The organism is Streptomyces sp. CBMA291, from assembly GCF_014596525.1.
GTDB lineage: Bacteria > Actinomycetota > Actinomycetes > Streptomycetales > Streptomycetaceae > Streptomyces.
The window spans coordinates 1-57,671 of sequence record NZ_MSJP01000019.1 but is presented as its reverse complement, the minus strand read 5'-3'; the positions used below and the strand labels follow the sequence as shown (position 1 = coordinate 57,671).

The following is a 57,671-nucleotide window of genomic DNA, read 5'->3' as shown; positions in this document are numbered from 1 at the left end:
GCCCCCAGATGCTGGTCCTCAAGGGAGGACTGGCCCGTCGCCCAGTGCCGGTTGAGCAGATCGGTCGCCGAGAGCAGCAGCGAGGAACCGGGCACCCGCGCCCGCTCGCCGAAGTGCGTCAGCCAGCGCCCGAGCAGCGGCACGCGCGGCGGCGCCGGGAACGGCGTCTCCGGGTCCTGCTCGGCCGTCCGCCGGAACCGGGTCGAGCGCCCCAGCAGCCGTACGTACTCGATACCGGCCCGGCTCGGCACGATCAGCTGCGGCGCGTCCGCGCACAGCTCCGCCTCGGCCTTCACCTTCCTGCCGGTCGCCGGGTCCGTCTCGTTGCGCTCCACCGCCACGACGTCCGCCGTGAAGGAGTCGACGTACGGCAGGACCTCCTCCGCCAGATCGGCGAGGAAGGCGAACCGCAGGTCACGGTCCCGGGGCTGGGTCACCACGAGCAGCCGGGGCGCGCCGGGATCGGTGCCCACCAGGGCGCCGAGCGGCGCGCCCGCCTCGCCCGCCGTCGTCAGCGGCACCAGGACGAGCGGCCGGTCCGCGACCCGCCGGTGCCGTACGGTCGCCAGCGGCTGCGCCCGGCCCGACTCGACGGCCTCCATCCGGGCCAGCACGGAGATCAGCGACATCAGAAGATCCCTTCGGGTTCCGAGGCGGCGGCGCGGGCCGTGGCCAGCGCCTCCTGGCGCAGCGCCCGCGCCCGGCGCAGCGCCGCCACCGCCGGGTCCTCGGGATCCACCGTCTCGCCGTCAGGGCGGGTCGGCTCCTCGCCCCGCGCCGCCGCCAGGACCGCGCCGATCGTCGTCAGACCGCCCAGCTCGCCCCGGACCGACCGGCCCAGGGTCTCCACCGCGCCCGCCTCCCGGGACCGCGCCCGGCAGTGGAAGGCCAGCTCGCAGGCGGCCAGGCACTCCGGCGCGTACTGATGGGGGACCGCCTCCACCGAAGCCGCCAGCTCCTCGGGCGAACGCTCCGCCACGTCGAAGCCGACGCCCTCCGGCAGCGCCGCCGCGATCTCGTCGATCCGGGTCAGCCGGGCCAGCTGCCGCCGGGTGACCGCGCACTGCCTGCGCACGTCGACGAGCGAGGCCGTCGGCACGTTCGAGAAGTCCTTCGGGCAGACCAGGAGCACCGAGGGCGCGACCCGCGCCCCCTCCGTCCGCTCCGCCACCCGTTCGAGCGCGAGCACGTACACCGCAGCCTGCCGGGCCGCCGCCCCCACCTTCGACGGATCGGCCGCGCCGTCGATCATCGGGAACGACTTGATCTCCACGACCGTCCACCCGCCGTCGGGCCCGACCACCACCACGTCCGGCTCCAGATAGACCGGCGAGCCCGCCACCTCCAGGGCGAGCAGCGGATGATCGAGCAGCGTCCAGCCGCCCGCGCCGGTCGCCTCCCGCAGCGCGAGCGCCGTCCGCGCCACCCGCCCCTGGGGCCCCGCCGCCGACAGCTCCGGCACCGCCACCGCGCCCGGCTCCTCGACACCGATCAGCCGCAGCAGCTCCCTGCCGCCGTCCGCCTTGACCTTCGCCTCGAAGGAGTTGCCCCGCATGATCGCGTACTGCGACTGGCCGAAGGGCGCCGGGGAGCCGAGCTTCGCGGCGAGCGCCGACTTGTCGACCCCGGCACCGTCGAGCAGCGCCCGCCGACGACAGCCCGGGTTGGCGGCGAGGGCCGCCAGGGCGCGCGCGTCGAGCGGGCGCGGCGGGGTGGCCGGCCCGCGCAGCTCAGCGAGTTTTTCCCAGGCTCTCGGCTTCGCTTGAGCGCGGGAAGCCCCGCTCCGGGGTGTCGTCCGCGGAGGTTCTGACAGACCGTTGTCCAGGGATGAGCTCACCCGCCGAAGTCTCCCACCCCCCACTGACAACCGGAGGTGCTTCCGCCGCCCCGCGCCACCGGGCCCCGAACCGCAGCGCGTACGGGGCCAGCAGCAGCCCCGCGCCCATGACCGCCGCCCCGGCCACCGCGTCCAGCAGATAGTGATTGGCGGTGCCCAGCACCACCACCGTCGTGACCAGCGGATACAGCACCCCGGCGGCCTTCGCGGCGGGCGTCCGCCCGTACCGCCACAGCATCACCCCGCACCACAGCGCCCAGCCGACGTGCAGGCTCGGCATCGCCGCGAACTGGTTCGTCAGGCCGCCCAGACCGCGCGGGGCGCTGGCCTCGCCGCCCCACCAGCCGTACGCGCTGTACTGCGCCATCGTGTCCGTGAAGCCGTGCGCCGGGTCGAGCAGCCGGGGCGGGCAGGTGGGCAGCAGGGTGAAGCCGACGAGCCCGAGCAGGGTGGAGAGCATCAGCCAGGTGCGGGCGGCCCGGTAGTGCGCGGGTCGGCGCCGGAAGAGCCAGACCAGGATCGCCGGGGTCACGAGGTAGTGCAGCGAGGCGTAGACGAAGTCCGCCGGTACGCCGAGCGCGGGCACGTCCGTGAACAGGCGGTTCAGCGGGTGCTCGGCGTCGAGCCCGAACCGCTCCTCCCAGCGCAGGATCGAGACGCCGTGACCGACGGCCGTGCCCTCGTCGCCCCGGGCGAGCAGCCGCCCGCAGGAGTAGCCCGCGTACACGAGCGCGAGCAGCGCGGACTCGGCCCACCAGCGTGGCTTGCGCATGCGAAAAGATCCCCCCGACGTGTCGGCCCCGGGGGAGGGGACGCACGAGGGCGCCCCGGGGTTGCCCCGGCGTCACCCCGAATCCATCTGGGCGATGATGGGAGAGGCACGCCCGCACCGTGAACCCCTGGAGACTCCTTCCCATGGCACCGCGCATCCTGCTCGCCCGGCACGGCCAGACCGAGTGGTCCCTTCTCGGCCGGCACACCGGACGGACCGACATCCCGCTGCTCGACGAGGGCCGTCGCGGCGCGAAGCTGCTCGGCGAGCGCCTGCACCGGGGCCCCTGGCAGGGCCTGCCCGACGTCGAGGTGCGCACGAGTCCGCTGGTCCGCGCGAGCGAGACCTGCGAACTCGCGGGCTTCGGCGACCGGGCCGAGCCCTGGGACGCGCTGATGGAGTGGGACTACGGGGCGTACGAGGGGCTGACCCCGGCGCAGATCCAGGACATCCGCCCCGGCTGGTTCATCTGGCGCGACGGGGTCCCGGACGGCGAGTCCCTGGCCGGGATCTCGGACCGCGCCGACGAGATCGTGAACTGGGCCCGCTCCGCCGACCGTGACGTCCTGGTCTTCGCGCACGGGCACATCCTGCGCACGATCGGCGCCCGCTGGCTCGGCGAGGACGTCTCCTTCGCCTCCCGCATCCGCCTCGACCCGACGAGCCTGTCCGTCCTGGGCTGGGCGTACGGCGCCCCCGCGCTCGAACGCTGGAACGACACGGGCCACCTGGAGAGGTAGGGGCCCGCGCCCTTCCCGAGGCCGGCCCCGCGCGCCTCAGGCTTTCCGCAGGACGGGCCTTGCGCGCGGTACGGGCCGGGCCTTCCGTGCGCTGCGGGTTGGGCCTTCCGTGTGTACGGGCTCGGCCTTTCGGGCGGCACGGACCGGCTCTTCGGGCGGTACGGACCGGCCTTTCGGGCGGTACGGACCCGGCCTCGCGTGCGGTGCACGTCGGGCCCTTCCGTGCGGACGGGCCGCGGCGGCCGGCCCGAGCACCGGTCGCCGCGGCCCCCGGCCTCCGGGCGTCCGGCCGCCCCTTCGGGCTTCCGGGGTTCCGGAGGCGGACCAGGGCCCGACGGGCCGTCAGGGTGCGGCGAGCACCCGGCGGATCTCCGTCAGCATCCCCCGGACGCGGGCGGACGCCACCCCGTCGGAGGAGTCCCGCACCCGCCGCGCCTCCGCCGCCGCCTCGTCCCGGCGCCCGGCGTACGCCAGGTCCCTCGCCAGATAGGTGCGGTAGAGCGCCAGGTTCCGGGCGAAGTGCGGGTTCTGGAGGACGGCGGCCCGCTGGGCGTGCCGGGTGGCCCGGCGCCAGTCGCCGAGGGCCGACCAGCACTGGGCCTCCAGGGCCTCCCGCTCCGGTTCCCCGAAGAACGACATCCACTCCGGGTCGCCGTCGGCCGGGCCCCGGTCGAAGAAGCCGTGGGCCCGGCCCAGGGCCTGTTCACAGGCCGTACGGTCGCCGAGCCCCGCCCAGGCGCCCGCCTCCCGCAGCGAGAGCAGCGACCGCAGCCGGTGCGAGCCGAGAGGGCCCGCCGCCCGCAGTCCGGCCTGCGCCGCGCGCAGCGCCTCGCGGAACCGGCCGGAGTCCCGGGCCAGGAACGAGGTGTTGCAGAAGGCGTGCGCCTCCAGGGCCGGGTTCCCCGCCACGCGCGCGGTGGACAGCGCCTCGGCGTAGTGCGAGCGGGCGTCCTCCTGGCGCCCCGAGTCGTGCGCCAGCCAGCCCACGGACAGGGAGAGTTCCCCGGCGCCCGCGTACAGCCGCTCCTCGGTGGAGCGGCGGGCGCTGCCGCCCGAGTCGAGCAGCGCGTACGCGGCGCGCAGCGGCTGGGCGGCGATCTGGTAGAGCCCCTCGGCGCCGTACCGGTCGTCGAGCAGTCTGATCTCCCGGACGGCGTCCTCGACGGCCCGCACCTCGGTCTCGCCGATCCGGTGGGAGCCGCGGGGGGCGGGGATCGCGACGGCGGTGCCGCCGAGTCCCAGCGAGACGGCCGCCAGGGTGGCACTGCCGCTCGTCATGAATGCGCGACGCAGCACGTCGCTCTCCTCCTCGTTCCGGGTCGTGATGTCGGCGGGTGCGGTGCTCCCGGGGCCGGCCCCCCGCCGGCCCCGCACCGCCTCCCGTGCGGAGAATCCCAGGTCGGAGAGGCTGAGACCGGGAAACATATGCAGGAAGACCCGCTCGTAGGCGTAGTTGGGGCAACGGATCTCGCCCGCCTCCACGCGTCCGATGTACCGTGCGTCGCAGCCGACCTGCTCGCCGATCTCCCGGGCCGCACGGCGGACCGCCGCGGCGAACTCCGCGGGCGAGTACCGGCCGCGGAGGCGTCGGAAGGCGAGATTGGGAACTGCCCGTGACATCGCCATGGCCGAGCCCTCTCCTGGTGCCGCCGGGTGTCCAGCGGGCAAGAACGTACCGGCTGCCTCCGGGCACCTACGCCGAGTTTGGCTACAAATCGGATATCTCGCCTGCGATCCGCCATGAATTGCCATTCTTTGCGGCGGGAAACCGCCGTAGCCGTTGACGCCGCGCGGGCGTTGAACTCGGCGGAGAGACGGAATGCGTCTCCTCAGGAGCGAGGAGGGGTCCCATGACGGAGATCGGTTCGCAGTCGGCCACCCGGCACGCGCCCGCCCCGGAGCCCGACGGGCCCGCCGGGCCCTGGGACCTGGTGACCGTACCGGTCCGGCAGGGCCTGGAGGCCGTGGACATCCTGCGGCGCGGCGGCTCCCCCGCCGTGGGTCCCGTCGTGCACGACGGGACCTGCGACACCCTGGGCTTCCTGGTCCCGCCCGGCACCGCCGCCGGCTGGGACGTGCCCGGCAGCGCCTGCACCCGGACCTCCGGGCGCGGGCTGCGCCTCCCGGATCTGCCGGAGCCCGCGGGGGACGCGCCCCGCCCGGCGGGCTGGCTACTGCCTCCGGGTGATACGGATCAGGTCACCGACCCGGCGGTCCTCCGCGCGGCCCTCGGCGAGGCGGCCCGGCTCATCGAGGCGGCGGACGGCTGCCACTGAGCGGACGGCCGCCACTGGGCGGAGGGCCGCCGTCCCCGGCCGGACCGTCCTCCACCGAGCCCGACCGGACCCCCTCCACCGAGTGACGGGCCCGGCCGCCCGTGGGCAGGTCGGCCCTCCCGGTCCGACAAGCCGATAATGGGCTTGTGGCCAGGAACAACAGACAGCGTGACCGGGCGGCGGCGGACGCACCCGTCGTCGAGACCGTCGACGGCGGAGTCGCCGAACTCGTCCCCGACCGGGAGCGCCCCCGTGCCTGGACGCTGCTGATCGACGGCGCCCCGCAGTCCCATGTGGACCTCGACGACCCCTCCCGGCTCACCTTCGAGTACCAGCGGCGCCTCGGCCACGTCATCGACCTCGTCGCCCCGCCCCAACGGCCGCTCCAGGTCGTCCACCTCGGCGGCGGCGCCTTCACCCTCGCCCGGTACGTCGCCGCCACCCGCCCCCGCTCCACCCAGCAGATCGTGGAGCTGGACGCGCGCCTCGTCCAGTTCGTACGCCGGGAACTCCCGCTCGACCCCGGCGCCCGGATCAGGGTCCGCTCCACCGACGCCCGCGCCGGGCTCGGGAAGGTCCAGGACGGCTGGGCCGATCTCGTCATCGCCGACGTCTTCGGCGGGGCCCGCACCCCGGCCCATCTGACCAGCACCGAGTTCCTCGCCGAGGTGCGGCGGGTGCTGCGCCCCGACGGCTGCTACGCGGCGAACCTGGCGGACGGCCCGCCCCTGGCCCATCTGCGCGGCCAGATCGCCACCGCCGCCGCCGTCTTCCCCGAACTGGCGCTCACCGCCGACCCGACGGTGCTGCGCGGCCGTCGCTTCGGCAACGCGGTGCTGCTCGCCTCGGACCGGGAACTGCCGGTGGCCGAGCTGACCCGCCGGGTCGCCACCGACCCGCACCCGGGCCGGGTGGAACACGGGCGGGCGCTCGCCGACTTCGCCGGGGGAGCGGTGCCGGTCGTCGACGCCGCCGCCAAGCCCTCGCCCGTACCGCCGCCGTCCGTCTTCCGCTGACGAACCCGCCGGAGGACCGGTCGCAGGGCCGGTCAGAGCTTGCGGTCCGAGATCTCCACCCGGGGCGCGCTGTCGTGCCAGAGGGCGAAGACGGACAGCTCGCGGCCCTCGCCGGTGAAGGTGACCCGGATCCACATGGGCTGCTTCCACACCTGCATCTGCCAGCCGGAGGTGGGCGTGGCCGAGACGAGTTCGGCGGCGCTCTTCCCGAGGGCGAAGGTGACCCGGCCGCCGTCCACGGTGTAGGTCTTCAGCTTGGCGCCGGAGCCCGCCCGGGGGGTGGCCGGATCCGGCGCGGGCTCGGTCGTGGGCGCGGGGGTCGTGGCGGGGGCGGCGGGCTCGGTCGTCCGTACGGGGTCGGGGGTCGCGCGGCGGGAGGCGGTCGCGGAGGACGGGGTGGTCTCGGGCTGCCTGGTCGGCGAGGGCGTCGGCTCCTCGGTGGGCTCGGGTTCCTCGACGGGACCCGCGGGCAGCGGCAGTGCGCGCGGGGGGTCGTACACGGTGCCGGACAGCACCGTGTGCACCCCCCACCAGGACAGGGTGACCGCCGCGCCGGTGGCGAGGGACCAGGCCAGGGCGTGAACGATTCCTCTTCGCACCGGCCCATAGTGCACCACCGCCCGAAGTACCCGATCGGAGGGTGGACATTGTCCGATGATTCGCCTGAATGGCGTACGGTGCGGGCCATGGCAAGTGTGCTCGTGGTCGAGGACGACCAGTTCGTGCGCTCCGCCCTCATCCGTCGGCTCTCCGAGGCCTCTCACACGGTCCGGAGTGTCGGTACGGCTCTGGAGGCGCTGCGGGAGGTAGCCCATTTCCGGTTCGACGTCGTGATCCTGGACCTCGGTCTGCCCGATCTCGACGGCTCGGAGGCCCTCAAGATGCTGCGGGGGATCACCGACGTACCGGTGATCATCGCGACCGCCCGGGACGACGAGGCGGAGATCGTGCGCCTGTTGCACGCGGGGGCCGACGACTATCTGGTGAAGCCCTTCTCCGTCGACCATCTGACGGCCCGGATGGCCGCCGTGCTGCGCCGGGCGCGGTCGGCGACGGGCGAGGCGCCGCCGTCCCCGGTGATCCGGGTCGGCGGGCTCACCGTCGACCCGCTGCGCCGTCAGGCGGAGCTGGACGGGGCGCCGTTGGATCTCACCCGGCGCGAGTTCGACCTGCTCGCCTTCCTCGCCGGGCGGCCCGGGGTCGTCGTCCCGCGCAAGGAGCTGCTCGCCGAGGTCTGGCAGCAGTCGTACGGCGACGACCAGACCATCGACGTACACCTGTCATGGCTGCGACGGAAACTGGGTGAGACGGCCGCCCGGCCCCGCTATCTGCACACCCTGCGCGGGGTCGGCGTGAAGCTGGAACCGCCCCGGGAGCCGCTGACGTGAGATGGGCGCTGGTCAAGGTGTCGCTCGCCGTCACCGCCATGGTCGTCTTCGCCTTCGCCGTCCCCCTCGCGCTCGTCGTCAAGGAGATGGCCCGCGACCGGGCGTTCTCCAACGCCGAACGGCGGGCCGCCGGGCTCGCCCCCGTCCTCGCCATCACCACCGACCGCGACGAGCTGGAGCGGGCCGTGGCCACCACCGAGGACGGGTCCGTCGGCCGGCTCGCCATCCACGTCCCCGCCTCCGAATCCGGCGCCGGGCCGGTGGAGATCGGCACCCGGCGGGCGGACGAGGCCGATCTCGCGGCCACCCGCAGGCTCGGCCGGGCGTCCATCGCCGCGGTTCCCGGCGGCTTCGCGCTGCTCCAGCCCACCGCCCTCAGCAGCGGGCAGGTCGCCGTCGTCGAGCTGTTCGTCCCCGAGAACGAGGTGACCAACGGCGTCGCCACCGCCTGGCTGGTCCTCGCCGGGGTCGGCATCGCCCTCCTCGTCGGCTCGGTCGCCGTCGCCGACCGGCTCGGCATCCGGATGGTGCAGCCCGCCCAGCGGCTCGCGGGCGCCGCCCACGAGCTGGGCGAGGGCAGGCTCGGCGTCCGGGTCCCCGAGGAGGGGCCGACCGAACTCAAGTCGGCCGCCGTCGCGTTCAACTCGATGGCCGACCAGGTCGTCCAGCTGCTGGCCAACGAGCGGGAGCTGGCCGCCGACCTCTCCCACCGGCTCCGCACCCCGCTCACCGTGCTCCGGCTCAACGCGGCCTCGCTCGGCTCGGGCCCGGCCGCCGAGCAGACCCGTACGGCCGTCGAGCAGCTGGAGCGCGAGGTGGACACCATCATCCGTACGGCCAGGGAGGCGAAGCCGCAGACCCAGGCGGCCGGTCCCGGCGCGGGCTGCGACGCGGCCGAAGTGGTGCGGGAGCGGATGGACTTCTGGTCGGCGCTCGCCGAGGACGAGGGCCGCCTCGTCCGGGTCGCGGGCGTCGAACGCCCGGTCCGCATCCCGGTCGCCCGCCCCGAACTCGTCGCCTCGCTCGACGCCCTGCTCGGCAATGTCTTCCGGCACACCCCGGAGGGCACGGCCTTCTCGATCGACGTCCACAACGGCGACGACGCCGTCATCGTCCTGGTCTCCGACGCGGGCCCCGGCATCGACGACCCCGCCGCCGCGCTGGCCCGGGGCAACAGTGGTACCCGGGACGGCTCCACGGGCCTCGGCCTCGACATCGTCCGCCGGATGGCGGAGGCCACCGGCGGCGACGTCCGGATCGGCCGCTCGGTCCTCGGCGGCACCGAGGTCCGCGTATGGCTGGGCCTGGACGGCCGAGGCGCCGGGGACACCCCCCACCGCACCCCCCGCCCACCCCGCCGCAGAGGCGGCACGGGCACCCGCAGGGCGGGCGGGGGCGCGTAGACCCTGACGGGGCGCGGGAGCCCGTACGGGTACGGGGGCGGTCTTGGATCCCGTACGGGTCTGACAGGAGCGCTCGGGTCCCGTACGGGTCTGAGCAGGGGTGCTCGGGTCCCGTACGGGTCTGATGGGGACGCTGGAGCCCGTAGGGGACCCCCGGGCGGGCCCCCGAGGCGTACGAGCCCCACCCGGGCCCGCCTCCTCGGCGCACCAGCCATCTCTCCCCCCCGGAGTGGAACCGCCCGCCCCCGCGCCGCGTCTTCCGGGGCGAGTGGTGTCCACCGGCCCGTCCCCCGGGTCCGTACGGGTCCGGCCCGTAGGGGCCCTGGCGCCCGGCCGTGTCCCCCGTACGGGAAGGCCCCGGGCCTGCCCTCAAGTCCACCCCGGGACCATCCGGTTCAGCCCTCAACCTTTTCTGGTCCCGATGGCTTCCTTAAGCGGGCCCTAAGGATGCACATCCGTGTCCGAGGTCGCCCCTTTGTCTGTTTCCCGGCGGCTAGCGTGCTCCTCGTTCCCCCCTTTCCCCCCACACCGTGCGCCCCGGCCGAACCCACCCCACTCCGGCCGGGGCGCGCTTCTTTCCCGGCCGGTTCGGGCTCAGACTCCGGTTCCGGTTCCGGTGGACTTCCACTCCTCCGCGTAGTCGTTGAAGATCGCCCGCAGATGGTGTCCGATCTTCAGATAGTCGAGGTCGTCGAGATTGGCGAGGGAGACCCGGACCGACCACTCGGGACCGTCGAAGCCGCCGCCGTTGAGCAGGACGACACTGGTCTGCTCGGCGAGCCGGAACAGCGGGTCGACCGGCTCGTAGGTCTTCTCCAGGAAGTCCGCGAACTCCTTCCCGTGCACCCGTTCGGCCTCCGCGAGCAGATCCAGCTCGATGTAGTAGCCGGCCCGCCTCGGGTCCTCGGCGATCTTCATCTGGGCGCCTTCGAGGAGCAGATCGAGGCGGCGGCGCACGATCCCCCGGATCTTCTCCTTGTACGCCTGGCCCTCGGGCAGCAGGTCGAAGAGGGAGAACAGCGCCATCATGACCTGCTGGGGCAGCGAGAGCCCGGCGGTGTGGTTGAGCGCGACCTGCCGGGAGTCGGCGACCATCCGGTCGATGAACCGGATCGACTCGGGCTCCAGGGAGAGCGTGCCGTACCGCCTGGCGAGCCGGTCCTTCTCCTCCCGGGGGAGCCGCGCCAGCATGTCGTCGAGGACGTTGTCGTCGTGGAGCGCGATGACGCCGAGCCGGTGGCCGGTGCAGCCGTAGTGCTTGGAGTACGAGTACACGAGGAGGGTGTTGCGGGGCAGATCGGCGGCGATCGAGCGGAAGCCCTCGACGAAGGTGCCGTAGACGTCGTCGGTGACGATCACCAGGTTCGGGTTGCTCGTGGCGACGATCTCCTTGAGCTGCCCGGCGACCCGGTCGCTCAGCGCGAGCGACGGCGGGTTCGACGGGTTGACGAGGCAGACCATCCGCACCGACGGGTCGGCGAGCTTGGCGATCTCCTCCGGCGGGTAGCGCCACTCGCGCACCCCGGTCTCCGTGAAGAGGCTCGCCTCGACGCGCACCACGTCGAAGTCGTACGTGTCCAGTTCGGGGATCTCGATGTACGGGGTGAAGACCGGCACCATCAGGGCGATCCGGTCGCCCTTCTCCAGGATGCCGTTCTTCATCAGCGAGTCGAAGATGTAGCACATGGCGGCGGTGCCGCCCTCGGTGGCGAAGAGCGACATGGTCCCGGCGGGCGGCCGTTTGTCGAACATCTCGTCGTCCAGATAGCCCTGGACGATCCGCGCGGTGTGCGGCAGGATCCGGTCCGGCACCGGGTAGTTGTCGCCGATCGTGCTGTCCGTCAGCTCGTGCACGAACGCGTCCTCGTCGAAGCCGAAGCGCTCGACGGCGTACGCCACACAGCTCTGGAGCAGTTCGATGCCGGGCAGGTCCGGGTGCCGTCGCACGAAGGCGGCGAAGCGGTCGGCTGAGCCCGTGCGCTCGGGCATGCCGCCGAGGTCGTCGGCGGTCCAGACCCGGCGCGACTCGGAGAGCGCGAAGTAGCCGAGCGCGAAGAACGCCTCACGGGGGCCGGTGGCGACCCAGTTCGGGTTGCCGCGGCCCGCGTTGAGCATCTGGGCCTGCGACTTCTCCTTCTGGCCCGGCTTGTCGGCCTGTGCCGCCTGGGCGATCCGGATGAACTTGTCCTTCAGCTCGAACGGCGACAGCCGGGAGAAGGACTGGATCTCTTCACGGGTGAAGCTGGTTCTGGGCAAGGGGGACTTCCTTCGTACGGTTCGGATCAGTGGTGGAGGATGACGATCACGGCGCCCCAGATGGTCAGCAGGACGTTGCCGACCGCGTAGGGAATCGTGTAACCCAGCGTCGGGATCTGCGACTTGGACTGTTCGTTGATCGCGCCGATCGCCGCGGTCGTGGTCTGGCCGCCGGCCAGGACGCCCATCAGGATCGGGAAGCGGATCTTCTGTACGTAGTGGCCGACGAGGAAGCCCACGAGCAGCGGGATCAGCGTCGCCACCGCGCCCCACAGGAGCAGCCCCCAGCCGGCCGAGGAGAGACCGCTGGTGAAGCTCGGGCCCGCGTTGATGCCGACGACCGCGACGAAGAGGCAGAGGCCCAGGGTGTCCATGAACCACTGGGCGCCCGGCGGCACATTGCCGTACGTGGGGTACCTGCCCCGGATCCAGCCGAAGACCAGACCCATGATCAGGGCGCCGCCGGAGGTCGACAGGGAGATCGGCACGCCCGACACGGTGAGCGCCGGGATGCCGACGCAGCCGCCGAGGAAGATGCCGAGGCCCACCCAGAGCATGTCGGTGGCGAACGAGGTCGGCACGGGCTTGCCGAGCGCCTTGCCCGCCGGGTCCACCAGACGCCGGGGACCGGTCAGGATCACCGTGTCGCCGCGCTCGATCCGGGTGGACAGACGGTACGGGAACTCCGTGCCCGAACGGTAGATCTTGTCGATGTACACGCCGACCATGAAGGGCTCCCGGCGCAGGTCGGCGAGGGTCTTGCCCAGTTGCGCCTTGTTCGAGGCGACCACGTGCAGGGACTCGGTCTGGTAGCCGAGCAGTTCCACGTCGTCCGTCTCGGGCCCGATGTGCGTCCGGGCGTCGAAGTCGACGAGCGAGCCGCGCAGCGCGCTGACGGCGACCACGTCGCCCGCACGGAGCACCGTCCCCTGGTCGTGGGGGAGGATCCGCCCCTCGCGCCGCACCCGGGTCACGTAGATCCGGTGCCCCAGCTCCTTCTGCTGGTTCTCGAAGTCGTCGATGGTCCGGCCGACCAGGGGCGAGTGGTCGATCCGGTAGGCGCGCAGGACGACCTCGTAGTAGCCCTCGGCGAGGTCGGGGTCGTCGCCGGGGGCGTCCAGCTCCTTGGCGAGCGCCGCGGACTCGGTGGCCAGGTCCCGCCTGTACAGCCTGGGCAGGACGTTGGCGAGGAGCAGCGCGCAGAGGATCGTGCCGAGCGGGTACGTGACGGCGTAGCCGATCGCGACCAGGTTCTCCTCGTTCCTGATCTGCGCGGCGGAGAGCCCCGGCAGGTTGCCGATGGCGTCCTGGGCGACGCCGATGACCGCCGACTGGGTGAGCGCGCCGCCGAGCAGACCGGCGGAGAGCCCGGGACCGTACCCCAGCATCGCGGCGAAGCCCCAGGAGACGAGGAGGCCCGTCACACAGACCACGACGGCGTTGAGGACCTGTGGGAGCCCGTCCTTCCTCAGTCCCCGGAAGAACTGGGGTCCGACCTTGTAGCCGAGGGCGAAGAGGAACATGGTGAAGAAGAGGTTCTTCACCGTGCCGTCGATGGTGACCTTGAACTGGGCGCCGAGCAGCAGCCCCGCCACCAGACAGCCGGTGACCGCGCCCAGCGCGATCGCCTTCCAGCGGAGCTTGCCGAAGAGGAAGCCGAGCGCGACCGTGATGAAGACCAGCAGTTCGGGATGGGGCTGGAAGATGTTCCGGTCAAGGAATTCGATCATGGGTTCCCCTCATGCCCCGAGAATCCCGACGAGCAGCGGGCCCGTCAGGGGGAGCAGGAAGTTGGAGAGGGTGTACGTGACGGTGTAGCCGAGCATCGGCACCGAACTCTGCGCCACCTGGGTGATCGAGGTGATCGCCGGGGTCGAGCACTGCTGGCCCGCGATGGCGCCGATCAGCAGCGGTTTCTCGATCCTCAGCAGCTTGCGGCCGACGAACAGGGAGAGCGTCGCGGGCACCAGGACCATCGCGATCCCGGCGAACGGCAGCAGCGCCCCGTACTCCTTGAGCAGCGGCCACGCCTGCGGACCGGACACCAGACCCGTGCAGGCGATGAAGATGGCCAGGCCCATGTCCTTGAGGGTGGTGGCCGCCTGCGGGGGGAAGGCGCCGAAGGTCTGCGTCCGGGATCGGAACCAGCCGAAGAGCAGCCCCGAGATCAGACAGCCGCCGCCGGTGCCGAGCGACATCGGGACCGAGCCGAAGCGGACCACGACCTGGCCGAGCAGCGAGCCGCAGACGATGCCGAGACCCAGATAGATGAAGTCGGTGGCGTCGTTCTTCACCACCGCGCCGATCTTCGACGCCAGCCTGCCGAGCCCCGAGCGGGCGCCGACCAGGGTGAGGACATCGCCCCGGGCGACGACGGTCTCCGGGGTCGCGGGCAGGTGCTGGTCGTTGCGGAGCACGTCCGTCACATAGACCCCGCCGGAGGCGAACTCCGGGTGCTCCTTCGACAGGGCGTCCAGGGACTTGCCCACCGCGCCCCGGTCGGTCAGCGAGACCTGGGTGGTGGCCAGCGGGGTGTCGAGCCCGGGGACCGCCGGGGTCTCGGGGCCGATGACCCGCCACGCCCCGATGACCTGCGCCCGCCGCCCGACCGCAAGGACCAGATCGGAGAGGGTCAGCTCGAAGTCGGGCGGGGGAGGGGTGAGGACCTTGCTGCCCCGCTTCACCGACTCGACGGTGACCCGGCCGCCGAGCGAGCGCTCCACCTCGCCGACGGAGACGCCGTCGGCATGGGTGACGAGGAAGGTCCGGCCGACCATGTTGGGCAGCGCCTCCCGCTCGTCGGAGTCGAGCCCGCCGCTGCCGCCGCGCATCTTCTCCCACAGCGCGCGGGAGGCCTCGCGGAGGTCGATGCGCATCATCATCGGCATGATCTGGCTGGTGTAGATGACGATGGTGACCAGGCCGAAGAGGTAGCAGACCGTGTACGCGGTGGCCACATGGCCCTGGTACTGGGCGATCTGCTGCTGGGTCAGGTCGGAGAGCTTGCCGATGGCCTCGGTGGCCGTGCCGACGACCGCCGACTCGGTGGCGGCACCGGCCAGGATGCCGGCGGCGGTGCCGACGTCCAGGTCGAAGCCCTTGGCGAGACCGAGGGCGATGCCGACGACGCAGACGACCTCGATGAGGCAGAGGGCGAAGAAGCGCAGGCTCTCGCGGTTGAGGTTGGCGAAGAACTGCGGGCCCGCCAGATAGCCGAGGGAGAAGATGAACAGGGCGAAGAAGATCGTCTTCACATCGTCCGAGACGACGACCTTGGACCAGGCGCCGAGCAGCAGCGAGACGATCAGGGTGCCGCAGATCCCGCCGAGCGTGATGGGCCCGACGCGGAGCTTGCCGAGGAGGTACCCGGCCGCGAGGCAGAGGAAGAGGGCGAGTTCGGGATGGTCACGGAGGACTCCCATCTGCCCTCACATCGCCCAAGAAGTCGGAAACATGTGAATATCGGACATAAGGGGAACGTAGCAGGGTGGGCGGGAAGTGGATCACCGGCGGGGCCGAATGGGTGAACGGGTGCATGAGGGAGAGGGCGAACGGGGGAGAGGGCGAACGGGCGAGAGGGTGAACGGGCGGGTTCCGCTCACTCATTCACCGCGCCCCGCGTCACCCCGCCCACCAGGTGCCGCCCGAACAGGCCCAGGACCAGCAGCAGTGGCACCGTCCCGAGGAGCGCCCCCGCCATCACCACCGACTGGTCCGGCACGTAACCCCGCCCCAGACCGGTGAGTGCCACCTGCACCGTCGGGTTCCCCGTCTGCGTCAGCGCGAGCACCGGCCAGAAGAAGTCGTTCCACGCCGTCACGAACGACAGCGTCGCGAGCACCGCCATCGCCGGGCGCGCCGCCGGGAACACCACGTGCCACAGCGTCCGTACCGTCCCCGCCCCGTCCATCCGCGCCGCTTCGAGCAGTTCCGTCGGCAGTGCCCGGCGCAGATGCTGGCGCATGAAGAAGACCCCGAAGGCCGAGACCAGCGAGGGCAGTACCACCGACTGGAGTTCGTCGGTCCAGCGCAGCCGGGCGACCAGCAGATAGAGCGGGACCGCCCCCAGCTGCGGCGGCACCAGCATCGTCCCGGCCACCAGGAGGAGCAGGGCCCCTCGGAAGCGGAACCGCAGCTTGGCGAAGGCGAATCCGGCGAGGGTCGCGCACAGCACCGTCCCCACGGCGACCGCCCCGGCGACCAGCGTGGTGTTCGCGAGCGCCGCGCCGAGGCGCGCCTCGCTCCAGGCGATCCCCAGGTTCCGCGCCAGGTTCCGGCCGAAGCGGAACGGGGGCGGGGTGGCGGCGAGCCGGGTGCCGGTCCGGGAGGCGGCGACCGCCGTCCAGTAGAGCGGGAAGAGGGAGACGAGGGCGAAGAGCGCGAGCAGGAGGTACGTCCAGGGCCCGGCGCGCCGGTCGTCCCGTCGGCCCTTCACGGGAGGCCCACCGGGCGACCGGGCACGCCGGGCCCTCACCGGAGGCCCTTCCCGGACGGCCGGGCGCGCCGGGTCCGGTCTGCCCGTACGAGCAGCCGGGCCGACCCGAGGATCAGCACCAGGATCAGGAGCATGGTCCAGGCGAGGGCGGCGGCGCGGCCCAGGTGCAGGTTCACCCAGCCCTGCTCGTACAGATAGAGCCCGAGGGTCTGGAACTGGTGGTCCGCCCCGCCCGACGCGCCCGCCCCGCTCCCGAAGAGCAACGGCTCCCCGAACAGCTGGAGCGCGCCGATCGTCGACACGAGCGCGGTGAAGGCGAGCGCGGGCCGCAGCCCCGGCAGGGTGATGTGCAGGAACCGGCGCCACCGCGAGGCCCCGTCGAGGGCCGCCGCCTCGTACAGCTCGCGGGGCACGGTCCGCATCGCCGCCAGATAGATCAGCGCGTTGTAGCCGGTCCAGCGCCAGACCACGATCGACGCCACGGCGCACTTGGCGGCCCGGGGCCCGTTCCGCCAGTCCACCGGGTCCGCGCCGAGGCCGCCGAGGATCCAGTTGGCCATGCCGTGGTCCCGGCCGAAGAACAGGGCGAAGACGAGGGTCGCGGCGGCCACGGAGGTGGCGTACGGGGCGAGCGCGACCACCTGGAGGAAGCCCCGCCCGCGCGGGCGGGTGTCCAGCAGCCATGCCACGCCGAGCGCGAGCAGCAGTTGGGGGACGGTGGCGAGGAGGCCGATGACGAGGGTGTTGCCGAGGGCGTTCCAGAAGAACGGGTCCCCGGCGAGCCGCGCGTAGTTCCGCAGCCCCACCCACTCGGCCTGTCCGGGCGCGGTCAGCTCCACCCGGTGCAGGGAGGCCCAGGCGGTCGCGACCAGCGGAAGCACCCCGAAGGCCCCGAAGAGAAGAAGAAAGGGAGCGAGCAGAAACCAGGGAGCCACCGGCACGCGCCGGTCGCCCCGGGAGGCTTGGCACTCAGGCGGGGGCGGGGGCGGGGAGGGCCGTGCGGGCGGGCGTACGGGTGGCGCCTCGGCCGGGCGTACGGGCCGGGGTGCGGCTGCGGCCCGACGTACGGCTGAGGCCGGGCGAGCGGGCGGGCGCCCGGCCTCGGGCAGCCGTGCCGACGGGGCCGGGCGCGCGGGCAAGGGGGCGGGGTGCGGCGGCAGGGGTACGGGGTCCGGCGGAGTCGGGTGCGGCGGCAGGGACATGGGCCCCGGTGAGGCCGGGTGGGGTGGCAGGGGTGCGGGGCCCGGCGGGAGAGGGCGTACGGACAGGGTTACGGGGTCCGGCGAGGGCGGGTGGGGTGGCAGGGGTGCGGGGCCCGGTGTCGGCGGGGGCTTCTCCCGGCGGGCGGGTGGTTCCATCGCCCCCGCCCGGTCGCCGGTGGCCATCGCTCACCGGTCCAGCGCGTTGTCGAGGGTCTTGAGGGTGGCGTGCCAGGCGTCGGCCGGGTCGCGGGAGGTCTGGTCGATCTGGAGCATGCCGGTGTCGGCGAGGGTCTGGGCGATCAGGGCGTCCTTGGGGCCCACGGGGGCCTGCGGGACGCCTCGGGCCGCTTCGGCGTAGAGGGTGCCGACCGGGGCGTCGCCGAAGTACGGGGCGCGGGCGGCCGCCACCTCGGGGAGCGGGTAGGCGGCCGAGGCGCTGGGGAAGCTGCCGCGCCGGGCGAAGAGCCGGGCCTGCTGGGCGGGGGCCGTCAGCCAGGCGGCGAGCCGGGCCGCCTCCGCCGGGTGACGGCCTTCGGCGGGCACGACGAGGAAGGAGCCGCCCCAGTTCCCGGGGCGGGGCGCGGTCGCCACGTCCCAGCGGCCCCGTCCGGCGGGCCCCGTCTTGTCCTGGATGTAGCCGAGCATCCAGGCGGGGCAGGCGACCGTGGCGAAGGCGCCGTGGGCGAAGGCCTGGTCCCAGTCGGGCGTGAACTGCTGGAGCCGGGCGGTCAGCCCCTGCCGGGCGAAGGAGGCCGCGAGGTCCCAGGCTTCCCGTACGGCGGGGTTGGCGGCCACGACGAGGGCGCCCCGCGTGTCGTAGTAGCGCAGCGGGGCGCTCGCGACGACGGCCGCCAGCACTCCGGACGCGGAGTCGGTGAACGCGGTGCCCGCCGGGGCGCGCTCGCGGTAGCGCAGGCCCGCCGCCCGGTACTTCCGCCAGTCCCCGGCCCACAGGCGCCCGACGGCGTCCCGGCCGGTGGGCAGTCCGGCGCGGGCGAAGAGGTCCTTGCGGTAGCAGACGGCCCCCGGCCCGATGTCGGTGCCGAGGGCGAGGACGCGTCCGTCGGGGCCGGTGCCCTGCGCCCATTTCCAGGGCAGGAAGGCACGCCGGTCCACGCCGGGCAGGGTGCCGAGTTCCACGAGCCGTCCGGCCTGGGTGGTGACGACCTCGGCGATGTTGCCGACCTCGACGGCCTGGACGTCGGCGAGGCCGGATCCGGCGGCGAGGTGGGTGAGGAGCTGCGGGTAGTAGACGTCGTTGCGGGTGAGGGAGGTCTGCCGGACGGCGATGCCGGGGTGGAGCCGCTCGTACTCCTCGTAGAGCCCGGCTTCCCGCAGACCGAAGGTGCCGAACACGCCGACGGTGAGGGTGACGGGCCTCCTCCCGGCCGGGTGGCCGCCGGGCCGGTGCGCGGGGACGGGGGAGGGTTCGGCGGGGTCGGTGGCGCAGCCCGCCGCGAGGAGGGCGACGAGAAGGAACAGAACCAGGGCGAGGCCGCCCCGATACGCCCCCGCTCTCCGCCACCCGCTCCGCATGGCCCCCGACGCTATGCGTCCGGGCCCCGACGACGGGGCCGCAGCTCGCCGGGGGGTCCGTAACTCACCCGTGCGGGGGAGTGGCCGGGGGCGGGATGGGTCCTCGGAACGGATCCGGGAACGGCGAAGGCCCCGGTTCTCGCGAACCGGGGCCTTCATCATTCAGGGTGAGTAACGGGACTCGAACCCGCGACATCCTGGACCACAACCAGGTGCTCTACCAACTGAGCTATACCCACCATGACCGGCGGTTTCCCGAAGGTTTCCCTGACCAGCCGAGAAGAAGTCTACAGGGTCCTGGAGGGTGCTCGCGCCCGCCTTTTCCGTGGTGGGTGGTCGGAGGGCGCGAGCCCCTGGGCGGGAGGGTCAGGCGGAGGGGAGTACGTGCCGGGCCGCGATCCGCTTCGCGGTCTCGGAGTCGGGGCCGGGCTGCGGGACGAAGACCGCCTCGCGGTAGTAGCGCAGCTCCGCGATGGACTCGCGGATGTCGGCGAGCGCCCGGTGGTTGCCGTTCTTCTCCGGACTGTTGAAGTACGCCCTCGGGTACCAGCGCCGGGCCAGTTCCTTGACCGAGGAGACATCGACGATCCGGTAGTGCAGGTGGCCTTCCAGGGCCGGCATGTCCCGGGCGAGGAAGCCGCGGTCCGTGGAGACCGAGTTTCCGCACAGCGGCGCCTTGCCGGGCTCCTTGACGTGCTCGCGGATGTACGCGAGGACCTGGGCCTCCGCGTCGGCGAGCGTGGTGCCTGCGGCGAGTTCGTCGAGCAGTCCCGAGGCCGTGTGCATCTCGCGCACGATCTCGGGCATGGTTTCGAGCGCCTCGTCCGGCGGGCGGATCACGATGTCCACCCCTTCGCCGAGTACGTTCAGTTCCGAGTCGGTGACCAGTGCGGCCACCTCGATGAGTGCGTCGTCCGTCAGCGAGAGCCCGGTCATCTCGCAGTCGATCCACACCATGCGATCGTTCATGCGTCCTACCTTAGGTGGCTTTTTCTTCTCCGAGCAGGCCGACGGGCGCCCGGGGAAGGTGTCCCCGGGCGCCCGCCGGTCCCGCGCCGCGCGGCTCATGGCCGCGTCGGTACCGCGTCACGGCGCGGGTCGCGCCGCTCTTCGGCTACGGCGCGCTGCGCTGGCCCGGGAACGCTGGGCGCCCGGGTGCGTAGGCGTCGGAGTGCGGCTTGGCCGCTTCGAACCCCGGCATCGGCCGTCGCGCACCGGCCGCGACCTGCGCGGGCACGACCGCGTCGAGCACCGCCGTCCCGGTATCGCTCTGCGGCCGCCGGGCACGGTACGCGGCCCGGTAGGCGGCGGGCGAGGAGCCGAGCTGGCGCCGGAAGTGGCCGCGCAGCGCCACCGGCGAGCGGAAGCCGCACCGGCCCGCGACCTCGTCGACCGAGTAGTCGGAGGTTTCGAGCAGCCGCTGTGCCTGGAGCACCCGCTGGGTGATCAGCCACTGGAGCGGGGCCGACCCGGTCAGCGAGCGGAACCGGCGGTCGAAGGTCCGCCGTGACATGTACGCGCGGGCGGCCAGGGTCTCCACGTCGAACTGCTCGTGGAGGTGCTCCAGCGCCCAGGCGACGACCTCGGCCAGCGGGTCGGCGCCGATCTCCTCTGGTAAAGACCTGTCGAGGTAGCGCTCCTGACCGCCGCTGCGCCGCGGCGGGACGACGAGCCGGCGCGCCAGGGCGCCCGCTGCCTCCGTGCCGTGGTCGGTCCGCACGATGTGCAGACACAGATCGATTCCGGCCGCCGTCCCCGCGGAGGTCAGTACGTCCCCGTCGTCGACGAAGAGCTCCCGGGGGTCCACATGGACCGACGGGTAGCGCTTGGCGAGCGTCGGCGCGTACATCCAGTGGGTGGTGGCCGGGCGCCCGTCGAGGAGGCCGGCCGCCGCGAGGACGAACGCCCCCGTGCACAGGCCGACGATCCTGGCGCCTTCCTCATGCGCTCTGCGGAGCGCTTCGAGCGCTTCCGGCGGCGGCGGGGAGGTGATCGAGCGCCAGGCGGGGACGACGACGGTCCCCGCGCGGCTGATGGCCTCCAGGCCGTAGGGCGCGGTCAGTTCGAGTCCACCGGTGGTCCGCAGCGGCCCGTCCTCGCCCGCGCAGACGAGCAGCCGGTAACGGGGCACTCCGGCGTCCTGCCGGTCGATGCCGAACACGGAGAGCGGGATGGAGCTCTCGAAGATGGGGCCGCCGCTGAACAGCAGCACCGCGACGACTTCACGACGGCGGCGCCCGATCAGCTTTCGTGCGGCCTCCGGTACGGCGGAGTCCTGGCTCATGACGCTAAGCCCCCCTCGGTGTTCGCGTCTCCCTGGTCGTGTCGCACCTGCACGTTTCCCCTCGGTTTTGCACGAGACCCCAGTCTTCGGTATCCATGATCGAATCTACTGCGTCCCGTGCCGCCGGCGTGACAAGTTCTCCGTCCGGCCGATTGTCGACAAGGCCACTTGGCGCGAAGCGATCGATCGCGAAGTCTTCCCGCCGGGGCGTCCCCCGGGAGGGCCCGGGGTGGCGAAGAGCCCCGTACGCGGGGGGTGTGAGCCCCTGGAACGGGGCATTCCCGGGTGTCGCCAAGGGGGTTGGCCAACCGTTTTGCCAAGGTCTCGCGGCTGAATGGAAGTTGGCCGAAAACATATGGGTTCGGTTGTGCGAACCTGTCAACTCGAAGGGGGTCCGTCGAAGATAGGGGCTTCTCTTTGTCCCGTTACATACCGGTTCGCCCCCTGGTTCGCTCCCGGTCGTCCGGGTGCTCCGGCGGCCAGGCGCGCCCTCCGCGCGCGGTCGGCGCCCGGTCCGCGCCCGGTCCGCGCTCCGAAGGGTCCCGGTGGCGCCCGGCGTACGCCCGGCGCCGAGGGGCGGCGCGGTCCCCGCACGGCGGCGGGCCGGAGGCGCGGAGGGCGCGGAGCGGAATCCTCCGGTCACTCTCGGCGACGCCTGCGGGGTCCCGTACGGACGTCTGTAGGACACATCCGGCATTGCCAGATCGTGAACCGCTCGTGCATGCTCCCTGGAACGCCGCGCGCGAGCGGCGGCGCGCCGGGAGTGGTGCGGCGGACTCTGGGCAGGAGAGGAGTGTCGCCGTAGCCTTGGGGGTATGGGGTTGGGAAGATGATTCCCGGACACAGCTCCGCCGCCACCCGTCGTTCGTCCCCTCTGTTCCCCGTCCCTTCCCACGAGGACCTTCTTCGCCGAGACACCGATGGCCGGTCACGAATTCCCCGAACCCGCGGACCGCAAGCGCGTCGCCGACTCCACGGTCGACCCCCTCGCGGTAGAACAGCCACGTCACGCCTGCGATCCGGCCTTCCGGCACGGGGTGGTCGTCGGCTTCGACGGCTCCACTTCCAGCGAGCGAGCCCTTGCGTACGCCATCGGCATGGCCAGGCGTTCCGGCTCGGGCCTGATCATCGTCCATGTGGCCAACCGGCTCCCCACCACGGTGTGGGCCGGTTGCGAGCCACCCGTCTTCGTCGACGTGCCCGACCATCGCACCGAGGTCCTCGGGCTTGAGCTGGCATGTGCCGAGCACCTCTCCGAGGTGCCCTGGATCCTCGTCGAGCGCGGCGGGGACATCTGCCACGAGCTGGAGGAGGTCGGCCGGGAGTACTCGGCGGACGCCATCGTGGTCGGCTCCACGCACGGTCTCGTCGGCCGGATCTTCGGCTCCGTCGCCGGCCGTCTCGCCCGCCGCGCCCGACGGCCCGTGATCGTCATCCCGTAGGGCCCGCATCCGGCCTCCCCGGGGCCGCCGGCCGTCCGTCCCGTAGGGCCCGAGCCCGGCGGTCCCGTAAGGCCCGAGCCTGTCGTCCCGTAGGGCCCGCGAGAGGTTTCGTGGGCCCTGCGGTGGTGGCCGGGCGGGCGCCCGGGGGCTCGTACGGCGGCCCCGTCCGTCACGCGCGGCCCGTCGGAACATCCGTTCAACTGCCGTTCTCCGGCCATAATTTCGGACTTCCGCAGGTGGATTGTGCGCTTGTGAAGGGTAGCTAAAGAGGCACCGCCCATCCCAGCTCGCGCAGCACGTCTGCGTATCTGAAGGGAGCCCGCCGTGCACGACGAAGTCGCCGCGGGAAACACCACCTCCACTCTCGGACACCTCGCCCTCGGACTGACCCTGCTGGCCTTCGGCCTGGGCGGTACGGGGGTCGTCGACAACGTCGCGGCAGCCGATGCCGCGGGCCTCGCCACCTGGGTCGGCGGGGTCACCCTCTTCCTCGTCGGACTGCTCGCCCTGCGCGCGGGCGACACGAGCCGGGGCACGGCCCACACGGCCCTCGGCGCCTTCTGGTTCACCTGGGGCACCGCGACGGGCGGCGGCGCCTCGGCCGACGCCGTCGGTGTCTTCCTGCTCCTGTGGGCGCTCCTGGCGCTCACCCTGACGCTGGCCGCTGCGGGCAGCGGACTGTTCGGGCAGGGCGTGTACGGACTGCTCTTCCTCGCGCTGCTGCTCTTCGGCATAGGGGCGCTCGCGGACAGCGGGGGTCTGGCGAAGGCGGGCGGCTGGGTCGCCGCCGTCGCCGGGCTCCTCGCCTGGTACGGCGCCACGGCGTCCGTCGCGGGGTGGCCGACGGCCCCGCGCCGGACGGCCCGGGGCGAGGCCGCCGCGAGCTGAGCCGGGGGAAGCAGGGGAACAGGGGAGCGGCCCCCGGTGCGCGAGGCATCGGGGGCCGCTCTGGTGTCAGGCGAGCTGCCGGGGGACAGGCCCGGCGGCGCGGGTCCGGGGGACAGGCCCGGACGGCCGCTACTCGACCGTGACGGACTTGGCCAGGTTGCGCGGCTTGTCGATGTCGCGGCCCATGGCGAGCGCCGTGTGGTAGGCGAGGAGCTGGAGCGGGATGCCCATCAGGATCGGGTCCAGCTCGTCCTCGTTCTTCGGCACGACGATGGTGTGGTCGGCCTTCGGCTGCGGCTGGTGCGCCACCGCGAGGATGCGGCCGCTGCGGGCCTTGATCTCCTCCAGGGCGGCGCGGTTCTTTTCGAGCAGGTCGTCGTCGGGGACGATCGCGACCGTCGGCAGGGCGGGCTCGATGAGGGCCAGCGGGCCGTGCTTCAGCTCGGAGGCGGGGTAGGCCTCGGCGTGGATGTAGGAGATCTCCTTCAGCTTGAGGGAGGCCTCAAGGGCCACCGGGTAGCCCCGGACGCGGCCGATGAACATCATCGACTGGGCGCCCGCGTACTCCGCGGCGATCTTCTTGATCTCGTCCTCGGTCTTCAGGATCTCCTCGATCTGCGCGGGGAGCCTGCGCAGGCCCTCGATGATCCGCTTGCCGTCGGTGACGGACAGGTCGCGGATGCGGCCGAGGTGCAGGGCGAGCAGCGCGAAGGCGGTGACCGTGTTGGTGAAGCACTTGGTGGAGACGACGCAGACCTCGGGCCCGGCGTGCACGTACATGCCGCCGTCGGCCTCGCGGGCGATGGCGGAGCCGACCACGTTGACCACGCCGAGGACGCGGGCGCCCTTGCGCTTCAGCTCCTGGACGGCGGCGAGCACGTCGTAGGTCTCGCCGGACTGGGAGACGGCGATGTAGAGGGTGTCGGGGTCCACGACCGGGTTGCGGTAGCGGAACTCCGAGGCCGGCTCGGCGTCGGCGGGGATGCGGGCCAGGGACTCGATGAGCCCGGCGCCGATGAGACCGGCGTGGTACGAGGTGCCGCAGCCGAGGATCTTGATGCGGCGTATGGTGCGGGCCTCGCGGGGGTCCAGGTTCAGACCGCCGAGGTGCACGGTGGAGAAGCGGTCGTCGATCCGGCCGCGCAGCACGCGGTCGACGGCGTCGGCCTGCTCGGAGATCTCCTTGTGCATGTAGGTGTCGTGGCCGCCCATGTCGTAGGAGGCGGCCTCCCACTCGACGGTCTCGGGGGTGGCGGTGGTGGAGGTGCCGGAGACCGTGTACGTGCGGAAGTCGTCGGCCTTGAGGGTGGCCATCTCGCCGTCGTCGAGGGTGACGACCTGACGGGTGTGGGCGATCAGGGCGGCGACGTCGGAGGCGACGAGCATCTCCTTCTCGCCGATGCCGAGGATGACCGGGGAGCCGTTGCGGGCGACGACGATGCGGTCGTTGAAGTCGGCGTGCATCACGGCGATGCCGTAGGTGCCCTCGATGACCTTCAGGGCCTCGCGGACCTTCTCCTCCAGGGTGTCGGCCTGGGAACGGGCGACGAGGTGGGTGATGACCTCGGTGTCCGTCTCGGAGGCGAAGGCGACGCCGTCGGCCTCCAGCTTGGCGCGCAGCTCCTGGGCGTTGTCGACGATGCCGTTGTGGACGACGGCGACCTTGTTCTCGGGGTCCATGTGCGGGTGCGAGTTGACGTCGCTCGGCGCGCCGTGGGTGGCCCAGCGGGTGTGGGCGATGCCGGTGGTGCCGGTGAAGCGCTTGGGGATCCTGGCTTCGAGGTCGCGGACGCGGCCCTTGGCCTTGGCCATCTTCAGGCCGGAGGCCTTGGGGCTGGTGATGACCATGCCCGCCGAGTCGTATCCCCGGTACTCCAGGCGCTGGAGCCCCTCCAGGAGCAGCGGGGCGACGTCGCGCTTACCGATGTAACCGACAATTCCGCACATAAAGGTGAAACCCTCCAGGTTGGTGAGCGTGCTCAGCCGTAGACGATGCGGCGCAGCTGCCGGAGCGACAGCTCCGGGGGCGATACGGCGCGGTGCGGGAGTTCCGTCGCGATCCGTTCGAAGATCTCGGCGTTCACGGAGCCGCCGGACTGTAGTTCGCGGTGACGGCGGCGGACGAACTCCTCGGTCGTCTCGTCGAAGTACGCCAGCACGTCGAGGATCACCCGGGTGGCCTCGCCGCGCTGGAGCGCGGTGCTGCGGATCAGGTGGTCGATGAGGTCGTCGTGTGACGGGCGGCGTTCAAGCACCCGTGAATACTGAAGGGTATTCGGCATTCTTAGCAAGAATCCTGCCCGAAATCGGGCAGGGAAGGCATGATCGAGGGGGTAAAACAGGGTCTTGGTCCAGACCTTTACCGTTCGGACCCGCACTACTACCCAGAGCGACGCTTCGACGGTACAAATCGGGGGACGAGCCCCCCGCCCCCCAGGGGACGGAGGGACGAGCCCACCGCCCGAAAGGGACCCAGTCTGTGAGTCAGCGCCGAAGGATTCCCCGTCTGATCGGAACCCTCCTCCTCGTCGCCGCCGCCGGAGTCGGCTGTGGCGAGGCCACCGCCCAAGGCCGAACCGAAGGCGGCAGAGCAGCCGCCGAGCCCGGAGTCCGCCCGCTCGGCCGGATCGTCCCCGTCCCCGCCTCCGTCACCCCCGAGGGCAGGCCCTACGTCCTCAGCCGCACCACCCGCATCGGCATCGACACCCGCTCCGCCGACGCCAAGGCGCTCGGCGGCTACCTCGCCGGGCTGCTGCGCCCCGCCACCGGCTTCCCGCTGCCCGTCGTCGACGAGCGGGCGGCCGAAGGCGGCATCCTGCTCCGGCTGCGCTCCGGGGAGACCGCGCTCGGCGACGAGGGCTACCGGCTGCGCTCCGCGCCCGAGGGCCTCACCGTCACCGCCCGCACCCCCGCCGGGCTCTTCCACGGGCTCCAGACCGTCCGTCAGCAGCTGCCCGCCGCCGTCGAGCGCGACAGCGTCCAGCCGGGCCCCTGGAAGGTCGCCGGTGGCACCGTCACCGACACCCCGCGCTTCGCCTACCGGGGCGTCATGCTCGACGTCGCCCGCCACTTCTTCACCGTCGACCAGGTGAAGCGGTACATCGACCAGGCGGCGCTCTACAAGGTGAACACCCTCCATCTGCACCTCACCGACGACCAGGGCTGGCGCATCGCCATCGACTCCTGGCCCCGGCTCACCACGCACGGCGGCTCCACCCAGGTCGGCGGCGGTCCCGGCGGCTTCTACACCAAGGACGACTACCGCGAGATCGTCCGGTACGCCGCCTCCCGCCACCAGGAGGTGATCCCCGAGATCGACCTGCCGGGCCACACCAACGCGGCCCTCTCCTCCTACGCGCAGCTCAACTGCGACGGTGTCGCCCCGCCCCTCTACACCGGCATCAACGTCGGCTTCAGCACCCTGTGCGCGTCCAAGCCGGTCACGTACGACTTCGTCGACGACGTCATCCGGGAGATCGCCGCGCTGACCCCCGGCCGGTACCTCCACATCGGCGGCGACGAGGCGCGCGCCACCAGCCACGCCGACTACAAGACCATGATGGACAAGGTGCAGCCGATCGTCGCCAAGTACGGCAAGAAGGTCGTCGGCTGGCACCAGCTCACCGGCACCACCCCCGCCGACGGAGCCCTCGTCCAGTACTGGGGCCACGACCGCACCCCCGCCGCCGACAAGGAGCGGGTCGCCGAGGTCGCCCGCGCCGGGACCGGGGTGATCGTCTCGCCCGCCGACCGCAGCTACATCGACATGAAGTACACGAAGGACTACGCGCTCGGCCTCAGCTGGGCCGGTTACGTGGAGGTCCAGCGCTCCTACGACTGGGACCCGGCGACCTATCTGCCGGGCGTGCCCGAGTCCGCCGTCCGGGGCGTCGAGGCGGCCCTGTGGACGGAGACCCTGTCCACCTCGGCCCACCTCGACGAGATGGCCTTCCCGAGGCTGCCGGGCGTGGCGGAGCTGGGCTGGTCCCCGGCGGCCGGCCACGACTGGGAGTCGTACAAGGTCCGGCTCGCGGAGCAGGCGCCGCGCTTCGAGGCCCTGGGCATCGGCTGGTACCGCTCCCCGCAGGTCCCCTGGCCCGGCGCGGGTTCCTGACCGCAGGAGCCGTCCACCGGTCGCGGCCGTCGGCCGGGCGACCCGGCCGGTACGCGTGAAGACGACGCGGGCCCCGGCGGAGGACCGTACTCCGCCGGGGCCCGCGCCCGTCCGTCAGGCGAACCGCGCGATCGGGTTCACCAGGTCGCCGACCAGCTGGAGGGCGGCCGAGGGGTCCGCGAGGTCGACCATCTGCCGGTTGTCGCGGAGCTGGAGCCGGTTGAGCGCCGACAGGGCGAAGGTCTCCGCGAACATGTCGTACTGCCGGAAGCGGTCCGCGAGTTCCGGCTTCGACTCCTCGTAGCCGCGCACGCACGCGGCGACCGTGCGCCAGAAGCCGTCCTCGTCGAGGACTCCCTCCGCCGCGAGGGTCGCCGCGAGGAAGCGGAAGAAGCAGTCGAAGACGTCCGTGAAGACGGAGAGCAGCTTCATGTCCTCGGGGACGTCCGCCCGGACCCGCTCCACGGCCGGGGGCAGGACCGCCGCCGGGTCCATGACGACGATCTCCTCGGCGATGTCCTTGAAGATCGCCCGGACGACCGCGCCGTGCTTGTCGAGGACCAGGATCACGTTCTCGCCGTGCGGCATGAAGGCCAGGTCGTACGCGTAGAAGCTGTGCAGCACCGGCACCAGGTAGGCGTCCAGGTAGCGGCGCAGCCAGACCTCGGGCGCCAGGCCCGACTCCTTGATCAGCGCGCCGGTGAAGGAGGCACCCGTGTGGTCGACGTGCAGCAGCGAGGCCATCGTGGCGAGCCGCTCGCCCTCGCCGAGGCCTGGCACCGGGGACTCGCGCCAGAGCGCGGCCAGCATCTTGCGGTAGGGCGAGTAGCGGTCGGTGGCGGCCTCGTACTCCAGGTGCCGGTAGCCGACGGCGGCCCGCTCGCGGATGATCGAGAACCGCGCCCCGGTGAAGACCCGGTCGGCGGCGATCAGGCCGTGCAGCCAGTCGTTGATGGCCGGGGTGGCCGCCATGTACGCGGCCGAGAGGCCCCGCATGAAGCCCATGTTGAGGACGGACATGGCCGTCTTCACATAGTGCCTGGCCGGGTCGGAGGTGTTGAAGAAGGTGCGGATGGACTGCTGGGCCAGATAGGCGTCGTCGCCCTCGCCCAGGTACACCAGGCGCTCCTGGGCGACCTCGGCGGCGAAGGTGACGGAGAGCTTGTTCCACCACTGCCAGGGGTGGGCCGGCATCAGCAGGTAGTCGGCCGGGTCGAGACCGCGTCCGGTGAGGACGGCGGCGAAGCGGTCGACGGCCTCGTCGCCCAGCTCGGCGCGGACGAAGGTCTCGTAGTCGATGCCCGCCCCGGCGGTGAAGGCGGCGCGGTCGCGGCGGGCGGCCAGCCAGATCAGATGGATCTCGCTCGCGGCCTCGGGGGCGTACGCGCGGAACTCGTCGACGCCGAAGCCGAGACGGCCGTTGTTGGCGACGAAGCAGGGGTGGCCCTCGGTCATCCCGGTCTCGATCGCCTGGAAGCCGGCGCGGGCCAGGTCGGCGCAGGTGACGGGCGGTTTGGTCGCCTTGAAGGCGGTACCGGCGAGGGTGGAGGAGATCTCCTCCAGGTAGACCGGGAGGACCTCGTCGCTCAGGCCGAGGGAGCCGCGCAGTTCGATGACGAACTGGAGCGCGTCGAGCGGGAGGTGCTCGTCGCCCCGGTGGCGGCTGATCGAATCGGGGTAGACCTGCCAGTGGTCGAGGGCGAACCGGTCGGCGGTGAAGCGGTAGGCGGTGGCGCCGTCGTCGCTGAGGACCTCGTAGCGGCTCTCGCCCAGTTCCCTGGGGTGCAGCAGCCGCTCGTGGGCGAACTCGGCGAGGCCCTTGCGGATCAGGGCGCGGTTGGCGTCGGCCCAGCGCTCGGGGGTGAGGTGGGCGACGGCCTCGGCGCCGGTGGAGACGCGGTCGGCGGCGGTCACGCGGCGGCTCCCGTGGCCGCCTCGAACCGGGCGCGGGTGCAGAAGCTGAGCAGGGCCTTCTTCTCGGGCTTCCGGATCTCGCGCTCGGGTACGAAGCCGACGGCCTCGTTGAGGGCGTGGACGGCCTTGTTGGCGATGTCGGGCTCGACGACCACGCGGGAGGTCGCCGGGTCGGCGAACAGCTCGGTCATGACGGCGGTGATCACGGTCCGGGTGAAGCCGTGCACGGGGGTGTCGGTGGGTGCGACGAGGAAGTGCATGCCGACGTCGCCGGGGAGCGGGTCGTACAGTCCGACCAGTTCCAGTTTCGCCGGGTCGTACCGCTCCATCAGGAAGGCGGGCTCGCCGTCGACGAGGCCGATGAAGGCGTCGTGGTCGGGGTGGGCGACGATGGCGAAGTACTCGCGCTCGACGTCCTGGAGGGTGGCGCCCTGCATCATCCAGAAGGCGGCCTTGGGGTGGGTGACCCAGGGGTGGATCAGCTCGGCGTCCTTCGACGGGTCGAAGGGGCGTATGGACACGTTCATACCGCGAACTCCTGGAAAGCGATGGTCTTCTCGACGGGGTAGTACTCGCGTCCCAGCATCGCCGCGATGATGTACGCGTTGCGGTACGGGCCCATGCCGAGGTCGGGCGAGGTGACCGAGTGGGTGTGCACGCCCGCGTTCTGGAGGAAGACGCCCCGGCCGGTGATGTCGACGGAGTAGTCGCGGGCCACGTCGAAGCGGCCCCGGGAGTCCCAGCGCAGGCGGTCGCGGACCGGTTCGAGGAAGGCGGGGACGGTGTACTTGTACCCGGTGGCGAGGATCAGGCCCTCGGTGTCCAGGGTGAAGTCCTTGCCCTGCTCCTCCTGGTGGAAGCCGAGGGTGTAGGTGCCGGTGGTCTCGTCGTACGAGGCGGTGCGCAGCGCCGAGTTGCTGAGGAGGCGGGTGGGCGCGGGGGCGGCGATGTTCTTCTGGTAGAGCAGGTCGAAGATGGCGTTGATCAGCTCGCCGTCGATGCCCTTGAAGAGGCCCTTCTGCTCGGTCTCCAGGCGGTAGCGGGTCTCCTCGGGCAGGGCGTGGAAGTAGTCCACGTACTCCGGGGAGGTCATCTCCAGGGTGAGCTTGGTGTACTCCAGCGGGAAGAAGCGCGGGGAGCGGGTGACCCAGTTCAGCTGGTAGCCGTGGACGTCGATCTCGGAGAGCAGGTCGTAGTAGATCTCGGCGGCGCTCTGGCCGCTGCCGACCAGGGTGATCGACTTCTTGCGCTGGAGCGCTTCCTTGTGGCCGAGGTAGCGCGCGTTGTGGACGAGGTCGCCGCCGAGACCCTGGCAGCTCTCGGGGAGGTGCGGGGGCGTGCCGGTGCCGAGCACGATCCGGGCGGAGCGGAACGTTTCCCCGGTGTCGGTGGCGACCTCGTACACCTCGGCGGTCTCGTCGTAGGTCACGGAGGTGACGGTGGTCGAGAACCGGATGGAGGAGAGGCGTGCGGCGGCCCAGCGGCAGTAGTCGTCGTACTCGACCCGCAGCGGGTAGAAGTTCTCGCGGATGTAGAACGAGTAGAGGCGGCCCTTCTCCTTCAGGTAGTTGAGGAAGGAGTACGGCGAGGTCGGGTCGGCCATCGTGACCAGGTCCGACATGAACGGGGTCTGGAGGTGGGCGCCTTCGAGGAACATTCCCGAGTGCCACTCGAAGTCGGGCTTCGACTCCAGGAAGACGCCGTTCAGCTCCTCGATCGGCTCGGTGAGGCAGGCCAGTCCGAGGTTGAACGGACCGAGCCCGATGCCGATGAAGTCGTGGGTCGGGGCCGTCTCAGGCGTGGACAAGGTTCTCTCCCAGGTACTGCTCGGCGTGGCCGGCGATCAGATCGAGGACGGCCGCGATGTCGGCCGTGGTGGTCTCGGGGTTGAGCAGGGTGAACTTGAGGTACTGGCGCCCGTCGACCTTGGTGCCCGCCACGACCGCCTCGCCCGAGGCGAACAGGGCTTTGCGGGCGTGCAGGTTGGCCCGGTCGACGGCCTCGGGGGAGGCGTCGCCCTCGGGTACGTAGCGGTAGACGAGGGTGGAGAGCCGCGGGGCGACGACCACGTCGTAGCGCGGGTCGGCGGTGAGCAGCGCGTGGCCCTCGGCGGCCAGGTCGCAGACCTCGTCGAAGAGGCCGCCGATGCCGTCGGCGCCCATCACGCGCAGGGTCATCCAGAGCTTGAGCGCGTCGAAGCGGCGGGTGGTCTGGAGGGACTTGTCGACCTGGTTGGGTATCCGCTCGGCGAGGGTCCTGCGCGGGTTGAGGTAGTCCGCGTGGTAGGTCGCGTGCCGCAGGGTGGAGCCTTCGCGGACCAGGAGGGCGGAGGAACTCACCGGCTGGAAGAAGGACTTGTGGAAGTCGACGGTGACCGAGTCGGCCCGCTCGATGCCGTCCAGGAGGTGGCGGCGGGTCGGGGAGGCGAGCAGTCCGCAGCCGTAGGCGGCGTCCACGTGCATCCAGGAGCCGTACTCCTCGGCGAGGGCGGCGATCTCGGGGAGCGGGTCGATGGAGCCGAAGTCGGTGGTGCCCGCGGTGGCGACGATCGCCATCGGGACGAGGCCCTCGGCGCGGCAGGTGGCGAGTTCGGCGGCGAGGACGACGGACTGCATCCGCTTCTCGGCGTCGACGGGGACGGAGACGACGGCTTCGGCGCCGAGGCCGAGGAGCGTGGCCGACTTCTGGACGCTGAAGTGGCTGCACTCGGAGGCGAAGATGCGAAGTTTCCGCAGGTCGGTGCTGCCGGACTCCTCGCGGGCGAGGAGCAGCGCCTGGAGGTTGGACTGGGTGCCGCCGCTGGTGAACACGCCGTCGGCGGCGGGTCCGAGCCCGATCCTGCCGGTGGTCCAGTCGACGAGTTTCCGTTCGATGAGGGTGCCGCCCGCGCTCTGGTCCCAGGTGTCCATCGAGGAGTTGACCGCCGAGAGGACGGCTTCGCCGAGGACGGCGGGGATGACCACCGGGCAGTTGAGGTGGGCCAGGTAGCGGGGGTGGTGGAAGTAGACGGCGTCGCGGAGGTAGACGCTCTCCAGTTCGTCGAGAGCGGCGGAGGAGTCGCCGAGCGGCCGGTCGAGGTCGACGGCGTCGATGACGGGCGCGAGGTCGGCCGGGGTCACGCCGGTGAACGGGCCTCGCGTCGTGGCGAGTTTCTCCGCCACCCGCTCGACTCCTTCGGTGACGGAGCGCCGGTAGCTCTCCGCCGTGGCGTCGTTGAGCAGGTGCGAGCGCATGTGGGGGGCCTCCCGGTACGGGGCTCGGTCGCGCCCTCAGGACAGGAAGGGGGCGAGGGGCGACACGGTCGAAACTAAGGTTAGCCTAACCTAATTTTGCATCGCAACGCTCCGCGCCGACTCGCGATACTCCCCGTCAACTTCCGCGCGGGGGGCGGGGGCAGGGGGGCGGGGCGGGTGTGGGGTGTGCCCCCGGTCGGTCTGGGGGTACGCCGTGGTGCGCGCTCCCGGCCCGTCGCGGGGGTGGGTCGTGGCGGCGCGCCGCCGGGTGTGCGGGTGTGCAGGGTTACGGGTGTGCAGGGTTACGGGGGTGCGGTGTGGCGCACGCACCCCCGAGCCACGCGGGTCCGTGCCGTCACGCGCGCTCCCGGGTCGTACGGGAGCGGACCCGCCCCGCGCCGCCGGGCCGTACGGGAACGCACCCGCCCCGCGCGTCCCCCTACGCCTCTTCCCGGGTCTCGTCCGGCACCTCGCGCAGGGCGTCCTCGGAGAGGCCCTTGCGCCAGTAGCCGACGAAGGTCACCCGGCGGCGGTCGAGCCCCCGATCCCGGACGAAGTGGCGGCGCAGCGCCTTCACCGCGCCGGACTCGCCCGCGATCCAGACGTACGGCGCCTCGCCGGGCAGTTCGGTCCCGCGTACCGCGTCGACGGCGGAGGGGGCGCCCTCCTCGCGGACCAGCCAGGTGACGGTGGCGTCCGCCCGGGTGGCCGGTGCGACGCGGTCGCCGGAGTAGGGCACTTCGAGGAAGACCTGCGCGCGGGTGTCGGCCGGCAGCCACTCCAGGATCGCCGAGGCGGCGGGGAGGGCCGTCTCGTCCGCCCAGATCAGCACCGAGTCGGCGTCCTCCGGCAGCCGGAAGCGGACGCCGGTGTTGTCGGCGACCGCCGGTCCGAGGACCACCACGCGGTCGCCGGACGCGGCGCGCCCGGCCCAGCGGCAGGCGGGTCCGCCGTCCTCGTGGAGGGCGAAGTCGATGTCGATCTCGTCGGGCCCGGTGCGCTGCTCGCGGACGGTGTACGAGCGCATCACGGCCCGCTCGTCGTCGGGCATCGCGCGCCAGGCGCCGAGGATCGCGTACATGTCGGGGTTGTCCAGCGGGGGCAGGAGGGGCTCCGGCCGGCCGGGCTGCGGCAGGAAGAGGGAGAGCGACTGGTCGCGGCCACCGGCGGCGAAGTTCTTCAGGTCCTCCCCGGCGAAGGTGATCCGGACCAGGGACGGTCCGAGCCGACGGGTCCGGTCCACCTGGAGGCGGAAGAACTGGAAGGGCGCGGTCTCGGCGTGCGTCATGGGGGAGGACACCTTTGCGGTACGGACGAGGGTCCCTCCGAGGCGGAGGCAAAGGTAGGTTAGCCTAACCTCACGTACGTGCGTAAGGGTGGGACGGAGTGCTCTGACCCACCGTGAGCCGAGCGCGGGCGGGGCGCACGGAGACGGGCCCCGCACCCGAGGGCCCCGTCGGCCGAGAGCCCCGCGCCGAAGCGGCCCGCCCCTGAACGACAGCGGGACCCGCCACCCCCAAGGGGCGACGGATCCCGCCGGGTCGTACGCGCGAGGCTCAGGCCTGGAGCCCCAACTCCCGTGCGATCAGCATCCGCTGCACCTCGCTGGTGCCCTCGCCGATCTCCAGGATCTTCGAGTCCCGCCACATCCGGGCCACCGGGTACTCGTTCATGAAGCCGTAGCCGCCGTGGATCTGCGTCGCCTCGCGCGCGTTGTCCACCGCGACCGTGGAGGAGTACAGCTTCGCGATCGCCGCCTCCTTCTTGAACGGCTCCCCGTGCACCAGCCGCGAGGCCGCGTCCCGCCAGCCGATCCGGGCCATGTGCGCCCGGGTCTCCATGTCGGCGATCTTGAACTGGATGGCCTGGTTGTCGCCGATCGGACGCCCGAAGGCGTGCCGCTCCTTCGCGTACTTCACCGACTCGTCGACACAGCCCTGCGCGAGCCCGGTCGCGAGCGCCGCGATGGCCACCCGGCCCTCGTCGAGGATCCGCAGGAACTGCGCGTACCCCCGGCCCTCCTGACCGAGCAGGTTCGCCGCCGGGACCCGGACGTCGGCGAAGGACAGCTCACGGGTGTCCGAGGCGTTCCAGCCGACCTTGGAGTAGGGCGCGGCGACGGTGAAGCCGGGCGTGCCCGAAGGGACGATGATCGAGGAGATCAGGGGGCGCCCGTCCGGCTTGCGGCCGGTGACGGCCGTGACCGTCACCAGACCCGTGATGTCCGTACCGGAGTTGGTGATGAAGCACTTCGAGCCGTTGATCACCCAGTCGTCGCCGTCGCGGACCGCCGTCGTCCGGGTGCCGCCCGCGTCCGAGCCCGCGCCCGGCTCGGTCAGGCCGAAGGCGCCGAGCAGCTCGCCGGCGCAGAGCCTCGGCAGCCACTCCCGCTTCTGCTCCTCCGTGCCGAACAGGTGCAGCGGCATCGCGCCCAGGGAGACGCCCGCCTCCAGGGTGATCGCCACCGAGGAGTCGACCCGGGCCAGCTCCTCAAGGGCGATGCCGAGCGCCAGGTAGTCGCCGCCCATGCCGCCGTACTCCTCGGGGAACGGCAGCCCGAAGAGGCCCATGCGGCCCATCTCGCGGACGATCTCGTACGGGAACTCGTGCCGCTCGTAGTAGTCGCCGATCTTCGGCGCGACCACGTCGTGCGCGAACGCCTCGACGGTACGGCGGAGTTCCTCGTGCTCGGCGGAGAGCCGGTGGTCCAGGGACATGCGGAACGTCACTCCTTGTGGGAGAGGGCGCGGACGGTACGGGAGGGGCTGGGCCGGCCGAGCCGTTCCGCCATCCACACGCTGGTGGCGGTGAGGGCGGCCAGGTCGACCCCGGTCTCGATGCCGAGACCGTCGAGCATCCACACGAGGTCCTCGGTGGCGAGATTGCCGGTCGCGCTCTTCGCGTACGGGCAGCCGCCGAGGCCCCCCGCGCTGGCGTCGACCGTGGTCACCCCGTGGCGCAGCGCGGCCAGGGTGTTGGACAGGGCCTGTCCGTAGGTGTCGTGGAAGTGCACGGCCAGCCGGGAGGTGGGCACCCCCGCCTCGTTGAGGGCGGTCAGGAGCGCCGTGACATGGCCCGGGGTGGCGACGCCGATGGTGTCGCCGAGGCTCAGTTCGTCGCAGCCCATCTCGGCGAGCGCCTTCGTCACCCGGACGACCTGCTCCACCGGGACGGCCCCCTCCCAGGGGTCGCCGAAGCACATCGACAGATAGCCGCGCACCCGCAGCCCCGACTCGACGGCCCGGGTCACGGTCGGCGCGAACATGGCCAGGGCCTCGTCCACGCTCCGGTTCAGATTGGCCTGGGCGAAGGACTCGGTGGCGGAGGCGAAGACGGCGACCTCCCGGGCGCCGAGGGTGAGCGCCCGGTCGAGCCCGCGCTCGTTCGGCACGAGCACCGGAAGGCGTACGGGCAGCTCGCGGACGAGCGGGTACAGCTCCTCGGCGTCCGCGAGCTGCGGGACCCACCGGGGGTGCACGAAGCTCGTCGCCTCGATCGTGCCGAGCCCGGCGGCGGCGAGCCGGCGCACGAACTCGGCCTTCACCTCGGTCGGGACGGGCGTCTTCTCGTTCTGGAGCCCGTCCCGGGCGCCGACCTCGTGGATCCGGACCCGGGCCGGAAGCGCCGGATCCCGCACGGTCATGGGCAGTACGGGGCTCACGCGCCCGCTCCCTTCACGAACGGCAGGGGACTCACGCGGCCCTCTCCCTTCACCGGCGGTACGGGGCTCACGCGCCCTCCTCCTTCTCCTCGCGGGGGGTCACCACGGCCAGGATCTGGTCCATGGCGACGGTCGTGCCGGGCGTGACGTCCAGTTCGGTGACGGTCCCGGCGTGCGGGGCGGAGATGACGTGCTCCATCTTCATCGCCTCGACGACCAGCAGGCTCTGCCCCGCCGCGACCTCGTCGCCGACCGCCACCTTCACCACGGTCACGGTGCCGGGCATGGGCGCGGCGAGGGTGTCGGCGCCGCCGTGCCGGGCGCCCGACAGGGCCTCGGCGACCGGGTCGTGGTCCAGGACGTGCCAGGAGTCGCCCTCCCGGCCCAGCCAGTTCCCGGCCCGGTGGAAGTGGTGGACGATCCCGTCGACCGTCACCGTCACCGAGCCGTCGGTCACCCGGGCGCCCTCGGGCGCGAAGGCCGCGACCGGCTCCCGGCCCGCCACCCGCAGCGGGAAGGGGAGCGGCGCGGGGGCGCCGCCGAGCCGCCAGCCGCTCGGCACCGAGAACGGGTCCGTCCAGCCGCCGCCCGCCGGGGCCAGCTCCGCCAGCCGGACGGCCGCCGCCGCCGCGTACACCTCGGCGGGCACGTCCTCCGGTACGAGACCGGCCGCCTCCCGCTCCACCAGACCCGTGTCCAGGGCGCCCGCGACCACGTCCTCGTGGGCGAGGAGCCTGCGCAGGAAGCCCGCGTTCGTCGGCACGCCCAGCGTCACCGTGTCCGCCAGGGCCGCCCGGAGCCGACGGAGCGCCGTCGGGCGGTCGGGGGCGTGCACGATCACCTTCGACAGCATCGGGTCGTAGAGCGAGGACACCTCCGTGCCCTGGGAGAGCCCGGAGTCCGTCCGCACCCCGTCGCCCTCCGGCTCGCGCAGTGCGAGGACCGTGCCGCCGGAGGGGAGGAAGCCGCGCGCCGGGTCCTCGGCGCAGAGCCGCGCCTCGATCGCCCAGCCGTCCAGCCTGATGTCCTCCTGCCGGAAGGGCAGCGGCTCGCCCGCCGCCACCCGCAGCTGCCACTCCACCAGGTCCAGGCCCGTGACCAGCTCCGTCACCGGGTGCTCGACCTGGAGCCGGGTGTTCATCTCCATGAAGTAGTACGCGGAGGGGTCGGTGCCCGGCACGATGAACTCGACCGTGCCCGCGCCCACATAGCCGCAGGACCGGGCCGCCTCCACCGCCGCCGCGCCCATCGACGCCCGGACCTCGGGGGTGAGCAGGACGCTGGGCGCCTCCTCGATGATCTTCTGGTGGCGCCGCTGGAGCGAGCACTCGCGCTCGCCGAGGTGGAGCACGTTCCCGTGGGCGTCCGCCAGGATCTGGATCTCGATGTGCCGGGGCCGGTCGATCCACCGCTCCACGAGCAGCGTGTCGTCGCCGAAGGAGGAACGGGCCTCCCGGCGGGCCGCGGCGATCTCCTCGTCCAGGACCGACAGGTCCCGCACCAGGCGCATGCCCTTGCCGCCGCCGCCCGCGCTCGGCTTGAGCAGCACGGGGGCGCCGAGCGCGCGGGCGGCCTCGGCCAGCTCGGGATCGGCGGCGCCCGGCACCACGGGCACGCCCGCCGCCCGTACGGTCTCCTTGGCGCGGATCTTGTCGCCCATCAGGGAGATCGCCTCGGCGGACGGCCCGATGAAGACGAGCCCCGCCTCCGCGCAGGCCCGTGCGAACTCCGCGTTCTCCGCGAGGAAGCCGTAGCCGGGGTGGACGGCCTGCGCCCCGGTGCGGCGGGCCGCTTCGAGGAGCGCGGGCACGGAGAGATAGGACTCGGCGGCGGCCGGCGGGCCGATCCGTACCGCCGTGTCCGCCTCCCGTACGTGCCGGGCGTCGGCGTCCGCGTCGCTGTGGACGGCCACCGAGCGGATGCCCGCCGCGCGCAGGGTGCGCAGCACCCGGACGGCGATCTCGCCCCGGTTGGCCACCAGGACCGTGTCGAACATGCCTCGCATCTGCGGTGAACCCCTCACATCCGGAAGACGCCGAACTGGGGGTCCCCCAGCGGCGCGTTGGCACAGGCGGTCAGGGCGAGGCCCAGCACCTGCCGGGTCTCCATCGGGTCGATCACGCCGTCGTCCCACAGCCGGGCGCTCGCGTAGTAGGCGCTGCCCTGGGTCTCGTACTGCTCGCGGATCGGGGCCTTGAACGCCTCTTCCTCCTCGGCGCTCCACGCGTCGCCGAGCTGGTCGCGCTTGACGGTGGCGAGGACGGATGCGGCCTGCTCGCCGCCCATGACGGAGATCTTGGCGTTGGGCCACATCCACAGGAAGCGGGGGGAGTAGGCCCGGCCGCACATCGAGTAGTTGCCCGCGCCGTACGAACCGCCGACGACCACGGTCAGCTTCGGGACCCGGGTGGTGGCGACGGCCGTCACCATCTTCGCGCCGTGCTTGGCGATGCCGCCGTGCTCGTACGCCTTGCCGACCATGAAGCCGGTGATGTTCTGGAGGAACACCAGCGGGATGCCGCGCTGGTCGCACAGCTCGATGAAGTGGGCGCCCTTCTGGGCGGACTCGGCGAACAGGATGCCGTTGTTGGCGACGATGCCGACCGGGTGCCCGTGGATCCGCGCGAAGCCGGTGACCAGCGTCTGCCCGTACTCGGACTTGAACTCCTGGAAGCGGGAGCCGTCCACCACCCGCGCGATCACCTCGCGCACGTCGTACGGGGTGCGGGAGTCCACCGGCACCGCCCCGTAGAGCCCCGCCGGGTCGACCTTCGGCTCCTCGACCGGCTCGACCGACCAGGGCAGCGGGCCGCGCACGGGGAGCGTCGCGACGATGTTCCGGACGATCCGCAGCGCGTGCGCGTCGTCCTCGGCGAGGTGGTCGGTGACGCCGGAGATCCGCGAGTGGACCTCGCCGCCGCCCAGCTCCTCCGCCGTGACGACCTCGCCGGTCGCCGCCTTCACCAGCGGCGGCCCGCCGAGGAAGATCGTCCCCTGGTTCCGTACGATCACGGCCTCGTCGCTCATCGCGGGCACGTAGGCGCCGCCCGCCGTGCACGAGCCGAGGACGGCGGCGATCTGCGGGATGCCCGCGCCGGACATCCGCGCCTGGTTGTAGAAGATCCGGCCGAAGTGCTCCCGGTCGGGGAAGACCTCGTCCTGCATCGGCAGGAACGCGCCGCCCGAGTCCACCAGGTAGAGACAGGGCAGCCGGTTCTCCAGGGCCACCTCCTGGGCCCGCAGGTGCTTCTTCACCGTCATCGGGTAGTACGTGCCGCCCTTGACGGTCGCGTCGTTGGCGACGATCACGCACTCGCGGCCCGAGACCCGGCCGACGCCCGCGATGACCCCGGCGGCCGGAGCCTGGTCGCCGTACATCCCGTTCGCCGCGAGCGGGGCCAGCTCCAGGAAGGGCGAGCCCGGGTCGAGGAGGGTGTCCACCCGGTCGCGCGGCAGCAGTTTGCCGCGCGCGGTGTGCCGGGCCCGCGACTTCTCGCCGCCGCCGAGGGCGACGGCGGCGAGCTTGGCGCGCAGGGCCGCCGCCAGCTCGTGGTGCGCCGCCTCGTTCGCCCGCCAGGCCGGTGAGGCGGGGTCCGCCGCACTCGACAGCACAGGTGCCTGCTGCATCCCTACGAGCCCCTTTGCTCGGTTAATGAGCGTTAACGTACGGAGACTAGGTTAACGACCGCTAACGGAGATGTCTACAATCGAAAGCATGACCACTGGCTCCACCCGCACCGACGCGCCGACCCGCCGCGAACAGATCCTCAAGGAAGCCGCCCGGCTCTTCGCCGAGCGCGGCTTCCACGGCGTGGGCGTCGACGAGATCGGGGCGGCGGTCGGCATCAGCGGCCCCGGGCTCTACCGCCACTTCGCGGGCAAGGACGCGATGCTCGCGGAACTGCTGGTCGGCATCAGCGAACGCCTCCTCTCCGGCGGCAGGCTGCGCGCGGCGGAACACCCCGGCGACCCCCGCGCCCTCCTCGGCGCCCTCATCGACGGCCACATCGACTTCGCCCTCGACGACCGCCCCCTGATCACCCTCCACGACCGCGAACTCGACCGCCTCAAGGACGAGGACCGCAAGAAGGTCCGCCAGCTCCAGCGCCAGTACGTCGAACTGTGGGTGGAGGTCGTCCGCGCCCTCTACCCCGCCACCTCCGAAAGCGAGGCCCGCACCGCCGTCCACGCGGTCTTCGGCCTCCTGAACTCCACCCCCCACCTGGCGACGGTGGGCCGCCGCCCCCTGGAGGAACTGCTGCGGAGGCTGGCGGACGGGGCGTTCGGGGCGCTGGGGTAGGCGGGTCGGAAAAGGCGAAACGGTCCGCCGGTAAACCAGCGGACCGTTTCGGCGAGGAGGACCAGGGATCCGTTTGGCGTGACGCGGATCGTTTCGCGACGAATCCGCGGAAATGCCGTCCGACTGCTCCTCGCTACAGGTATTCCTCCAGCCCGCTGAAGCGGGCTTCGCCGGTCGCCAGGCTCACCTTGATCGGCCAGAGGCCCAGTAGACGCTTCATCTCGTCGCGTGACTCGAGATACTCGACCGAGTTGTACGGCGCGATGAGATGGCTCTCATCGCAGCGCACGTTCTGGTAGTCGATCGCCATCTCCGGGTCGCCCTCGGAATAGTTTTCTCGCAGGAACTGCTCGGCCATTGCGAGGGCCGTCGATTCATCCATCAGTCAGTCCTCATGAACTTGTAGTTATCCCAGGTGTCCACGTGGGCGGCGGCGCCCTGCTTCAGTTGTCCATCGAGGAATACTACTTCCCCTCGAATGTTCACGACATTGAACACGTGACCACCGTCTTTCTTGTTGCCGGAGACGATTCCTCTGGCTCCGTGGCCGGCTTGGGTGACCGTTCTTACTATCCAGGAGAGGTTCATGTCTCGGAATTTTCTTCCCGGATAGTATGCCTCAATGCTCTCCAATGACCCACGCCCTAGGTCTCCTCGGGCGGAGGATGCGCCCTTCCCGGCGAGGATGTTGTCTACCGAAATCGCGCACGCTCGGCAGTTGGTTTTGCCCTTCTGGGGGTTCACCAGCTTCCAAAGGGCTTCATTCGCAGGGGTTTTGTATTCCTGTTTGAAGGCGCTGGTGAGCCGAGCCGGGGAACTACGCAGCGCGCCGCCGACGAAGATAGGTGAGTCGGTCATCGCGCTCACCGACTCTTCGAGTGCGATCTGGGCGCACGCTGCAGGGAGGGCGGCACAGACAGGCGCGGCGATCACTGCGAGAGAGGCGAAGGCCACCCCGTATACGAGTGCGCATTGCCATGTCTCGGTGCAGCCGTGGCTCAGCCCGGGAGCCGCCGGGTACCCGCCGGTGTACTGGAGTCCGGGTTTCGTCGGGGAAGACGAAGTTCCGGAGTTGGGGGAGGGAGTGCCAGGCGGGCAGTAATTCATTCCCATCGCGTAGTAGCACCCGCCGCCGCCGCCGCCTCCTCCTCCTCCTCCTCCTCCGCCTCCTCCTCCGCCTCCGCCGCCGCCGCCGCCTCCGCCTCCGCCTCCGCCGCCTCCGCCGCCGCCTCCGCCGCCGCCTCCGCCGCCTCCGCCGCTCGGGAACGTTTCCTGCCCGCCGTCATCCTTGATGTCGTCGGCAGGGGTCCAGGCGTTGTCGCTCTCGCAGTGACCGTTTCCGGCGTCGACGCAGGTGCCTGTGGGGTCGGAGAAGGTGAGGGGGTTGTTGGTGGCGTAGCTGTAGCTGTTGAGGGTTTGGGGTTTGTCGATCTCCAGGAGGGGGTCGACGCTGATGAACTGGCCGAGGTTGGGGTCGTATTCGCGGGCGCCGATGTGGGTGAGGCCGGTGGTGGTGTCGATGTCACCGCCGACGAAGCCCTTGGTGCCGGGCCAGAAGAAGGGGGCCGCGCCGCGCTGTCCGCCGAACGGGAGGGCCTTGCGGCGGTTGACCGCGAGACTGCTCGCGGCGATGGACAGGGTGTTGGTGTTGTGGTGGTCGGAGACCAGGATGCGGACGCTGGCGTCCTTGCTGGTGCGGATGACCGAGCCGCCGGGCACGCTGTAGTAGCGGGTGCCGTTGGTGATCGCGGCGGCGGTGGTGCCTGCCTTGCGGGTGAGTTCGAGTTCCTGGCCGCCGGGCAGGTAAAGGGTGGTCTTGGCCGGGTCCCGCTTGAGGACGCGGGTCCCTTCGGCGTCGTAGAGGAACGACGTGGACTGACTGGAGATGGTGGAGGACTTGAGCTTGCCCTCCGCGTCCCACACCAGGTCCTGCGCCGGGCCCCCGGCCGGGGTCTTCTTGGTGAGGTTGCCGGTGGTGTCGTAGACGTAGGCGTCGGTTCCGGTGGTGCCGCCGGTGGCGGTCACCGAGGTGACGGCGTGGGCCTGGGCCGCGCCGGTGGTGGCCGGGTAGGCGTAGGTGCGGGTGGTGTCCGCGGTGACCGGGCCGGCCTTGTACTGCTTCTCGGTCTTGCGCTGGCCGGTGTCGGTGTAGGTCCAGGACGTCCGGTACGGGTCGACGGTGCCGAGGTTGGGCGTGCCGGTGCCGTTGACGGACTTGGTGGCGCAGGCGTCGCCGGAGGACCAGGCGTCGGTCAGACGGCGTGCCCAGTCGTAGGTGAAGCACTGGTCGTCGGTGACGGTGCCGTCGTTCTGGGCGTCCCGGATCGAGGTGATGTTGCCGATCTGGTCGTACCCGTAGGCGATCTTCGACAGGGTCGCGGGGCCGGTGGCCTCGCGGTTGACCTGGTTGCCGACCAGCCGCCGGGTGGACGTCTCGTAGGTGAGGGTCTGGGTGACGAGCTTGCCGAGGTTGCCGAGCTGGGCCTGGGCCAGTTCACCGAAGGGGGTGTAGCCGGCGCCGCGCAGGTAGGCGTGGTTGAGCGAGCTGTCGACGATGGCCAGCGTGTCGTTCGAACCGTAGTGCTGGGTGACGGTCTCGGCGGGCAGCGCGGCGCTGACGCTGGCGTGGGTGCCGGCGGTGCTGTAGGTGGCGGTCAGTGGCAGACTGCCGACCGGGGTCGTGGTGGAGGCCACGGTGTAGGTACCGGCGAGGAGTTCCTCACCGGCGATACTCGGGACCGTCACCTTCGTGCCCGTGGGCTGACCGGCGGTGTTGTAGCCGGTGATCTCGGTGGTGTAAGCGGCACCGGAGTTGTCGTTGTCGTACCGGACCGACTTCTGCGCGAGTCCCTTGCCGCCAGTGGCACCGTCGTAGGTCCACTCCGCCAGCTTCGTACCGGTGACGGAGCCCACACGCAGGCTGCTCCTGCGGCCCAGCTCGTCGTAGGTAGTAGCCAAAGTCCCCCGCGCACTGGTGACGGTGTCCGCGAAACCGTCGCTGTTGTAGTGCGTGACGGACAGACCCTTGTCGGGGTCCAGCGCGTTCACCTGACGGCCGCGCAGGTCGTAGGTGTAGCGCCAGGTGTTACGGCCGGAGGAGTCCGTCAGCGACGCGAGCTGGCCGGCAGAGTCGTAGGTGCGGGTGGTCTTCTCGTACTGGGAAGCCGCCGCACCCGGGACGGGGTTGCGGTCCTTGTACTGACGTTCTTCGATCGTGCGGCCGCGGACGTCGCTGAGGGTGAGGGTCGCGGTGCCACCGACGGGTGGGACGCTGGCGGTCCAGTAGTCGCCGTAGGTGGTGGTGGTCTTCCACTGTGGCACGTTCAGCGAGAGCTGGGTGCTCTCGGTGGCACGGCCCCGGCCGTCGAACACCGTTTGGGAGGACTGGGGGACGTCCTTGGGCAGAACGTTCAGCATGGCCGTCGTCGACAGCGCGACACTGTTGTAGTACGGCGCGTTGGTCAGATAGGCACGGCCGTGACTGTCGTAGTAGGTGTCACCGACGATACGCCCGGTCACACCGATCGCATCGGACTGCGTCTGCCGCGCACGCAGCATCGAGTCGTAGAAGGTGACACTCGTCCCCCACAACCCGTCCTCGTTGAGCGTCTTGGAGACGACGGTCGAGGGAACGGTCGAGGAGAGATTGTAGGTGAAGGTCGCGTTGGGCTGAAGAGTCTTCGCCCGACCGACGCCCCAGGTCTTGGTCAGACGGCCCAGGGCATCGTATTCGGTGCTGGCTGTCCGGCTGTTGACGTCGGTGGAACTCAGGGTGAGGCCACGCATGCCATCCAGCGTGATCGACGACGTGTGCTTCTTGGCGTTGCCGATCGTCACCTTGGTCGGCTGCGCGCCTGTGGCGGGATCGTAGGCGGTCGTGACGGAATTGCCGTCCTGACCCGTGGTGACGAGCACCCGCCCGTACTGGTCGTGGGTGGCCTGGGAGACCGTCTCCCACACGGGGGTGTTGTCGGTCTCGAACCGGGCGAGCTGCTCGATCTTGGTGGAGTTGCCCTTGCCCGGGGCGGGCGCGACTCCGACGGCCTTGCCGTCGTAGGAGGTACGGGCACGGCTGATGGTCTGCTCGGGCCGATACAGACAAGTGGCGTTGTCGGTGGTGATGACCTCACTGGGGTAGGAGATCAGCCAGTTGTCGGTGTCGGGAGTGACGTAGTCGGTGACCGTGCAGCCGGTCTCGACGGTCCCGGCGCCGTCGTCGCTCTCCTTGGTGAGCAGACCGTAGGTCGGGTCGTAAGTCTTGGTGGTGGTGAGAGTACGCCACGTGGTGCCGTCGTCGAGGAGTCTGCTGTTCTTCTCGGTGACGGTGCCGGACAAGTACGCGGTCTTCGCCGGGAGTGCGGGGGCGGGAGCGGAGGGCTTGTCGGGGTCGGTGATGCCCTCGACAGACTGCGTGGCGGTCGCGGCGGACTGCCAGGGGGTGTAGGCGGTCTTGGCGACGATCTTGCCGGTGGCGGTCTCGTTGTCGTAGACGTGGGAGGTGGCGACGCGGCCGGAGAAGTCCTCTCGGTCGGTGATGCCGTTGATCGTGGGGACCGGGCGTGCGCTGCCGTCGGCGAGGGTGTCGCCGGCCATGCCGAGGAAGTACGTCTTCTCGGTCTTCACCCGGTTGTTGTCGCCGCCGGTGAAGGTCTGGACGGTGCCGTAGCCGCGGAAGACGTTCCAGGTGCGGTGCTTGTCGAGGGTGAACTCGCTCGTGTCGCGCCGCCAGTTCGGGCCGCCGGAGTAGGCGTAGGTGGTGACCTTGGTAGCCGACCCGGTGCCGCCGGTGGTGTCCTTCTCGTCGATCCGGGTGACGAGGTACTTGTGGAACCAGTCCTTGACCGGGTCCACCGCGCCGTCCGGGGTCCACCAGGAGGGGTAGCAGCGCTTGGTGTTGGTGTCCGCGGCGGTGGGCAGCGTCGAGGGGGTGCACTGGGCGGCGCTGTAGGTGACCTGGGTCTGGCCGCCGGTCTCGTTGGTGATCTTCGTGACGCGTTTGCGGTTGAGGGCGGGGCGGCCTTCGGCGGCGTCGACCCGGTTGGGCATGAGCTCGCCCTCGAAGTACACCTTGTTCAAGGTGATGTCGGCGGTCGATCCGGCCTTGCCCGTGCGCTGGACGGTGTCGAGCCACAGGGACGGCGTGGAGGTGTCGCCGGTTGCGGGGAAGGACTGGCCCAGGGCCCAGCTGTCGACGTCGACCATGGCAGTGCCGACGAGGGACGAGGTGTGGATGCCGGTCAGGCGCTGCTTGGACCAGAACGACGGTGACGCCTGGAGGCACTGGGTGCCCGAGGTGCAGTTCAGGTCGACCGGGGTGTCGGGCCAGTTCGCGGCGTTGGCCTTGGTGAAGGCGCAGTCCGTCGCGGTGCAGCGGTTGCCGGTGGTGAAGGTGACCCGGCCCGCCGGGTTCGCGGTGCTGTAGACGGCACCGGCGCGCAGACCGTAGTCGATGCGGTTGAGGTAGCCGCCGCGGGTGTACGGCTTCGGCGCGTCGATCTTGCTGTTCTGCGCGTAGTAGCCCTCCTCCTTGGTGTAGTAGAGGGCCATGGCGTTGCCGTGCGGATCGACGACGTAGTCGAGGTTCCAGCGCCAGCCCTGCTGCTCGAAGGAGGAGGCGAAGTCGGTGGCGTGTCCCTGCTCGCCTTCGTGGTTGCCGTAGACGGGGACGGAGAAGACGGAGTTCGTCTCGGTCTTGCCGGTCGCCCAGCCGGGCAGCCGGTTCTTGCCGAACCAGTACTGGGTGCCGTCGAGCGTGGTCACCTTCCAGTACTCGGAGTCCTCGTCACCGGAGTTGTTGGGCTCGGTGTCGTAGATCCGCTCCACGCGCGAACCGTCGTCGCCCTCCAGCTTCCAGACCTTCCTGCCCGCGTCCCAGACAAGCTCGCTGGAAGAACCGTTCAGGGACAGGACCGCGTTCTCCGACTTCCAGCACAGGTCGCCGGACTTGGCGGTGTTGTTGCCGCCCTGCTTGTCGTTCTCGCACGAGGCGTAGCGGCGCTCGATGAAGCCGGGGGAGTACTCCCAGCCCTCGCCGATCCAGGACGCCTGGTTGTTCGTCGAGGCGGTACGGCCGTCGACGGACGAGGAGTTGTACGACAGGGCGACCTTCGGCACCAGTCCGCCGGGAGCGGCAGGCACGTCGACCGGCGCGGTCCAGCCGAAGCCGCCGGAGTTGCCGCCCGCCGACCACGATCCTGAGGGGGACAGGGACGACGCCTTGAAGGAGCCGTCGCTGCCGTCGGCCCCGGCGGTGGCAGCCAGCACGGTCGCACCGGCGGCGAGCGCGGCCGGCGCGGACGCCCTGGCCGTACCGTCCGCCCCGGAAACGGCGGGCAGGGTCGCGGTGAGCGTGTGGGCCGCCGTGTCGTTCGCGGTCGCCAGTGGCGTCTGCTCACGGCATTCCGGCTTGTCCGGGGTCGTCAGCGCACACGCGGGCAGGGTCACCAGTCGCAGCCGGGAGGACCAGCCCGCGCCATAGGCGCCGCGGATGGTGCCGTAGTCGACCTCGACCTCGACCGGGCCACCCGAAGGAGCCGCGGCATCGGTGGGCCGCAGGGCCATCAGCAGACCGTCGACGCCCGCCGCGCGCGTGGTGGCGCGGTCCTCCACGGAGACCCGCACGCGACCGGGGGAGGTCTTCGTCTTCGCGGTACGGGAGCCGGGAGCCGTGAGGCGGACGGGCAGACCGCCGACCGTTCCGGAGTCACCCGACCCCGACTGCGGGGCGAGTTCGGCCGCGCCTCCCGCGGGCCAGGAGACCGCCGGCGCCTCCCAAGGCGTCGAGGGCCGGGGCTTCCTCTTCAGCCCCACAGGCACGAAGTCGGTCCCCTCCACGGACTTCGTGCGCGGCACCGCCGGCGCTCCGGGGGCATCGGCCGGTTCCGCCCACGACGGGGCGCTGAGGAGGGAAAGGCTCAGTGCCGCCGCGAGCGCTCCCGCGATTCCCGATCGTCCTGACAGTGCTCTCTTTCTGTTTCTGTACCTGTAAAAGGGCATGGCGGAACCATTGCGGAATGCCATTCGAGATCCCCACCCCGGTTGTGCGTGAAAAGTCAATGATCGGGCGAATCCAACACGAGGTGAGAGGGAGCTGGCAAGCACAATCGGTAGCTGACCCTCCAGTTTGTCAGGTCGGAGGGTCATCTTTCGTACGTGATCTTGGCAAGCCGCATCAAGCGCCTCAGTAGGCTGTTTATGGGTCGAGTTGGGGCAAAAGCTACGTGATGGGGATGCGATGGAAGCGGTTACTTCGGAGTGCATGACTCCGATTGAGGATGGTTATGGAGGGCCTGTGTGCAGGTGAAGAACTTTGTGGAGGTCCGACGTATCGGAATGTCAGAGCGTCGGGTTAGAGTCCCCGCCCAGAGGAACGGATTCTTTCCCGAACATCTGAGGAATGCCGAAACCTCGGAAAGGCATCAGCGCATGAGCACCAACAGATTCAGACGCGGGTCCAAGGCACTGGCCGCCGCGATCGCCATGACGGTGGCCCTCCCGGTCTCCGGGGCCGTCGCCCTGCCGGCCCTTCCCGCGGCCCCGTCCGCGCCCCCCGCCGTGAAGGCGGGGACGGAAGCGTCGGCGACGCCGTCGGCCCTGCTCGAGGAGGCCGCCTTCGACGAGGCGGCCAGGACGGGCAAGGTCATCGAGATCCTCGACCGCCGCCTGGAGGACACGGAGTTCTTCGCCAGCCCGGACGGCTCGATCACCCGGCGCTCCTACGGGACCGCGAAGTGGACGCGGTACGACGGCATGTGGCGCCGGACCGACGCCACTCTGGTGCGCCACTCCGACGGCTCGGTCGGACCGGCGGCGTCCACCTACGAGATCCTCTTCTCCGGTGGCGGCGACCAACCGATGGCGACCATGGTGAAGGGTGGCAGGAAGCTCGCCTTCACCTGGCCCACCGCGCTTCCCGCGCCGGTGCTCGACGGCGACACCGCCACCTACCCGTCGGTTCTTCCGGGCGTCGACCTCCAACTCGTCGCGGATGTCAGCGGGTTCGCCCAGCATCTGGTCATCCGCACGCCGGAGGCCGCCGCCAACCCCGCCCTGCGCAGCATCGAGCTGGGCATGGTGACCGAGGGCGTCACCCTGTCCGAGGGAGCCGACAAGCGGCTGCTCGCCAAGGACGAGAACGGCGAGATCGTCTTCAGCGCCCCCGGCCCGAAGATGTGGGAACAGCCCACCGTCACGGCCGACGGGCAGGGCGCGGGCGGCGCCGCGAAGGGCGCCGCGCGCTCCGCCGCGGCTCCCGCCGCGCAGCCCGACAGCGCACCCGTCTCCGTCAGCATCGGCGAGGGCACGCTCACCCTCGCCCCGGACGCCGGACTCCTGGCGTCCGCCGACCAGTTCCCGCTGGTCATCGACCCGGTCTTCAGCGGCGGCTCCCGCGAGAAGTGGGCGGTGGTCTACTCGGCCACGCCCGACGCCGCGTACCCCAACGGCTCGGGCTGGAACTCCTCCAACCCGGCCGACGAGCCCCGCGTCGGATACAACGACACCGGTGACACCGCGTCGTTCTTCGCGATGAACACCGACGGCCTCGCGGGCGCGACCATCAACAGCGCCACCTTCGCCGTCATCCAGACCCACTCCTACGTCTGCAGCGACTCCACGGTCGGCCCGACCGAGCTGTGGTCGGCGGGCGGCATCGGCACCACTCCGACCTGGCGGACGCAGTCCTGGGGCAGCAAGCTCGCCAGCGGAAACTTCTCGGGCGGCAACGCCACCTTCTGCCCCGGCAACGTCGGCCACGACTTCACCGGCGAGGCCGTGCGGGCGTTCGTCCAGCAGGCCGCCGACGGCGGCTGGGGCACCACCACCTTCGGCCTGCGCGCCCCGGCCGGCTACAGCGGCAACCACAACGCCTACAAGCGCTTCAAGAACAACCCCGTCCTCGAGGTCAACTACAACTACAAGCCCGTCGTCACCAGCAAGGCCGCCTTCGAGGGCTACTACGTCGAGTCCGGCGACGGCAACGTCCCGGTGGCCTGCAACGGCCGCATCGGCAACAGCGGCATCAGCCTGACCGCGAAGATCCAGGACAAGGACGGCGGCAAGGTCACCGGCTACTTCTCGGTCAAGAACTCCAGCGGCACCGCCGTCAGCTTCTCGCCCAACAGCGACAGCATCACCAGCTCCGGCGAGGTCAGCGTCCTCGTCCCGGCCTCCAAGCTGTCCAACGGCTCGTACACGTGGACCGTCTACGCCACGGACAACGAGAACACCAGCAGCGCGGTCACCGCCCCGTGCGCCTTCACCGTCGACCGGATCGGCCCCAACCAGCCGGTGACCGTCCTTGACGCCGACGGCACCAAGGCGGGCGAGGCCACGGACAAGTACACCGCCCGTGTGCCCCAGGTGTTCCAGTTCACCAACCCCGTGAGCGACGTCGCCGGTTACTGCTGGGCGATGGACCACCCGCTGTCCACCGCGTCCACCCCCCTCTGCCCCAACGGCACCTGGGTCGACGCCGGCACCGACGCCAAGCACACCGCGAAGGTGACCATCACCCCCTTCGCCCACCCCGTCAGCACGATCAACGTCGTCGCCTACGACAAGTTCGGCAACCGGTCCGTGCTCGCCGGCGGAGACGACCAGGTCCCCCTCACCACGGCGAAGCCGTCGTACGTGTACGAGACCGACACCAACCCCAGGGACAACACGTACGCCTACGACCGTCCCGGCGACCTCAACGGTGACGGCTTCTCCGACTTCGTCGCGACCGACCCCGACGGCAAGCTCTGGTTCTACGGCGGCAACGGCAGCCTCGGCACCCCGGCGGCCCGGCAGCTCGTCGGCACCGGAGGCTGGACCGGAGCCCTGATCGCCCACCGCGGCGACCTGAAGGGAATGTCGTACCGCGACGCCGCTCCCGACGGCTACGAGGACTTCCTCGTCCGCCTGCCCGACAACAAGCTCTACCTCTACCCCGGCAACGGCGTGGGCTCCCCCTGGGTCTACACCCGCAAGGAACTCGCCCACCCCTCGGCCGGGTCGGACTGGAGCGGGCTGCGGCAGATGGTCCTTCCCGGCAACATCGACGGGAAGCTCGGCAACGACCTCATCACCGTCGAGTGCATCTACGACGGCGCCAAGAACTGCGTCAACGCCCGTCTCCTGCTCTACAGCGGCCTCGCCATCGGCGGCGGCGGCCAGGACCAGACGAAGCCCTTCGACTGGGCCAACCCCGTCGTCCTGGGCACCGGCGGCTGGCGTGACCTCACCAACCTGGCGGTCGGCGACGTCACCGGCGACTCCTACGCCGACCTCGTCGCCCGCGACCCCAGCGACGGCAAGCTGTACCTCTACCCCGGCTGCGTCGACGACGCCACGTCCTGCCCCGGCAGCTCCTACAAGTTCCTGCCCCGCAGCGTCTACGGCACCGGCGGCTGGCACCGGCGCCCCTACCTGACCTCTCCCGGCAACACGCAGGGCACGGTCAAGAACGCGGTCATCGTCCGGGAGCCGTCGCCCGACCTCCCCGAGGGACCCGACAACCCGCGCATCACCTACAACTACAAGCAGTTCGTCCCGACCGTCGGCCAGGAGGCCGGCGACTTCTGGGCCACCACCTCCGCCGACGCGACCACCCCGGTCGACTACGTGGACTCCAGCGGCACCTGGACGAGCAGGACCTGTCCCACGGGCTGTCTGCTGATCTACCCTGGCACCGCCACCAGCCACGGCGCGCCCCGCCTCGTCGGCACCGCCGGCTGGGACACCACGATCACCGGCATCTACTGACCGGCCCCGAACCCCCGGCGGTATCAGGCGTGCCGCGCCCTTCGCGGCGCGGCACGCCCCGCCGGGCGTTCCCCACTCCGCCGTACATCACCCCATGAAGGACATATGAGACCTCTGCACCACCGTACGGCCACCCTCGGCGCGGCCGCCGGGCTGCTGACCGCGGCCGTTCTCCTTCCCGTGCCGTCCGCGGCGGCGGCCACCGTCGAGGACTCGGTGTTCGCCGGGTACGACGTCGTCGCGGCGCCCGGTTCGCCGCCGCGCCTCTACCCGCTCCACGTCTCCGGGGCCCGCGCCGCGAAGGTCGTCGTCTCGGCCGGAGTGAACCCGATGACGGACCCGGAGGGCACGGGCGGCGGGTTCCCGAAGGGGTACGTCGTGCGGGGCAACGGCTGTGAGCGGCCCGCCGCCTACCCCGGCGTCTTCGTCTGCGACGGGCTCACGAACGACCAGCCCGACGTCGTCGTCCCCGCCGACGCCGCCGACGCCACCCTCCACTGGGGCTTCGCCGTGCTTCCGGCGGGCGGCGACCTGACCGCGGCCGTCAAGGAGGCCCGCGGCGCCGGTTCCCTCCCGGCCAGTGGGCGTCACGGCACCGGCAGGATCACGGTGAAGTCCCGCGCCCACGCGCTCCTCAACACGGTCGGCTTCGACGTACCCGCCGTCCCCGAGGGCGGCACGGCACGCCAGCAGCTGCGCGTCCACGCCAACGACGCGGGCAGGCTGACCCTGCGCTTCGACAACGCCGAGGGGCAGCTCCTGGCCGACGCGAGCCCTCTGCGCTTCGGCAAGTTCACCACGGGCCCGGGTGCCGCCTGCGAGACGAACGGGAAGGAACTGCCCGACAGCGTCCCCAACCTCGTCTGCGAGCTTCCCGAGGGCGACCACGTCATCGGCTACGAGCTGACCTCCGCCAAGGGCCGGTACGCGCAGAAGCTCCAGGCGCACACCCGCTACGACATCTACGACCGGGCCGTCTGGGACACCTCCGACGTCAAGCAGGTCAGCGCGCCCTTCACCGCCCAGGGCCGCACCGTCCTCCCGTTCCACGGTCTGCACGCCCGTGACGCGGCCGGGAAGCTCTGGGAGTACAGCGGCACCCGCAAGGCCGCCGCCCCGCTGCGCCCCGCCCAGGCCGTGGGCACCGGCTGGCAGACGTACTCGGCCGTGACCTCGCTCTCGCCGTACACCCAGGGACAGTTCACCTCGAACGGCGTCGGCCCCTCCGCCGCGACCCGGGGTCTGGGCGACGTCGTCGCCCGGGACAAGGACGGCGTGCTCTGGTACTACGACCGGCGCACCGGTCGCGGCGCCGACACGTACGCCAAGCGGGTGCGGGTGGGCGCCGGCTGGAACGCCTACGACCGGATCACCGGCGCCGGCGACCTGGACGGCGACAAGCTCGCGGACCTCGTCGCCCGGGACAAGGCGGGCGTCCTCTGGCTCTACCCCGGCACCGGAAGCCAGACCACCGGAAGCCGCTTCAAGGCCCGGGTGCGGATCGGCGGCGGCTGGCAGGCCTACGACCGTCTCGCGGGCGGCGCCGACCTGACCGGTGACGGCCGCGCCGACCTGCTCGCCCGGGACACGGCCGGTGTGCTGTGGCTGTACCCCGGCACCGGCAAGGCCGCCGCCCCGTTCGGGAAGCGCGTCCGGGTCGGCGGCGGCTGGGCGGGCTACGACCAGCTCGTCGTCACCGGCGACCTGACCGACGACGGCAAGGCCGACTTCGTGGCCCGCGACCGCTCCGGCGTCCTCTGGCTCCACTCCGGGACGAACGCGCCCCGGACGCGGATCGGCGGCGGCTGGAACGGCTACAACCTGCTCTTCTGACAGCGGCGAGCACCGGGCCGTCCGCCCGGAGGCGCGCCGGGGGCCCCGCCATCGTGCGGGGCCCCGTTCGCGGGGAGGCGCGAGACGCGCCCCGGGGCGGCGGGGTGTTCGCGTCGGAACACCGGGAGGCGCACCCCGGAACGCGAGGGCGCACTCCTCGGAACGGCGGGGGCGCGCTCCGGAACCCCCGGGATTTCCGGGGCTCCGTCCAGCAGAATGAGCCCATGCCGATACTCAGCCGCCCCGCCCTCGTCGAGCACCTCGTCCGCACCCGGATCGCGGGAGACGTCGCCACCCCGCGCGACAACAACCTCTCCCACTACCGCAAGCTCGCCAACGGCGACCGGCACTACTGGCTCGGCCTCGAACTCGGGGACCGGTGGAGCGACGAGCAGGACGTGCTCGCGGTGATGGCCGAGCGGTGCGGGGTGGTCGACGACCCGGCGCACCGGGCCGGGCAGGACACCATCGACCCCGAGCTGACCGTGGACGGTCTGGAGCGGATGGCCGCCAGGCTCCGCAAGGCCGCCGCCGGGCGCGAGCGGGTCCTCTTCGCCACCGGGCACCCCGGCGCGCTCATCGACGTGCACAGCAGGGTCGCGGCCGCGCTGCGCGCCCAGGGCTGCGACATCGTCCGCATCCCCGGCGGGCTCGTCGCCGACGAGGGGTACGTGGTGCAGTTCGCGGACGTCGCCGTCTTCGAGCGTGGCGCCTCCCTCTGGCACACCCACTCCCCGGAGCCGATGAACGCGATACTCGACGCGCTCGGCGAGGACGGGCGCCCCGATCTGGTGATCGCCGACCACGGCTGGGCCGGGCGCGCGGGCCAGCGCGGGATCGACTCCGTCGGCTACGCGGACTGCAACGACCCCGCCCTCTTCCTCGCCGAGGCCGAGGGCACCATGCAGGTCACCATCCCGCTCGACGACCACGTCGTCGACCCGCGTTTCTACGAGCCGATGACGGCGTACACGCTGGACGCGGCCGGACTGCTCTGAAGGAACGGGGTCACGGGGCCGGGTGCCGGGGCGTCAGCGGGGCACGCGGACGACGCCCTCCTGGATGACCGAGATCGCCAGCCGTCCGTCACGGGTCCAGATCCGGGCCTGGCCGAGGCCGCGCCCGCCCGAGGAGGACGGCGACTCCTGGTCGTAGAGGAGCCATTCGTCGGCCCGGAACGGGCGGTGGAACCACATCGCGTGGTCGAGCGAGGCCCCGACGACGTCCCCGACGGCCCAGCCGCCCCGCCCGTGCGCGAGCAGGACCGAGTCGAGCAGCGTCATGTCGGAGACGTACGTCGCCAGACAGACGTGCAGCAGCGGGTCGTCGGCCAGCTTGCCGTTGGTGCGGAACCAGACCTGGGAGCGCGGCTCGCGCGGCTCGCCGACCGAGCCCCACGGCGGGGTGTCGGCATACCGCAGGTCCACCGCCGCGCGTGCCTCGACGAGCCGTTCCGCCACGTCCGCCGGGAGGTGCCGGGGCAGCATCTCGGCCGCCGTGGGCAGGGTCTCCGGATCCGGCGCGGCCGGCATCGCGTACTGGTGCTCCAGCCCTTCCTCGTACCGCTGGAAGGAGGCGGAGAGGTGGAAAATCGGCTGCCCGTGCTGGACGGCGACGACCCGGCGGGTGGTGAAGGAGCGGCCGTCGCGGATGCGGTCGACCGTGTAGACGATCGGCGCGCCCGGGTCGCCGGGGCGCAGGAAGTACGCGTGCAGGGAGTGCGCCCAGGTGTCCTCGGGCACGGTCCGGCCCGCCGCCACCAGCGCCTGGGCGGCCACCTGGCCGCCGAAGACGCGGGGGATGAGGGCGGACCGGGACCGCCCCCGGAAGATGTCCCGCTCGACCGGCTCCAGATCGAGCAGATCGAGCAGGGCGTCCAGGGCTTCCGGGGCGTCCGTGGTGCCCGGGGCTTCCGGGGCAGCAGGGGCGTCCGGGGTGTCCAGCGCGTCCGGGGCGCGCTGGACACCGTGTGCTTCGGGCACTTACAGGCCCATCGACTTGGCGATGATCGACTTCATGATCTCGCTGGTGCCGCCGTAGATGCGGTTGACGCGGTTGTCGGCGTACAGGCGGGCGATCGGGTACTCGTTCATGTAGCCGTAGCCGCCGTGCAGCTGGAGGCAGCGGTCGATGACGCGGTGGGCGACCTCGGTGCAGAAGAGCTTGGCGCTGGCGGCCTCGGCCGGGGTCAGCTCGCCCGCGTCCAGGGCTTCGAGGGCGCGGTCGGAGACGGCCTCGGCGGCGTCCACCTCGGCCTGGCAGGCGGCCAGTTCGAACTTGGTGTTCTGGAAGGACGCGACGGTCTGGCCGAAGACGGTGCGCTCCTGCACGTACTGCTGCGCGAAGCGGATGGCGGCCTTGGCCTGGGCGTAGGCGCCGAAGGCGATGCCCCAGCGCTCGGAGGCCAGGTTGTGTCCGAGGTAGGAGAAGCCCTTGCCCTCCTCGCCGAGCAGGTCCTCGACGGGCACCTTCACGTCGACGAAGGCCAGTTCGGCGGTGTCGGAGGTGCGCAGGCCCAGCTTGTCCAGCTTGCGGCCGATCGAGTAGCCCTCGGACTTGGTGTCGACGGCGAAGAGGGAGATGCCGAAGCGGCGGTTCTCGGCGGTGGCGGGGGAGGTGCGGGCGCAGACGATCACGCGGTCGGCGTGGACGCCGCCGGTGATGAAGGTCTTGGCGCCGTTGAGGACGTAGTGGGTGCCGTCCTCGGAGAGCTTGGCGGTGGTCTTCATGCCCGCGACGTCGGAGCCGGTGCCCGGCTCGGTCATGGCGAGCGCCCACATCTCCTCGCCGGAGACGAACTTCGGCAGGTACCGCTTCTTCTGGTCCTGGGTGGCGAGCATCTTGATGTACGGCAGGGCCAGCAGGACGTGCACGCCGGAGCCGCCGAACTGGACGCCCGCGCGGGAGGTCTCCTCGTAGAGGACGGCCTCGAACTTGTGCGTGTCCAGGCCCGCGCCGCCGAACTCCTCGGGCACGTTGATGCCGAAGAGACCCAGCTCGCCGAGCTTGTAGTAGAAGTCGCGGGGCGCCTGGCCCGCGGCGAACCACTCGTCGTAGACGGGGACGACCTCGGCCTCGATGAAGGCCCGGAGGGTCTCCCGGAACGCCTCGTGGTCCTCGTTGAATACGGTACGGCGCACGAGCCGCCTCCTTCGTCTCCGGTCCTGTCCGGCCCTGGCACTTGTCTAAGCGCTTGCTCAGCCTGTCGTCCTCGAAGTTACCCAGCGGTCACCCGCTCTGTCCAGACTCCTCGTCTGTGATCCGGGACCCGCTGCGGATGTCGTACCCGGAGACCGTCCCCGTCCACCGTCCCCCACGCACGCAACGGGCGCGCGGCGGCCCCGCCCGCGCGCCCCTCGAAGCGCCCCCGGGAGCGCTCAGTGCTCCCCGGCCTCTTCGCGCCGGGCCCCCAGCGCGAACCACAGCTCCATCCGTACGTCCGGATCGTCCAGGTCCCGGTCCAGGAGGGCCGCGCAGCGGGCGATCCGCTGGCGGACGGTGTTGCGGTGCAGCCCGGTCGCCACCGCCGTACGGTCCCAGCCGCCGTGCAGGGAGAGCCAGACCCGCAGGGTCTCCGCGAGCGGGCCGGAGAGCGGGGCCAGCAGCTCACGGGCGTACGCGGCGGCCTCCGCGCGGTCCACCAGGGCCGCGAGCCCCTCGCCCCCGTGCCGCACCAGCGCGACCCGGGAGGCCACCGCCCGCCGCGACGCCCGCCCCGCCTGCGCGTCCCCGGCCGCCAGCTCCTCCGCTCCGACCGGCGCCGACACCCCGAGCGCCCAGCCCTCCTGGGCCGTGACCCGGGCCGTGGCGGGCAGCAGAAGCCGGACCGGCGGGCCCGCGTCCACCAGGGGCGTTCCCAGGGCCGCCGCCAGGGTCGCCGTCGCGAAAGGGGTGCCGCCGCCCGAGGCGTGCACCACGATCCACGGGCCGGACCCCAGCACCCCCGCCACCCGCGCCGGGTCCGCGCCGAGCAGCAGCCGGACCAGGGCCCCGTCCCGTACCGTCGCGTCCGCGCCCCGGTGCGGGGCCGTGAGCAGCGAGAGCAGCACCACCGCCACCCCCGTCACCGGATGGTCCCCGGGCTCGCGCCGCTCCGTCGCCACCCCGAGCACCGCCCCGTCCCCGCCCCCCAGCGCGTACGCGGCCAGCCGAAGCCCGCCACCTTCGCCACTCGCCGAGGCGGGCCGGGCCTCCCGGCGGGGTGGGGGGTTTGTCGGCGCGGGCGGGAACTCTCGGCTGGGTGGGGGGTTTGTCGGCGCGGGCCGGGCCTCCCGGCCGGGAGGGGAGCTTGCCGGTGCGGGTCCGTCCCCGTCCGGCCGGGCCCCCGGCTCCGCCATCCCCACCACCCCCGCCAGCTCCGCGAGGGCCCGCGCCGCCGCCGGGGGCACGGCGCGG

At 71.8% G+C, this 57,671-nt stretch carries 41 protein-coding genes and 1 tRNA gene (1 of these 42 running past the window's edge); 12 read left to right on the top strand and 30 right to left on the bottom strand.

The window, feature by feature from the left end; translation table 11 throughout:
- The 3 genes in view from BU197_RS05435 to BU197_RS05425 are tightly spaced (each overlapping or abutting the next) and all read right to left on the bottom strand, a layout consistent with a single transcriptional unit that may run on beyond the window.
- Positions 1–629: the 5' end (the start) of a hypothetical protein gene (locus BU197_RS05435; RefSeq protein WP_188267053.1), read on the bottom strand. Its footprint begins 961 nt before the window's first position; only the first 629 of its 1,590 coding nucleotides appear in the window; it begins with the start codon at positions 627–629; its stop codon lies beyond the left edge, outside the window.
- The gene (locus BU197_RS05430) at positions 629–1,837 is read right to left on the bottom strand and encodes a hypothetical protein (RefSeq protein WP_188267052.1); all 1,209 of its coding nucleotides are present in this window, start codon (positions 1,835–1,837) and stop codon (positions 629–631) included. The genes BU197_RS05435 and BU197_RS05430 overlap by 1 nt, the downstream gene beginning before the upstream one ends.
- Positions 1,731–2,609 (bottom strand): phosphatase PAP2 family protein, encoded by an 879-nt coding sequence (locus BU197_RS05425; protein ID WP_188267051.1) that lies wholly within the window; start codon positions 2,607–2,609, stop codon positions 1,731–1,733. The genes BU197_RS05430 and BU197_RS05425 overlap by 107 nt, the downstream gene beginning before the upstream one ends.
- A 143-nt stretch (positions 2,610–2,752) precedes the next feature.
- On the opposite strand from BU197_RS05425, the gene BU197_RS05420 reads away from it, so the two are divergent.
- The gene (locus BU197_RS05420) at positions 2,753–3,349 is read left to right on the top strand and encodes a histidine phosphatase family protein (protein ID WP_188267050.1); all 597 of its coding nucleotides are present in this window, start codon (positions 2,753–2,755) and stop codon (positions 3,347–3,349) included.
- 342 nt (positions 3,350–3,691) lie between these two features.
- Here the strand turns inward: BU197_RS05420 and BU197_RS05415 are convergent, their stop codons facing one another.
- Entirely contained in the window at positions 3,692–4,975 is a 1,284-nt protein-coding gene (locus tag BU197_RS05415) for a tetratricopeptide repeat protein (protein ID WP_188267049.1), read from the bottom strand.
- A 224-nt stretch (positions 4,976–5,199) separates the two neighbouring features.
- On the opposite strand from BU197_RS05415, the gene BU197_RS05410 reads away from it, so the two are divergent.
- Positions 5,200–5,625, top strand: a complete 426-nt coding sequence (locus BU197_RS05410; protein ID WP_188267048.1) for a hypothetical protein — start codon at positions 5,200–5,202, stop codon at positions 5,623–5,625.
- A gap of 146 nt (positions 5,626–5,771) precedes the next feature.
- Entirely contained in the window at positions 5,772–6,641 is an 870-nt protein-coding gene (locus tag BU197_RS05405) for a spermidine synthase (protein WP_188267047.1), read from the top strand.
- A gap of 32 nt (positions 6,642–6,673) precedes the next feature.
- On the opposite strand, the gene BU197_RS05400 is transcribed toward BU197_RS05405, so the two are convergent.
- Positions 6,674–7,240: a hypothetical protein gene (locus BU197_RS05400; protein ID WP_188267046.1), complete on the bottom strand. Its 567-nt coding sequence runs from the start codon at positions 7,238–7,240 to the stop codon at positions 6,674–6,676.
- A gap of 87 nt (positions 7,241–7,327) precedes the next feature.
- Here BU197_RS05400 and BU197_RS05395 point away from each other — a divergent pair, with 87 nt between their 5' ends.
- Together BU197_RS05395 and BU197_RS05390 are read left to right on the top strand one after the other, a co-directional pair.
- Positions 7,328–8,029 carry a response regulator transcription factor gene (locus tag BU197_RS05395; protein WP_188267045.1) on the top strand — a complete coding sequence of 234 codons (702 nt, stop codon included), beginning with the start codon at positions 7,328–7,330 and terminating at the stop codon, positions 8,027–8,029.
- Positions 8,026–9,432 carry an ATP-binding protein gene (locus tag BU197_RS05390; RefSeq protein ID WP_188267044.1) on the top strand — a complete coding sequence of 469 codons (1,407 nt, stop codon included), beginning with the start codon at positions 8,026–8,028 and terminating at the stop codon, positions 9,430–9,432. Before BU197_RS05395 ends, BU197_RS05390 begins: the two co-directional genes overlap by 4 nt.
- 594 nt (positions 9,433–10,026) lie before the next feature.
- Here the strand turns inward: BU197_RS05390 and BU197_RS05385 are convergent.
- The 9 genes from BU197_RS05385 to BU197_RS05345 form a co-directional block, all read right to left on the bottom strand.
- Positions 10,027–11,688: a bifunctional aspartate transaminase/aspartate 4-decarboxylase gene (locus BU197_RS05385; protein WP_188267043.1), complete on the bottom strand. Its 1,662-nt coding sequence runs from the start codon at positions 11,686–11,688 to the stop codon at positions 10,027–10,029.
- A gap of 26 nt (positions 11,689–11,714) precedes the next feature.
- Complete coding sequence (gene aspT, locus BU197_RS05380; protein ID WP_188267042.1) at positions 11,715–13,418, bottom strand: aspartate-alanine antiporter; 1,704 nt, start codon at positions 13,416–13,418, stop codon at positions 11,715–11,717.
- A gap of 9 nt (positions 13,419–13,427) precedes the next feature.
- Positions 13,428–15,110, bottom strand: coding sequence for an aspartate-alanine antiporter (gene aspT / locus BU197_RS05375; RefSeq protein ID WP_188267041.1), 1,683 nt, complete (start codon positions 15,108–15,110; stop codon positions 13,428–13,430).
- A 176-nt stretch (positions 15,111–15,286) separates the two neighbouring features.
- Positions 15,287–16,162 (bottom strand): carbohydrate ABC transporter permease, encoded by an 876-nt coding sequence (locus BU197_RS05370; RefSeq protein WP_188267040.1) that lies wholly within the window; start codon positions 16,160–16,162, stop codon positions 15,287–15,289.
- Positions 16,159–17,232: a sugar ABC transporter permease gene (locus tag BU197_RS05365; RefSeq protein ID WP_317452297.1), complete on the bottom strand. Its 1,074-nt coding sequence runs from the start codon at positions 17,230–17,232 to the stop codon at positions 16,159–16,161. The genes BU197_RS05370 and BU197_RS05365 overlap by 4 nt, the downstream gene beginning before the upstream one ends.
- 279 nt (positions 17,233–17,511) lie before the next feature.
- Positions 17,512–18,861 carry an extracellular solute-binding protein gene (locus tag BU197_RS05360; protein WP_188267038.1) on the bottom strand — a complete coding sequence of 450 codons (1,350 nt, stop codon included), beginning with the start codon at positions 18,859–18,861 and terminating at the stop codon, positions 17,512–17,514.
- A 166-nt stretch (positions 18,862–19,027) separates the two neighbouring features.
- Positions 19,028–19,100 (bottom strand) — tRNA-His (locus BU197_RS05355).
- 127 nt (positions 19,101–19,227) lie between these two features.
- Positions 19,228–19,830 carry an oligoribonuclease gene (gene orn, locus BU197_RS05350; protein WP_188267037.1) on the bottom strand — a complete coding sequence of 201 codons (603 nt, stop codon included), beginning with the start codon at positions 19,828–19,830 and terminating at the stop codon, positions 19,228–19,230.
- A gap of 145 nt (positions 19,831–19,975) precedes the next feature.
- A complete protein-coding gene (locus BU197_RS05345; RefSeq protein ID WP_188267036.1) occupies positions 19,976–21,145 on the bottom strand; it encodes a helix-turn-helix domain-containing protein in 1,170 nt (389 codons plus the stop codon).
- Positions 21,146–22,065: 920 nt separating this feature from the next.
- Between BU197_RS05345 and BU197_RS05340 the strand changes: the two genes are divergently transcribed.
- Complete coding sequence (locus BU197_RS05340) at positions 22,066–22,587, top strand: universal stress protein (RefSeq protein ID WP_188267035.1); 522 nt, start codon at positions 22,066–22,068, stop codon at positions 22,585–22,587.
- Positions 22,588–22,911: 324 nt separating this feature from the next.
- The gene (locus BU197_RS05335) at positions 22,912–23,475 is read left to right on the top strand and encodes a GPR1/FUN34/YaaH family transporter (RefSeq protein ID WP_188267034.1); all 564 of its coding nucleotides are present in this window, start codon (positions 22,912–22,914) and stop codon (positions 23,473–23,475) included.
- 129 nt (positions 23,476–23,604) lie between these two features.
- Here BU197_RS05335 and glmS read toward each other — a convergent pair whose 3' ends face one another.
- Positions 23,605–25,422, bottom strand: a complete 1,818-nt coding sequence (glmS, locus tag BU197_RS05330; protein ID WP_188267033.1) for a glutamine--fructose-6-phosphate transaminase (isomerizing) — start codon at positions 25,420–25,422, stop codon at positions 23,605–23,607.
- Positions 25,423–25,454: 32 nt separating this feature from the next.
- Complete coding sequence (locus tag BU197_RS05325) at positions 25,455–25,730, bottom strand: hypothetical protein (protein WP_188267032.1); 276 nt, start codon at positions 25,728–25,730, stop codon at positions 25,455–25,457.
- Between the two features lie 224 nt (positions 25,731–25,954).
- Here BU197_RS05325 and BU197_RS05320 point away from each other — a divergent pair, with 224 nt between their 5' ends.
- Entirely contained in the window at positions 25,955–27,589 is a 1,635-nt protein-coding gene (locus BU197_RS05320; RefSeq protein WP_188267031.1) for a beta-N-acetylhexosaminidase, read from the top strand.
- 114 nt (positions 27,590–27,703) lie between these two features.
- On the opposite strand, the gene BU197_RS05315 is transcribed toward BU197_RS05320, so the two are convergent.
- The 9 genes from BU197_RS05315 to BU197_RS05275 form a co-directional block, all read right to left on the bottom strand.
- A complete protein-coding gene (locus BU197_RS05315; RefSeq protein WP_188267030.1) occupies positions 27,704–29,503 on the bottom strand; it encodes an IucA/IucC family protein in 1,800 nt (599 codons plus the stop codon).
- A complete protein-coding gene (locus BU197_RS05310) occupies positions 29,500–30,030 on the bottom strand; it encodes a GNAT family N-acetyltransferase (protein WP_188267029.1) in 531 nt (176 codons plus the stop codon). Before BU197_RS05310 ends, BU197_RS05315 begins: the two co-directional genes overlap by 4 nt.
- Positions 30,027–31,310, bottom strand: a complete 1,284-nt coding sequence (locus BU197_RS05305) for a lysine N(6)-hydroxylase/L-ornithine N(5)-oxygenase family protein (protein WP_188267028.1) — start codon at positions 31,308–31,310, stop codon at positions 30,027–30,029. Before BU197_RS05305 ends, BU197_RS05310 begins: the two co-directional genes overlap by 4 nt.
- Positions 31,297–32,736: a pyridoxal phosphate-dependent decarboxylase family protein gene (locus BU197_RS05300; RefSeq protein ID WP_188267027.1), complete on the bottom strand. Its 1,440-nt coding sequence runs from the start codon at positions 32,734–32,736 to the stop codon at positions 31,297–31,299. The genes BU197_RS05305 and BU197_RS05300 overlap by 14 nt, the downstream gene beginning before the upstream one ends.
- A gap of 439 nt (positions 32,737–33,175) precedes the next feature.
- Positions 33,176–34,024 (bottom strand): siderophore-interacting protein, encoded by an 849-nt coding sequence (locus BU197_RS05295; protein ID WP_188267026.1) that lies wholly within the window; start codon positions 34,022–34,024, stop codon positions 33,176–33,178.
- Positions 34,025–34,292: 268 nt separating this feature from the next.
- Positions 34,293–35,453, bottom strand: a complete 1,161-nt coding sequence (locus BU197_RS05290; protein WP_188267025.1) for an acyl-CoA dehydrogenase family protein — start codon at positions 35,451–35,453, stop codon at positions 34,293–34,295.
- Positions 35,454–35,461: 8 nt separating this feature from the next.
- Complete coding sequence (locus BU197_RS05285) at positions 35,462–36,379, bottom strand: hydroxymethylglutaryl-CoA lyase (RefSeq protein ID WP_188267089.1); 918 nt, start codon at positions 36,377–36,379, stop codon at positions 35,462–35,464.
- An 85-nt stretch (positions 36,380–36,464) separates the two neighbouring features.
- Positions 36,465–38,402 (bottom strand): biotin carboxylase N-terminal domain-containing protein, encoded by a 1,938-nt coding sequence (locus BU197_RS05280; protein WP_188267024.1) that lies wholly within the window; start codon positions 38,400–38,402, stop codon positions 36,465–36,467.
- A 14-nt stretch (positions 38,403–38,416) separates the two neighbouring features.
- The gene (locus BU197_RS05275) at positions 38,417–40,024 is read right to left on the bottom strand and encodes a carboxyl transferase domain-containing protein (protein WP_188267023.1); all 1,608 of its coding nucleotides are present in this window, start codon (positions 40,022–40,024) and stop codon (positions 38,417–38,419) included.
- 88 nt (positions 40,025–40,112) lie between these two features.
- Between BU197_RS05275 and BU197_RS05270 the strand changes: the two genes are divergently transcribed.
- Positions 40,113–40,697, top strand: a complete 585-nt coding sequence (locus BU197_RS05270; protein WP_223183820.1) for a TetR/AcrR family transcriptional regulator — start codon at positions 40,113–40,115, stop codon at positions 40,695–40,697.
- A 133-nt stretch (positions 40,698–40,830) separates the two neighbouring features.
- On the opposite strand, the gene BU197_RS05265 is transcribed toward BU197_RS05270, so the two are convergent.
- Together BU197_RS05265 and BU197_RS31245 are read right to left on the bottom strand one after the other, a co-directional pair.
- Complete coding sequence (locus BU197_RS05265; RefSeq protein ID WP_188267021.1) at positions 40,831–41,079, bottom strand: hypothetical protein; 249 nt, start codon at positions 41,077–41,079, stop codon at positions 40,831–40,833.
- A complete protein-coding gene (locus BU197_RS31245; protein WP_188267020.1) occupies positions 41,079–47,549 on the bottom strand; it encodes an RHS repeat-associated core domain-containing protein in 6,471 nt (2,156 codons plus the stop codon). Before BU197_RS31245 ends, BU197_RS05265 begins: the two co-directional genes overlap by 1 nt.
- A gap of 573 nt (positions 47,550–48,122) precedes the next feature.
- Here BU197_RS31245 and BU197_RS05255 point away from each other — a divergent pair.
- The 3 genes from BU197_RS05255 to BU197_RS05245 all read left to right on the top strand — a co-directional run bounded on the left by BU197_RS05255 (position 48,123) and on the right by BU197_RS05245 (position 54,274).
- On the top strand, positions 48,123–51,443 hold the full coding sequence (locus BU197_RS05255; RefSeq protein WP_188267019.1) for a VCBS repeat-containing protein: 3,321 nt from the start codon (positions 48,123–48,125) through the stop codon (positions 51,441–51,443).
- Between the two features lie 105 nt (positions 51,444–51,548).
- Positions 51,549–53,276, top strand: coding sequence for an FG-GAP repeat domain-containing protein (locus tag BU197_RS05250; protein WP_188267018.1), 1,728 nt, complete (start codon positions 51,549–51,551; stop codon positions 53,274–53,276).
- 224 nt (positions 53,277–53,500) lie between these two features.
- On the top strand, positions 53,501–54,274 hold the full coding sequence (locus tag BU197_RS05245) for a phosphatase (RefSeq protein ID WP_188267017.1): 774 nt from the start codon (positions 53,501–53,503) through the stop codon (positions 54,272–54,274).
- 33 nt (positions 54,275–54,307) lie between these two features.
- Here the strand turns inward: BU197_RS05245 and BU197_RS05240 are convergent, their stop codons facing one another.
- From BU197_RS05240 to BU197_RS05230, 3 genes are all read right to left on the bottom strand, one after another.
- Positions 54,308–55,156, bottom strand: coding sequence for an acyl-CoA thioesterase (locus tag BU197_RS05240; RefSeq protein ID WP_411158445.1), 849 nt, complete (start codon positions 55,154–55,156; stop codon positions 54,308–54,310).
- 102 nt (positions 55,157–55,258) lie between these two features.
- Entirely contained in the window at positions 55,259–56,416 is a 1,158-nt protein-coding gene (locus tag BU197_RS05235) for an acyl-CoA dehydrogenase family protein (RefSeq protein WP_188267016.1), read from the bottom strand.
- A 237-nt stretch (positions 56,417–56,653) separates the two neighbouring features.
- On the bottom strand, positions 56,654–57,671 hold a 1,018-nt coding region (locus tag BU197_RS05230; RefSeq protein WP_188267015.1), incomplete at its 5' end, for a PucR family transcriptional regulator.

What these genes read in the sequence shown, in the direction of transcription:
- glmS (WP_188267033.1), bottom strand. Translation starts at nt 25,422, where the DNA reads ATGTGCGGAATTGTCGGTTACATCGGTAAGCGCGACGTCGCCCCGCTG.
- BU197_RS05250 (WP_188267018.1), top strand. Translation starts at nt 51,549, where the DNA reads ATGAGACCTCTGCACCACCGTACGGCCACCCTCGGCGCGGCCGCCGGG.
- BU197_RS05280 (WP_188267024.1), bottom strand. Translation starts at nt 38,402, where the DNA reads ATGCGAGGCATGTTCGACACGGTCCTGGTGGCCAACCGGGGCGAGATC.
- BU197_RS05360 (WP_188267038.1), bottom strand. Translation starts at nt 18,861, where the DNA reads ATGCGGAGCGGGTGGCGGAGAGCGGGGGCGTATCGGGGCGGCCTCGCC.
- BU197_RS05410 (WP_188267048.1), top strand. Translation starts at nt 5,200, where the DNA reads ATGACGGAGATCGGTTCGCAGTCGGCCACCCGGCACGCGCCCGCCCCG.
- BU197_RS05340 (WP_188267035.1), top strand. Translation starts at nt 22,066, where the DNA reads ATGGCCGGTCACGAATTCCCCGAACCCGCGGACCGCAAGCGCGTCGCC.
- BU197_RS05420 (WP_188267050.1), top strand. Translation starts at nt 2,753, where the DNA reads ATGGCACCGCGCATCCTGCTCGCCCGGCACGGCCAGACCGAGTGGTCC.
- BU197_RS05295 (WP_188267026.1), bottom strand. Translation starts at nt 34,024, where the DNA reads ATGACGCACGCCGAGACCGCGCCCTTCCAGTTCTTCCGCCTCCAGGTG.
- BU197_RS05285 (WP_188267089.1), bottom strand. Translation starts at nt 36,379, where the DNA reads ATGACCGTGCGGGATCCGGCGCTTCCGGCCCGGGTCCGGATCCACGAG.
- BU197_RS05300 (WP_188267027.1), bottom strand. Translation starts at nt 32,736, where the DNA reads ATGCGCTCGCACCTGCTCAACGACGCCACGGCGGAGAGCTACCGGCGC.
- BU197_RS05425 (WP_188267051.1), bottom strand. Translation starts at nt 2,609, where the DNA reads ATGCGCAAGCCACGCTGGTGGGCCGAGTCCGCGCTGCTCGCGCTCGTG.
- BU197_RS05265 (WP_188267021.1), bottom strand. Translation starts at nt 41,079, where the DNA reads ATGGATGAATCGACGGCCCTCGCAATGGCCGAGCAGTTCCTGCGAGAA.
- BU197_RS05255 (WP_188267019.1), top strand. Translation starts at nt 48,123, where the DNA reads ATGAGCACCAACAGATTCAGACGCGGGTCCAAGGCACTGGCCGCCGCG.
- aspT (WP_188267042.1), bottom strand. Translation starts at nt 13,418, where the DNA reads ATGATCGAATTCCTTGACCGGAACATCTTCCAGCCCCATCCCGAACTG.
- BU197_RS05415 (WP_188267049.1), bottom strand. Translation starts at nt 4,975, where the DNA reads ATGGCGATGTCACGGGCAGTTCCCAATCTCGCCTTCCGACGCCTCCGC.
- BU197_RS05275 (WP_188267023.1), bottom strand. Translation starts at nt 40,024, where the DNA reads ATGCAGCAGGCACCTGTGCTGTCGAGTGCGGCGGACCCCGCCTCACCG.
- orn (WP_188267037.1), bottom strand. Translation starts at nt 19,830, where the DNA reads ATGAACGATCGCATGGTGTGGATCGACTGCGAGATGACCGGGCTCTCG.
- BU197_RS05290 (WP_188267025.1), bottom strand. Translation starts at nt 35,453, where the DNA reads ATGTCCCTGGACCACCGGCTCTCCGCCGAGCACGAGGAACTCCGCCGT.
- BU197_RS05395 (WP_188267045.1), top strand. Translation starts at nt 7,328, where the DNA reads ATGGCAAGTGTGCTCGTGGTCGAGGACGACCAGTTCGTGCGCTCCGCC.
- BU197_RS05270 (WP_223183820.1), top strand. Translation starts at nt 40,113, where the DNA reads ATGACCACTGGCTCCACCCGCACCGACGCGCCGACCCGCCGCGAACAG.
- aspT (WP_188267041.1), bottom strand. Translation starts at nt 15,110, where the DNA reads ATGGGAGTCCTCCGTGACCATCCCGAACTCGCCCTCTTCCTCTGCCTC.
- BU197_RS05310 (WP_188267029.1), bottom strand. Translation starts at nt 30,030, where the DNA reads ATGAACGTGTCCATACGCCCCTTCGACCCGTCGAAGGACGCCGAGCTG.
- BU197_RS05345 (WP_188267036.1), bottom strand. Translation starts at nt 21,145, where the DNA reads ATGAGCCAGGACTCCGCCGTACCGGAGGCCGCACGAAAGCTGATCGGG.
- BU197_RS05245 (WP_188267017.1), top strand. Translation starts at nt 53,501, where the DNA reads ATGCCGATACTCAGCCGCCCCGCCCTCGTCGAGCACCTCGTCCGCACC.